This window comes from Streptomyces sp. B1I3 (assembly GCF_030816615.1).
GTDB lineage: Bacteria > Actinomycetota > Actinomycetes > Streptomycetales > Streptomycetaceae > Streptomyces.
On record NZ_JAUSYD010000001.1, the window covers coordinates 3,635,829 to 3,690,244 of the forward strand.

Consider the following 54,416-nt stretch of genomic DNA (forward strand, 5'->3'; position numbering starts at 1 on the left):
CTCCCAGCCGACACGGTCCGCCACGATCGCGACTCTGCCGTCCATGTCACTGGCCCCAGTCGCGCAGCTGCACCGCGACCATCTGCAGGGACAGCCGGCCGTCCGCCACGTCCTCGACCCGCAGCGTCAGCATGCATTCGGGGCAGGAGAGCGTCTCGCCCGGGACCATGGGCGGCACGACGAGACCGGTCTCGCACTCGGGGCAGGAACCGCTCAGGGTTGCGGTGGTCATGATCAACTCCAGTACTGGATAAGGGGCCCTGGGAAGGGCGGCGGGGAACGGGATTCTCAGAGGGACTGGAAATCGACGGCGGCCTTGCGCACCGCGTCACGGTCCAGCAGCGGGCCGCCGGCGCGCTCCTGGCGCTCGATGAGCCACGGGGTGAAGGCGTCCACGTCGACCCGGACACCCGAGTCGGCGAGCGCCCACTCCACGAGCGCCCCGGTCAGCCGGGTGCGCACACGCATCTCCCGGGTGTTGCCGACCAGTTCGGCCGGCAGCGTCTCGTAGGCCTCCGGACTGGTGAGCTGGCCCGGCAGCTCGTAGGCGAAGGAGTGCGGCGTGGTCGGGCCCGGCTGGAAGGCCTCACCGAGGCCGGCTCCACGCAGTGCGCGCCGCGACAGTTCGGTCAGGTGGGTCAGGTCGAACCGGGTGTCACCGTGGATCACCCGAAGCGAGGTGAGCAGCTCGGCCAGTGGCGCGTTGCCGCCCCGCTCACCGATGCCGCCGACGGTCGCCGAGATCCACCGGGCGCCGGCGCGCACGGCGGCCAGGGAGTTGGCCACGGCCATGCCCAGCATGTTGTGGGAATGGATCTCGATCTCGGAGCCCTCGACTGCCGTGAGGTCCGCGATCACGGACTCCATCTGCCAGGGCGAGAGGCACGCGACGGTCTCCGCCAGGCGGAAGCGGTCGGCACCCGCCTCGAAGCCCGCCGTCACGTACGGGACCAGGCGCTCCCTGGGGGTGCGGGCGCCGTCCTCCCCGCTGAAGGTGACGTGGAAGCCGCGCTCCTTCGCCTGCGTGACCGCCGAGCGGACGAGCGCCTGGAGCAGCTTGAGGCTGGGGGACCCGATCTTCAGCATCGCGTGCTGCTCGGAGGTGGGGATGGAGTACATGATGTGGTGCACGCCCAGCCGCTCGGCCTCGTCGAGAGCCAGGGCGACCTGCTGCCGGTCCCGTACGACGACGAGTGTCATGCTGCGCTGCGGGCCGACGGCCTCGTGGGTGGCGAGCACCAGATCGGCGTCCTTGGACCCGGGGCCGGACACCATGCCGACCTCGACCAGCTCGACACCGGTCCGCACGAGCAGGGTCGCGATCGCCGCCGCGTCCTCGGGACGGAACTCGACGCCCGCCATGTGCGCGGAGTCCCGCAGGGTGGCGTCGGATATGCGGGGCAGGGCCGGCGAACCGACCGCTCCCGCTTCCTCTGATTCCATTACGTTCCCCTCGGTTTACGGAGCATGGATGACCGCCTGCCATTACGGGCCTCCGGGTGATCCGGAAAACTCCCTATCGGAATTCCGGACGGAGGAAGGACCTGTTCGGGCAGATCGGTGTGGAGCACTGCCGAATATGCTGCTGGCCAGAGCGCCGCGGGGCAACAGAATCCACGTCAGAGTACGGTCAGGCACTGTCAGGGCATGTCACGTGCCCTGACGTAGGAAAGCACTCCGCCCGCATCGTGAAAAGAATCCCCCGCACTCGTCCAGGGGTTCGACATTCGTGCCTACGGTTCATGCCGGCGACGCACCACGTGACGCGTTTCCACCTGACCACCGGCGCACGACCGCACCGTTTCTTTCCCATGGAGTTCCGACAGCTGAGAAAAACCCGGAAAGAGGAAATCCGATGCTGCTTTCACCGACCCCACCCGTCCCCGATCTGGAGGACGTGGCCTCAGGGCTGTCGCCGGCCGACCGGGCCCTCGAGCTCGCCGACCGTGTCGCCCGGCCGACCACCGCCGAGCGCGACGCCGGCCGGCGATGGGACGAGGGGCTGTTCACCCAACTGACGCGCGCACCACGGGGCCCCGGCCTCACCGGACCGCTCATACCCACGGAACTGGGCGGTGACGGGCTCTCCGCGAGCGAGACCTTCGCCCTCCTGGAGGGGTGCGCCGAGGGGTCCCGGGATCCGGGCCTGACGCTCGCGGTCGTGGCGCACGCGGTCCTGGCCACCGTGCCGTTGCGGGCCTTCGGCACCCCGGAGCAGCGCGACCGGTACCTGCCCCGGATGGCGTCCGGAGAGTGGCCCGGCGCCCTGTCCCTGAACCAGACACAGGGTGCCGCGCAGCCGCCGACGCTCCGCGCGCGGCCCGGCGGGCCCGGCCGGGCGGACTGGGTGCTGACGGGCGGACTGGACCTCGTCGCGGGCGGTCCCCGGGCCCACCACTTCCTCGTCGTCGCCACCCACGAGGACGGCAGCCGGACGGCCTTCGTCGTGGACCGGGACACCCCGGGACTACTGCTCCGCGAGGAGCGCCCCACGGCCATGCGCACCTGCGCCTGGAGCCGGCTGGTCCTGGACGACTGCCAGGTGCCGGCCGACGCGGTCCTCGGGACGCCCGGTGGCGCGGCGGCCGAGGTGGAACCCCTGCTGGCGGCCCTGGACTGGGTGTTCTCGGGCGCCCCCTGGCTCGGCATCATGCGCGCACTGACCAGGGACGCCATCCGGGCGGCCCGGGAACGCGACGTCTTCGGCAGCCCGTTGACGCACTCCCAGACCTCCCGCTTCGCCCTGGCCGACCTCGCGACACGGTCCGAACTCGCCGAAGGCCTGCTGCGCCGGGCCGCCGCGGGGTTCGACTCCGGCGGCCGGCCCTCCCTCCCGGACGCCGCCGCCGCCCGCCTCTTCGTCACGGCGGCCGCACGGGACGCCGCCGGGACCGCGGCGCGGCTGGCCGGCCCTCTCGCGGCCGGCGGTGACCGCCTGATCGAACGGGCCCACCGCGACGTCCTGTTCTTCTCCCGGACCGGAGGCGGCCCGGAGGTCCTGCAACCCGTCGTCGCCGCCCATCTGCTCGGACTCGGCCAGGGATGAGGAGTGATCACTGACATGCGTACCTCACCGCACGGCACACGGACCTCGTTGCACTTCCCGGGGATCGCCGCCCGGGCCGGAGAGACGGACAGCACGGGCCTCATCCCGCCGCAGAACTGGACCGACATCGTCGACAGCGGCTATCTGCGCCTCTTCCACCCGCCGGAGGCCGGCGGCACAGGCGCGGACGGGCCGGCCCAGGCGGACGCCATGGAGGCGCTGGCCCGCGCCTGCTCGGGGACCTACTGGTCGGCGACCGTGTCCGCGCTGCTCTGCGGCAAGCTCATCTCCACCTACGGCGACCTCCGCCACCACGGGGCACTCCTGCGCGCGCTGCTCTCCGGCGAACGGACGGCGTGCTTCGCCATCGTCGAGCCCACCTCGGGCAGCGACGCGGGCACCTACCGCACCACGGTGCGCCCGGGCGGGAAGCCCGGCGGAGGCTTCGTGATCCGGGGAGAGAAGTCCCGCATCACCAACGCGCCCACGGCCGACCTGGCCGTGGCACTCGCCCGGCGGGAGAAGCCGGCGGGCGACCCGGGACCCGACTGGTGCCTGGCCTTCGTCGATCTGCGCCGGCCCGGCATCCACCGCTACGAGACGCCCCACATGGGCCTCAGGGGGATGCCCTGGGGAGGCATCGTGTTCTCCGACGCGGAGGTCGCCGAGGAGGACGTCGTGCCCGTGCCGTTCGACGAACTCGCCGAGGGAATGACCTGGGGCTGGCTCCTGGTGGCGATCGCCGCCATAGCCACCGCGGAGGCGGCGCTGTCGGCCTCGGTCCGCCACGCCCAGGAGCGGGTGTCGTCCGGCCGCCCGCTGGCCCACATGGAGGGCGTACAGGCCCAGCTGGCCGACTCCCGCGCGCAGATCGACGCGGCGCGCGTCCTCGCCCGCCGCGCGGCGTCCGAGCGGGCGGCCGGCCGGTCCGCCCGGCAGCTCATCGGCATGCTCAAGGTGTACGCCACCGAGATGGCGGTCGAGGTCGTGGCGCGCGCCGTCCAGATCCACGGGGCGTTCGGCGTGACCCGGGGCCATGAGGTGGAACGCCACTACCGGGACGCGCAGATGAACGTGATCGGCGCGTTCGCCTCCAACCGTCTGCGGGAGCAGATCACCGAGGGCCTCGGGCTGGGACCCGCGGTCTACCGGCCCTTCGACTGGATCGCGCCATCCGGCCTCGGCCACCGCCCCGCGGGCCTGGACGGGCTGCCCCGCCCCACCGCGGCAGCCTGACCCCGCACGCCCGTGCCCGCCCGGTCACGCCCCGGCCGACGGGCACGGGTCCCGACCTGGTGTCCGGCCCGTGTGAGCAGGAGGACGAGCGCGGCCCCCGGAAGCCCGCCGGGCCGTCCCACCTGGGCGGTGTCAGCAGCCGGGTGCAGGCCCGGAGTCCGGGGTGCCCGTCCCGGTACCGGTCTTCCCCCACCGGCCCGTCATGCCCGCCTCCTCCCGCGTACGGCCGCCGATACGAGCACCGCGAGCGCGCCGAGGGCGGCGAGTGCGGCGGCGGGGGCGAGGACGGGCCAGGGGGCCCGTTCGGCGTAGGGGAGGTTCTCGGAGAGCATCCGTCCCCACTCAGGGGCGGGAGGCTGGGCGCCCAGGCCGAGGAAGCCGAGCGAGGCGAGAGCCAGGGCGATGGCGGGAATCCGCAGGACGGCGTGGCGGACGACCGGCGGAAGGACGCCCGGCAGCAGATGGCGGCGCATCAGGTGGCCCCGGCCCGCTCCGAGGGCCAGGGCCACGGCGATGTGCGGAGCGCCCTTCTCCTGCGCGTACAGCGCCGACGTGTGGGCGGCGAGAGGGGCCCAGGCGACGGCGGCGACGGCCGCCGCGGCGCCCCAGGGGTCCGGGCCGACGACGCCGGCGACGACGAGTCCGGCCAGGACGGCCGGCAGGGCGTTGGCCGTCTCGGTCAGGGCCCCGGCGCGCAGGGCTCCGACGGCCAGGCCCAGGAGCAGGGTGACGGCGCTGACGACGACCGCGACGAGGACGGTCCGGGCGGCGCCGTGGCCGAGCCGGGCGAGGACGTCGCGGCCCAGCGAGTCGGTGCCCAAGGGGTGGGCGGCCGAGGGGGAGGCGAGGCGGGCGGCGGCATCGACGGTCAGCGGGTCGCGCAGCAGGCCCGCGACGGTGACCGCGGCCAGGAGCGCGGCGAGGGCCACGGCGGCGACGGTGACCGTGCGGCGCACGGGCAGCGGCGGGGCGCTGAGCGCGGGCAGCGCACGGGCCGTACGGGCGGGGCCGAGCAGGACGCGGGAGCCGAGCCGGGCCGCGAGCCCCGCGGCGGACCCCAGCAGAAGGAGCAGCAGGACGCAGGCCTGGAGGACGGGCAGGTCCTGGGCGAGGGCGGCGGACAGCGCCGTGGAGCCGAGCCCCGGGACGGCGTACAGCGTCTCGACGGCGACCGCGCCCCCGGTTAGCCCGACGACGACCAGGCCGAGCTGCGGCAGCAGGGCGGGGGCGGTGCGGCGCAGGGCGTGGGCCGCGATGCGGCGCGGCGGTATGCCGCCGGCGGTGGCGGTGGCGGCCCAGGGTTCGGCGAAGGCGGCGGGCAGCGCGTCGGCGAGCAGCCGCCCGAGCAGGGCGCCGGCCGGGACACCCATCGCGAGGGCGGGCAGGACGGCCTGCTCGGCGCTCCCCCACCCCAGGGCCGGCAGCCAGCCCAGCCGTACGGCGAGGAGGGTGGCCAGGACGGCGGCGAGGAGGAATTCCGGCAGGGCGGCGAGGACGGCGGCGCCGGCTCCGGCCCGGGTGCTGGTCTGCCTGCGGCGCGCACCCCGCCGGAGGGAGGGGGCGGCGAGGGCGAGCGCGAGGATCAGAGCGACGCCGAGCGAGCAGGCCATGAGGGAGAGGGAGACGCCGAGTGCGGACGTCACGTCAGGGCCGACGGGACTGCCGGAAACCCAGGACTCCCCCAGATCACCCCGGAACAGCCCGGCGGCCCAGCCGCCCAGCACCTGCAGCGGTCCGCCGTCGAGTCCGGTCCCGGCGCGGATCGCGTCGAGCACGGCGGGCGTCGGCGGACGGTCCGCGTAACGGGCGTGCAGGATCGTCAGGGCGGGGTCCGTACGGGTCAGCCGGGGCAGCAGGCCGACGACGGCGAGGACGGCCAGGAGTGTGCCGAGCCGGCCGGCCAGGTACCTCACGGATCACCCGACGCGGGTGTCGGCGGTGATGAGGGTGCGTTCCATGGGGTCGAGCGCGACCCCCTCGACGCGTGCCTCGTCGTAACCCTGGACGAAGCGCTCGTGGACGAGCGGGACGAGGGCGTCGGAGCCGAGGACGGCGGCCTCGACGGCCATCTCGGCGCGGTGGCGGTCGTCGGTGGCGGCGCGGGAGGCGGCCTCGTCCACCGCCGCGTCGACGCGCTCGTCGCAGAGCTGGGAGATGTTGAAGCTGCCGTCGCACGTGAAGTCGGAGGCGAGGTAGGAGATCGGGTCGGCCGTGTCCAGGAGGGTGTTGCGGGCCTGGACGAAGGCGTCGTACTTCCCGGCGAGCGCGTCCGCCTCCAGCTGCGCGTAGTCGCGGACGACCTGCTTGACGGTGAAGCCGCGTGCGCGGAGCTGCTGTTGGACGATCGTGGCCACCTCGGGCAGTTCGGGCCGGTTGGTGTAGGTCGCGAGGGAGATCTCCTTCGTCCCGGCCACCTCCTCGCGGCCGGCGGCCACGGCCCGGCCCGTGGGTACCGTGCGGGCGGCCGCGGCCCAGGGGACACCGGGGCCGAGGAGGCCCTGCGCGGTGTCGGCCCGGCCCTCGTACACGCCGTCGACCAGCGCCTTGGGGTCGACGGCCTCGCGGGCGGCGGCGCGCATGGCCGGATCGGAGAAGACACCGCGACGGGTGTTGAGGGAGAGGCCGTTGGTCCGGGCGGAGGGGAACTCGTGGACGTACGCGTCGCCGAGCAGGGGCGCCTGGGCGATCGGTACGTATTCGGCGATGTCGACGGCCTTCGTCCGCAGGGCGTTGGCCCGGGCGGTCCCGTCCGCGACGAACGTCACGTCGACGCCCGGGGCCTTCGCCTCGCCGCCCCAGTAGGCGGGGTTGCGTTCCAGCGTGGCACCGGCCGTGCCGTCGAGACCGGTCATGGTGAAGGGCCCGGTGGCGTGTCCCACGGGATTCGCCCTGCCGTTCCCGTACGCGCCCGCGGACAGGATCGCGAGGGAGGGGTTGGCGAGCCGCTGGGGCAGGAGCGGGTCGGCGTCCGCGGTGACGATGCGTACGGTGCGCGCGTCCGTGGCGGTCGCGGTCAGCTTCGAGTCGGACAGGACGCGCGGCGGCGGGGACGCCTTGCCCGCTGCGGTGAGGGAACGGACGACGGCATCGGCGTCGACGGTCTCACCGTCCTGGAAGACGGCGTCGCGGAGCGTGAACGTCCAGGTGGTGGCATCGGTCCGGCTCCAGGACGCGGCGAGGGCGGGCCGAGCGGCGCCGTTGCCGTCCAGGGTGGTGAGGCCTTCGACGACGGCGAGGCGGCTGAGGGTGACCGCGTCGTCGCCGTAGGGGGACATGGCCTGGGCGGGCGGGAAGGCCATGACGACCCGGAGCCGCTGCGCGTCACCGGATGCCGCGGCGTCACCCGAGGAGGAGCAGGCTGCCAGCGGGAGGAGAAGAGCGGCGGTGGCGGCGACGGCCGGCAGCGGGGAGCGACGGCTTCGGGTCGTAGACATGAAGAGAAGCTTATATGAAAACGATTATCATCTTCCGACGGGGGTGCCGGCCTGCCGGGCCTCCGGCATCGGCAACTCGAAGTGGACGATTCCCTGACCACCGCCCGGCAGCGCACGCTCGTCGCACACCTCCTGGGCCAGTGACCGCCAGAACGACTCGGCCCCCGGTACGGCGGGATCGGTGTGCAGGTACAGCGAGGTGTAACCACCCGCCCGCGCCGCGAAGGCGCCGAGCTCCCTCACCAGCCGGCGCGCCAGCCCGCGCCTGCGGTGCTCGGGGCGCACGTAGATCCGGCACAGCTGGGCGGTGGATCCGGAGGGGAAGCGGTCGGCGATCCACTGCGGATTGGGCGGCGCCTGGGGGCCCCGGTCGCGCACGGCACCGGTCGCCACGATCTCGTCGCCGTGCAGGACGACCAGCAGCGTGCACCGCGCGGGGCGCAGATAGGCGCTCTCCGGATCGATGACGTCGGCGTGCCAGTGCGGTACGTAGCCCGACCCGAGGTCGCCGTAGACGGTGTCCAGCATGACGGCCCGCGCGCCGCCGAGATCCTGCGCCGTCGCGGTCCGCAGGACGTACCCGCCCACGCCCTCCCGCGCATCCGGCGCCACCGTCGTCCCGGCGGTCGCGCTCACCACTGAAGCTCACCCTCGCTCTCGGCCTTGCGGCACATGCACGTACCTGCCACAACAGCGTACGTGCGAACGATGTGCAACAAGGGGCCGGGGGGGCGACGGACGTCCGGAGCAGGCGCGACGGATGTCCGTGGCAGGCGCGACGGATGTCCGTGGCAGGCGCGACGGATGTCCGTGGCAGGCGCGCCCGCGCCTGCCGGACCGGCTCGCGGTCACCCGTGGGCCGGTCCCGCCGTCAGCCGGCGACGCGGTACACCAGGGCGGTCGCGATGCCCGCGATGCCCTCACCGCGGCCGGTGAAGCCGAGGCCGTCGGAGGTGGCGGCGGAGAGCGAGACGGGAGCGCCGACCGCGTCGGACAGCACCTTCTGCGCCTCGTCGCGCCGCCTGCCGATCTTGGGTCGCAGACCGACGACCTGCACGGCGACGTTGCCCACCTCGAAGCCCTCCCCCCGCACGATCCGCGCCGCCTCGGTGAGCAGGGTGACGCCGGAGGCGCCCGACCACTCGGGGCGGCCGGTACCGAAGTGCTGCCCCAGGTCGCCGAGCCCGGCGGCCGAGAACAGGGCGTTGCACGCGGCGTGCGCCACGACGTCGGCGTCGGAGTGGCCGGCCAGGCCGGGGCCCTCGCCCTCCCACAGCAACCCCGCGCACCAGAGTTCCCGGCCCTCCTCGAAGGCGTGGATGTCGGTCCCGATACCGACGAGGGGGATCACGGGTGCCCGCTGGTCCACGGTCTCAGAACCCATCGTTCGCCCTCCGGCGTGCGAGAACGGCCTCGGCCAGGACCAGGTCCAGCGGCCGGGTCACCTTGAACGCCTCCTCGTGCCCGGGCACGACGACGACCGGCGAGCCGAGACGTTCGACCATGCCCGCGTCGTCCGTCGCGCCTTCGCCGTCGACCGCGACGGCCCCGTGGGCGCGGACGAGTGTGTCGCGGTCGAACCCCTGGGGCGTCTGCACGGCGCGCAGCCGGGCCCGTACCGGTGTCGACAGGACCGGCTCGGGGTCGCCCGGCGTGCCGGGTTCGACCTCCTTGACGGTGTCGGCCAGCGGGAGCGCGGGGACGACGGCGGGCGCTCCGTCGCGTACGGCTTCGATGACCGCGTCCACCGTGTCGACGGGCACCAGGGGCCGGGCCGCGTCATGGACGAGTACGACGGAGATGTCCGGCGGCAAGGCGTCGATGCCGAGCTTGACCGACTCCTGGCGTGTCGCACCACCGGGCACCACGAGATAGTCGGTGCGCTCGGGCAGGGCGTGCTCGTCGATGAGGTTCTTCACCTCGGAGGCGCCGCCGGGGGGTGCGACCACGACGACGAGTGCGACGGCACGCGAGGCGGCCATGGCGCGGACGGCGTGGATCAGCATCGGGGTCCCGCCGAGGGTGCGCAGCGCCTTGGGGGCTCCCGGCCCCAGCCGGACGCCCCGGCCGGCTGCGGGGATCACCGCAGCGGTCCGGGAAGGACGTGGATCGGCGGGCGTCGGGGACATCGGTGACATCGGTTGCACTCCGAAGCTTCGGCAGGTTTGTTTCCACGGCCGACATGGGTAGGGGCCCCAGCGAGCCGGACGCGACGCCTCGACCTGACCGGGACCCTTCCGTGACCCCTGGTCGGACGAGCGGCAGCGGCGGCTCGGTCGTCAGGGCTCTCGGGCGGGACGGTTTCGGTCGCTGCGGCGTCCGGTCGGGCAAGTGCCGGCCGGGACGTCAGATCATCGGTTTCGACGGTCATCGGATTCGACCATGGATCGCCGGTCGGGACCGGAGCGGTCCGACGTGTAACGGAACGGTCGACCGGCCGGGGACAGCACCGGGCGGGCGCCCCTCGGGATCCGAACATGCCGCAGCGCCCGACGACTCGCCGTGAGAACGGCTGGTCAGCGGGCACCGCGGCATATTTCTACAACCGGATTCCCGGCCCCGGCAGGAGCCGGCAGACCCGGCTCAGGAGGCGAGGACCTCGTCGAGCAGCGCCTCAGCCTTGTCCTCGTTCGTGTTCTCCGCGAGGGCGAGTTCACTCACCAGAATCTGACGGGCCTTGGCGAGCATGCGCTTCTCGCCCGCGGACAGTCCACGCTCGCGCTCACGACGCCACAGGTCGCGGACCACTTCGGCGACCTTGATGACATCGCCGGAGGCGAGCTTCTCGAGATTTGCCTTGTAGCGCCGGGACCAGTTCGTCGGCTCTTCGGCGTACGGTGCGCGCAGCACCTCGAAGACCCGGTCCAGGCCCTCCTGTCCGACTACGTCACGCACACCGACGAACTCCGCATTGTCCGCCGGCACACGAACCGTCAAGTCGCCCTGGGCGACCTTGAGCACCAAGTAGGTCTTGTCCACGCCTTTGATCTGGCGAGTTTCGATAGCCTCGATCAGCGCGGCCCCGTGATGGGGATAGACCACGGTGTCGCCAACCTTGAACGTCATGTGACAGGTACCCCTTCCGTGGCTATCCAGAGTAACACGAGAACAGCATCTCCTGAATGGCGTTTTCGCAGGTCAGGGCATATCTCAGGGCTTGACAACACCGACCGGAACGTGCTGCGGACGCCTTCCGGAAGGCGATATTCGCAGGTCGGAGCGGGCGTGCGGCCGACGCGAAACGCGCGCGTCACACATGCGGGAAGTCACTCAGAAGGAGCCAAACGTCCCGTTTTGCCGGATTCCGCATGGTGAACTTTTCCTACTCCGTTCGAGCATCGATCACCCGTACGGACCTTAGGGTCGATGGTCATTGAAATTGATCAACGACCGGTCACGGGGTGGATTATGCGCAGGGAATGCGCCACCGCCGGAAATCGATCACGCACCGATCACGCGGCGAACACGTGCGTTACGCACGGCGAACACCGTGCGTTATGGAACGCGGCCGCAATCACCGCCACCGGACCGGCTGTCAGGTCCGGGGGCCGTAGGGGCGGGTCGGGTGCGGAGCCGGGACGGTGGCTCGGTAACCTGAGGCCGCTGACACACCCTTAGGGCGGCTTCACGCCGCTCGGCCTTCCCGTCCGCAAGAGTCCGAAGTCCGCAGTCCGAACGTTCAAGGAGTTGCCGCCGCCGTGAGCCGCAGCCTTCGACACGGCGCCCTCGCCGCCACTGCCCTCGTGTTCTCGATCGCCTCGCTGTCCGCGTGCAGTGCGGGCAACGACGCGCAGACGCTTCAGGTCCGGCCGGACAACGCAGCCACCGCTGTCGACAACATCAAGATCCAGAACGCGAACATCATCACGCAGCCCGGGCACGAGACCGAGGGCCCGGCCGTCGTCAACGCCACGCTCTTCAACGAGGGCCCGAAGGCCGAGGTCCTGGAGGCCGTCAAGCTTCCGGGCACGAACGCCACGGTGGAACTGCACGCCGCCGAGGGCAAGGGACCGATCAAGGTCCCGGCCGGCGGCAGGGTCATCCTCGGGGGCAAGGGCAACGCCTCCGCGGTCATCGGGAACGGCCGCCAGGCCGGAAGCGACGGCAACGTGCAGAGCGTCGTCTTCACCTTCAGCGAGACGGGCGACGTCGGGCTCGGCGCCCTGATCGTCCCTGCGAGCGGCTTCTTCGAGGGCTTCGGCCCGAGCACGCTGCCGTCGCCGAAGCCCACGCCCTCGAAGGGAGCCTCCGAGACGCCGGGCGCGAACCCGAGCGAGTCGGCGGGCCGGCAGTCCGACACGCCGTCGGACGTGGAGAGCGGCTCGGACACGCAGACGGACGAGGACTCCGCGGCACACTGACCCGGACGTGCGCAGGGCGCCGCCCCCACCCGGGGACGGCGCCCTGCGCACGGCAGTACGACACCGGTTTACGGCTCGAACTTGTAGCCCAGCCCCCGCACCGTCACCAGGTAGCGGGGCGCCCCCGGGTCCGGCTCGATCTTGGCGCGCAGACGCTTGACGTGGACGTCCAGCGTCTTCGTGTCGCCCACGTAGTCCGCGCCCCAGACCCGGTCGATCAGCTGCATGCGCGTCAGGACGCGGCCGGCGTTGCGCAGCAGCATCTCCAGGAGGTCGAACTCCTTCAGCGGCAGATCGACCTTGCCCCCGGACACCGTCACCACGTGGCGGTCGACGTCCATCCGGACCGGACCGGCCTCCAGCGCGGCCGGGGTGACCTCCTCCGGCTCGCCGCGCCGGCGCAGGACCGCGCGGATGCGGGCCACCAGCTCGCGCGAGGAGAAGGGCTTGGTCACGTAGTCGTCGGCTCCTATCTCCAGGCCGACGACCTTGTCGATCTCGCTGTCCTTGGCGGTCACCATGATCACCGGCACATTGGACCGCACCCGCAGCTGCCTGCAGACCTCCGTGCCGGGCAGGCCGGGAAGCATCAGGTCCAGCAGGACGAGGTCGGCGCCGTTGCGCTCGAATTCGTCGAGGCCGTCCGGGCCGGTGGCCGCGATGGCCACCTCGAAGCCCTCCTTGCGGAGCATGTAGGACAGGGCGTCGCTGAAGGATTCCTCATCCTCGACGACAAGCACTCGGGTCACGGAAGAGCCTCCGGGGCAGGGAATGGTTCAAGAGTGTCGGTGCCGTACGGTCCGTCGTCGTCAGCGGAGTGGCCGTTGACGACGAGCGGTCCGCCGGTGGTGCGCCCGCGTACCACGCCGGACTCGGGCAGTCGAAGAGTGAAGGTGGAGCCCTGTCCTTCCGAGCTCCAGACGGTGACCTCCCCGCCGTGCGAGGCGGCCACGTGTTTGACGATGGCGAGGCCGAGGCCGGTGCCACCGGTGGCCCGTGAGCGGGCAGGGTCGACGCGGTAGAACCGCTCGAACACCCGCTCGCGGTCCTTCTCGGAGATGCCGATGCCCTGGTCGGTGACGGCTATCTCGATCAGATCCCCGCCCGCTGCGGCGATCCGCCGGGCTGCGATGCCGACGCGGGTGCGCGCGGGGCTGTAGTTGACGGCATTCTCCACGAGATTGCCGAGAGCGGCGGCGAGCTGGCCGCGGTTTCCCCAGACGAACAGGTCCGCGGTGCCGCCCGAGGCCATGGTGATCTGTTTGGACCCCGCCTGCTGCCGGCACCGGTCGATGGCCTCGGCGACCAGCTCCTCCACCCGCACGGGCTCCGCGTCCTCCAGCGGGTCGTCGTTCTGCACCCGGGAGAGGTCGATGAGCTCCTGCACGAGGTTGGTCAGCCGGGTCGCCTCGATCTGCATGCGCCCGGCGAACCGCTCCACGGCCTCCGGGTCGTCGGACGCGTCCATCACGGCCTCGGAGAGGAGCGACAGGGCGCCGGTGGGGGTCTTGAGCTCATGGCTGACGTTGGCGACGAAGTCGCGCCGCACTGCTTCGATGCGCCGGGCCTCCGTGAGGTCCTCGACCAGCAGCAGCACGAGCCGCGAACCCAGCGGCGCGACCCGGGCCGAGACGGCGAGCGCCTCCCCCCGTCCCGTACCCCGCCGGGGGAGGTCCAGCTCGACCTGGCGTATCTCGCCGTCGCGCCGGGCGTCCCTGGCCATGTTGAGCATCGGCTCGACCGACAGCCGGCCTCCCCTGACCAGGCCTAGCGCATACGCGGCGGAGCTGGCCTTGACGACGCTGTCGCTCTCGTCGAGCACCACGGCGGACGAGCTGAGCACCGACAGAACCGTGTCCACCCCCGGGGGGAGCGGGGCGTTGCTGTCGGGCCGCAGGGACGTCCGCGTGGGGCGCCTCTGCTCACGCTCGCTCCAGCGGAACGCCAGCATGGCGATCACGCCGGTGAGCACACCGGCTATCGCAGCAGCTGCGGCGACCGCCGCGTTCACGTCCATGCTTAAAGGTTATGCGGGCTCGCCGACACTCTCCCAGCCATCCGGGTGCCATCTCGAACACTCGTCGCCCAGAGTTCACCGAGGGGATGGAGGTGGTTCATTTAGGGGGCCGGATCCGGACGCGTTGGGCCCGCACCGTGGGAGCGTGGGGGTCGGCCCGAAGACCCCGGCCTCAGTAAGGATCTGGAGAGGGACTTCCATGCGCGACGCTTATCACGAGGAACTCGATTCGATCGGCGAGGGCCTGGTCGAAATGGCCCGGCTCGTCGGCTCGGCGATCGGCCGGGCGACGACGTCGATGCTCGACGCCGATCTCAAGCTCGCCGAGACTGTGATCGCCGCGGACCAGAAGGTCGACGACCTGCAGCACGACCTGGAGGCGCGGGCCATCGCGCTGCTCGCCCGCCAGCAGCCGGTCGCCACCGACCTGCGCATCGTCGTGACCTCCCTGCGCATGAGCGCCGACCTGGAGCGCTCGGGCGACCTCGCGCAGCACGTCGCCAAGCTGGCGCGGCTGCGCTTCCCGGAGTTCGCGGTGCCCCACGACCTGCACGCCACCATCCTGGAGATGGGCCAGCTCGCGCAGCGGCTCATGGCGAAGGCCGCCGAGGTCATCATCACCAAGGACGTCGACCTGGCCATGCAGCTGGAGCAGGACGACGACGAGATGGACCTGCTGCACCGCACGCTGTTCCAGCACCTGATGGACGACCGCTGGAAGCACGGCATCGAGACGGCCGTCGACGTGACGCTGCTCGGCCGCTACTACGAGCGCTTCGCCGACCACGCCGTGTCGGTGGCCAAGCGTGTCGTCTACCTGGTGACGGGCGAGCACGCGGACGAGCTCCAGGCTGCGGCGGCGCCGGTGGAGGGAGCGTAGGGGCGTAGGCAGGGCGGGGGTCGCACGTCTGTCCCGGCGCGCGTGCGCCGTTGATGCGCCGCCCCGGTTGGGCATGCAATGGGGGCGGGGGCGGCACGCGATGCCGTACGCCCCCGTCGTACGCATACGCCGTACGCCGTCGAGTCGTCATCCCTGAGGAGGGACCATGGCCGATTCCCCCATGACCGAACACCAGCAGGAGCCCCCGACCGAAGTGGTGCGTCTGACCGTGCTCGGCGCCTGTGGTTGCGGCTCGGGCTGCGGGTGCGGCTGCCAGTCCGGCGCTCCGTGCCAGTGCGGTGGCTGCTCCGGCTGACCCGAGCCGGCCGACGGCGCGGTGGTGCCCCGCGGCGGACGTGTGTCCGCCGCGGGGCACCACCGCGCCCGTGTCACGCGCCCGATGCCGTCCGTGAGACCGCGGGTCCGGCGTCGGTGGCCCCGACGGCCTTCGGCTCGTCGACGGGCGCGGCTGCGGTGACGGCTGCTGCCACGGCTCCGGCTCCGGAGACGACGGGTTCGACCACCGGGCCCCCGCCCTCGGTCCGGGGCTGCAGCTCCGTCCGCAGTTCCGGCTCCGTCTCCGTTTTCGGACCCGTCTCCGTATCCACATCCGTCTCCAGGCTGCGCATCAGCAGCCAGTAGCCGAGTGCCGCGAACGTGCCGATCACCGCGCAGGCCCCCCAGAGCCAGCCGGCGCCGTAGTGGTCGATGACGAAGCCGGACATCAGCGGGGCGACGAGCGCCGCCACCGACCAGGACATGGTGTACATGCCCTGGTAGCGGCCCCGGCCGTGCGCCGGGGACAGCTGGACGACGATGCCCGTCTGCGTCGGGGCGTTCACGATCTCCGCGAGGGTCCAGACGCACACGGTCAGCGCGTACACCCCGACCGAGCCCGCGAACGCGGTGAGCCCGAAACCGTACCCCGCGAGCAGGGACGAGAGGATCAGCAGCCGCCGGGGATCTCGGTGCTGGATGAACCGCGTCACCGGGATCTGCAGGGCGACGATCAACACACCGTTGACGGCGATGGCCGTGCCGAAGTCGGAGCTGGAGAGCCCGTCCGTGCCCATGGCCACCGGCAGCCCCACGTACCCCTGCTGGAAGATCAGCGCGACGAGGAACGACAGTCCGACCACGCCCATGAAGCGTCCGTCGCGCAGGACGGTGCCCATCCGCACGTCGTCCGGCTCGCGGGCCCCGGCGACGCGGGGCCTCTCCTCGGGCCGGGACTCGGGGACCTTCAGGAAGACGACGACCGCGCAGACCAGCGTCATGGCCGCCTCGCCCATGAAGCCGGCCAGGTAGCTGTACTCGGCGATGAAACCGGCCCCGGCGGACGAGACGGCGAAACCCAGGTTGATCGCCCAGTAGTTGAGCGAGAAGGCCCGCACCCGGTCCTCGGGCCGCACGATGTCGGCCATCATCGCCTGCACCGCCGGGCGCGAGGCGTTGCTGGCCATGCCCACGACGAACGCCACGCCTGCGATCGCGACCGGATGGACCATGAAGCCGAGCACGGCGACGGAGACGGCGGTCGAGAGCTGCGCGATCAGCATCGTGGGCCGGCGTCCGAGGCGGTCCGTCATCACCCCTGCCCCCAGCGAGGACACGACCCCGCCGAGGCCGTGGAGGGCGGCGACCAGACCCGCGTACGAGGCCGAGTACCCCCGGTCCAGGGTCAGGTAGAGCGCCATGAACGTGGCGACGAACGCCCCGAGGCGGTTGACCAGCGTGCTGGTCCACAGCCACCAGAACTCCCTGGGGAGCCCGGCGAGCGTCTCGTGTGCCGCCTTCCTGAGACCGGCGACAGACATACGGCTTCCCCCCGGGGGACACGCGGAACGGACGTGGGCCCTGTAAGCGGCCCGATAGCAGTCCGAACATTACGAAGCCCGAATCCCGGGGCGCCACCCAATTGACGCCGCGCGTCAAACGTCGGCCGGTCAGGGCGCCGGGGCACGCCCCGTGTCCGCCCTGTGGCCGGGCGCGCGGAGCCCTCGCGGGTTCGATTACGCTCGGACTCATGGCCGACGCACCGTACAAGCTGATCCTCCTCCGCCACGGCGAGAGCGAATGGAACGCGAAGAACCTGTTCACCGGATGGGTGGACGTAGACCTCACCGACAAGGGCGAGAAGGAGGCGGTCCGCGGCGGTGAGCTGCTCAAGGACGCCGGCCTGCTCCCCGACGTCGTGCACACCTCGCTCCAGAAGCGCGCGGTCCGCACCGCCCAGCTCGGGCTGGAGGCCGCGGACCGCCACTGGATCCCCGTCCGCCGCTCCTGGCGGCTGAACGAGCGCCACTACGGCGCTCTCCAGGGCAAGGACAAGGCCCAGACCCTCGCCGAGTTCGGCGAGGAGCAGTTCATGCTGTGGCGTCGTTCGTACGACACCCCGCCGCCCGTCCTCGAGGACGGCACGGAGTTCTCGCAGAGCGACGACGCGCGCTACGCGACGATCCCGTCGGAGCTGCGCCCGCGCACCGAGTGCCTCAAGGACGTCGTCATCCGCATGATGCCGTACTGGTACGACGCCATCGTCCCGGACCTGCTGACCGGCCGCACGGTCCTGGTCGCCGCCCACGGCAACAGCCTGCGCGCCCTGGTCAAGCACCTCGACGGCATCTCCGACGCCGACATCGCGGGCCTCAACATCCCGACCGGCATCCCGCTCTCGTACGAACTGGACGCGGACTTCCGCCCCCTGAACCCGGGCGGCACGTACCTCGACCCCGAAGCGGCGAAGGCCGCCATCGAGGCCGTGAAGAACCAGGGCAAGAAGAAGTAAGCAAAGCTGACGAGGCCCCCCACCTGTGTGTTTGCCACGAGGTGGGGGGCTTTCTGGTGTGCTGGGCCATCTGCGGGCCGTCAGGCCTGGCCGCGCCAGGAACGCACGCGGATGTCGAGCATGATCAAGAGGGCCGCCAGGCCGGCAATCTCGGCAGGCGCATCCGTCCGTAGCCCAAGGGTCCCGTCACCCGTGCCGATCAGGACGACCGGTAGATCACGAACATGGATGTTTAGGCGCCTGTGTGTACGTGAGGACAGGGGCGTCCTGCTGTGCTTCGGTTTCGCCGGCTCAGGGTCGTGACCGAAAGCGGCATGGAGGCGATTTCCGTGCCCAAAGGTTGTCTCGTTGCTGCGAGTTACCGATCAGCCCCTAGGGTGTCGGGCAGCCCACGGCGACTTGAGATGCGGAGAGACGATGAGCCACGAGCGGGCCACTGATCGCGGCCTCACCACGCAGCCTGATTCAGGCCCCATTGACGGCAAAGTACGCACGCACCGGCTTCGGCTCCTGGCGATCGGAACCGCGGCCGGTGCCGCGCTTGCTGTTGGTGGCATCCTGGCCGTGACATCGGCTATGGGCGATGACCCTCGCCCTCAGGCGGACGGCAAGACGTCAACGAGCCCGGGAGGCGACAAGTCCTCGGTCCCTCAGGGGCAGGAGTTCACGCCAGCCACCGCCCGCGCTGTTGCATTGCTGCCAGCGGATTCGACCGCTGAAGGCATAGAGACTGGCTTCGAGCACTCTGCGCTCGGCGCGGCCTCTGCTGCGGTCTCCTACTGGGAAGACTTCGACCTGCGGGACGAAGCGATCGCGCGCGAACAATGGACTGAGGTCACCTCCAAGGACTCCCCCGAGACCATCGACAGAGGTGTCAGCGGACTGGTTGGAGCTCCTACATGGGGCGATGTACCGAATGAGGGAAGCGCAGTCGTGAAGGCGATCCTCCAACGCAGCCTCAACGACAGCGGCGATGTCGTCGTCGTATGGATGGTCTGCGACCGCCTCGCCGCCGGTGGCGAGGGCGCATCGCTGGAGGATGAGACCACCCATCTGATCCTCAAGTGGGAGGACGAGGACTGGAAGGTGACGGAGGAAGCGCAGTACGCGACCAGGGCCGGCGGACCGCGTGCCTACCACCCGGATAGCAAGTTGGCCTTTTCGGAGGGCTGGCGGCGGGTTGCGCGTGGCTAGACCCTCGCCTGATGGGTTGGTGACGAGCAGGAGCTCACGTGCGGAACAGCCTCAGCCGGGAACGGAGCCGGCCGAGCCGTCCGTAGGGCACGAGAGGGAACGAGCCTGGACGGGTTGACGCCTGCGATCTTCACTCGCCGCTGAACGAGAGCGGCTGGTCATCTCAGACTTCGAAACGCACATTTCAAACGTGGATGCCTGGCGCTTTGCTGACCGCAGCTGAGTGACCGCCAGCCATGCGGTGGAGCAGCCCGAGCCACGGCAGGTCACCGCCGAGGAGGCGTCGCTACTCGGCACGGGAAACCAGGGGGGCAACCCCCGCCTGCCAGCCTCTCGATCCGTAGCTCCAGGCGTGTCGCCTGGACGCCACGCCGCTACGGGTGAGCGGTCGGGACGTTGCCCGAAAAAACGTGCGTGAGTCGGGGACAACCCCGCCCCCGACTCACGAGTCACACAGGCGTCTGACTTTTCACGTGATCCGCCTTGGTCCGAAAGGGTCCCTTTCTCTGTGATGACTCGTACCCGGCTGTCCGCGCTGGCCGCGACGGCCGCGCTCGCCACCACCGGCGGCCTGATCACCGCCGCCCCCGCCTCTGCGGCGGTCACCTGCACCTCTCCCGTCTGGAGGGCGCAGTACTTCGGCAACTCCACCTTCAGCGGCACGCCGAAGCTCACCGCCTGCGACACCGCCATCAGCGAGAACTACGGGTACGGCGACCCGGCCGGCGTCACGCTGCCCAAGGACAACTTCTCCGTCCGTTGGTCCCTCACCCGTGACTTCGGCTCCGGCGGCCCCTTCCGGCTCTCCGCCGCCACGCAGGACGGCATGCGCGTCCACGTCGACGGTGTGCGGAAGGTCGACCTGTGGAAGAACGTTTCCACCACCGCCCGCAAGACCGTCGACCTGACCATCCCGGCCGGCAAGCACACGATCCGCGTGGACTACGTCGCATGGACCGGCGTCGCCAACGCCGCCTTCACGTACGCCCCGCGCACCGAGGCCGCCGTCGACACGGTCAAGCCGCTCGCCCCGACCGGCCTCACCGCCGCGTACGACTGGACGACGGCCAAGACGACCCTGCGCTGGGCCGCCAACAAGGAGATGGACCTCGCCGGGTACCGCGTGTACCGCCGGCTGAGCGCCACCAGCTGGGCCAAGGTCAGCGGGACGTCCCTGCTGACCACCCGGTCCTTCGTCGACGCCCCGCCCGCCACCGGCCAGACCTTCCTGTACGAGGTCCGCGCCGTCGACAAGGCCGGCCGCGAGTCCACCGGCAGCCCGGACGTGACGGCGACGACCGTCGACCGCACCGGGCCGGCCGCCCCCACCGGACTCACGGTCGCCACCGGCGACGGGTGGTGGGACACCCTGAACTGGCAGGGAGTCGCCGACACGGCGAAGTACGAGGTGTACGCCTCGTCCGCGACTGCCGGACCGTTCGAACTGCGCGGTACGACGACCACCACGTCGTACCGGACCAGCGCCGCCGTGAACACGAACACGTACTACCGGGTCCGGGCCCTCGACGCAGCCGGCAACCCGGGGACGTACGCGACGGTCACCAGCGACGGCGTCGACCGGATGCCACCGAAGTCCCCGACAGGCGTCACCGCCGGCGCCCGTCCCGGCTACACCGACGTGCACTGGAGCCAGCCCGACGGTTTCTACGAGGACTGGGACAACGGCGGGCACTACCGCGTGTACCGCTCGCCCGGCAAGACGTTCGACCCGACCGCGCGCACCCAGGTGACCTGCGTCGCGGAGGAGAGCCACGAGGCGAGCACCGGCGGCAACTGCTACGACGTGGACATGCCCGCGAACACGTACGTGACGTACGCCGTCACGGCGGTGGACCCGTACGGCAACGAGTCGGCGTACTCCGCGCCGGTCGTCGTCCGCACCGGCGACACCGTGGCGCCCGGCCCGGTCACCGGCGTGAAGGTCACCCCGCGCAACGACGGCATGCTGGTGAGCTGGGCCGCCTCGCCCGAGGACGACATCGACGAGTACGTGGTGTGGAAGGGCGTCCGGCAGGCCGACGGCACGGTCAAGTGGCTCGGCCCCGACACCTGCTCGGAGGGCACGAGCAACTGGCTCGCGATCCTCTGCGGCAACCTGCCGGACGGCGAGACGCACGTGTACGCGGTGATGGCCAAGGACCACTGGGGCAACACGCTGCACCCGAGCGACCCGAAGGTCACCGTGGTCGAGGCCACCGAGCTCGACGTCCGGCCCTCCGTGACCGTCACCCGGGACTGGAGCCTCGGCAGTCTGGGCCACAACCGGACGGCCACTCGTCCGTCCGTCGGCTGGCAGTGCACCGACACGGCCCGCTGCGCCACGGTCACCGGCTACCGCGTGAGCCGGTGGAACCCGGCGACCAAGGCGTACGAGCCCCAGCACGACGGACTGCTCCCGGCGGACGCCCGGACGTGGGAGGACGCCACGGCGACGAAGGGGAACACGTACTTCTACACCCTGGAGGCCGTGACGGCCGACGGCGCCGTGGTGGGGACGTACCCCTGGTACACCGTCTTCCAGGACCGCGTCTGAGGGACCTTGGGGCCTGTCGTCCGGATCTTGCCGGGCTCATCCGGACGACAGGCCCTAGCCGGATCAGAAGGCAGCCATGCCCGTTCGGACCTCCTCCTCAGTGGCGTCCGCTACGGTCCGAGCTGTTGAGCCGGTCAGGTACGTCCGCACAGGACTCCTCAGTCATGAGGGGTGGGGGTCGAGGTTCCCGCAGCCCGCTCGGGACTCAACTGATGGAACCGCGCCCCACCCCACTCGGCGCAAGCCCGGACAGCGACGGACGACCGCGACCCAGGACGTTCGTGGACGGGCAGAGCTGGACACCAGGCGCGCGTACACCCTCAGTGTCTGGGGTCCCGGTGTCCGAAGTACTCGGACGGCGCCTTGACATTGCGGCATGTGCGCCGTGAACGTCAGAGCCCCCGGATCAGGAGGACACTGAAGGTATGGCCCTACCGAGAACGCATCATTGCCCGGCCTGCGCGAATGGAACTGCCCCGGACGAAGTCCTTCACGAAGACCTCGTCGTCGGAGCACCTCTGTCCATGGAGGAACTCACCGACGCGCAGCGCCTTGACCGGTTCGCCCTCAAGTACGCCCACGACGGTTGCCAGGTCAGAGAGGTCCGGCGAGTCCCGCACGACAGCTTGAGCGGCTACGCCTGGTCCGTCCGCTTCACCGAGAAGTCCGTAACGAGTTGATCATCGGACAGCTCAGGGAAGACGCCTGAGAGGAGGAACCCGGCCGGTCAAGAGCCCGTTGGACAGCCCCGGACTTCGCGGTGGCGGACGGTAGCCCGACGATGTCGCCACGGTCAGCCTGATCGTGGCGGTGGGCTTCCCACCCCGGTGCCGCACGGGCGCCGGGCCGGCCGGTGTGTCCGCGGCCGATTCGCCTGCGGACCACCCTCGGGCCTGCCACGGCTCACTCAACGGCCGCCACCCGTGGGCAGTACAGTGTGCGCTCCGCCACACCTTTCGCCGCGTATCCGCGGAGGAACGCACCCACCTCACCCGCCCGACGGCTCCGTGCAGGTGCGGTGCGCGGCGGGTACACGGAGGGCAGAGGGCAAGGAGAGCGGGGGAGAGCGGTCATGGGCGAGGCCCTGAAAACCTTTGTCGGCGGTACCGAGGTCGAGGTGCCGAACAGCATCCCGGCGATCCGTGCCGCGCTTCCCGAGGGGAGACGCGAGGAGTTCGACCACGCGATCAACGAGGCCGGTGTCCATGAGATCCAGGCCGTCATGCGGCACTGGATGCTCGAGTCCGTGCCCGATCCGGAGGCCGAGCAGATCCTGGACCGGCTGGCGCAGGACGAGGCCGAGAGGCGGAGCGTCGCTTGAGCTTCCGCATCTCCTACGCACCGCCCGCCGACGACACCCTTGCCAAGATGCGGGACGGCGACTCGTTCCGCGAAGAGATGGCCCGCACCGTGGGCCAGGACCCGTACGGACACGCCTCGTCCGCCGTCAAGCGTGAACGCGACCGGCGCGAGGCGACGGTCTACGGGGCGATCGTCCTCTACTACGTCTCCGGATCCGTGCTGACGGTCACCGTGGTCAGGCTCGTCCCCCTGCCCTGACGCGGCTGTGATGCGGCGTCAGATCCGGCGCTGATGCCGGTCGGTGTCGCCGAGGGACTCCAGCAGGCTGCGCAGGTCGTCCGCGATCCGCTCCCGCTGTTCGCCGCTGATCCCGGAGAGCAGCCGGTTCTGCGTGTCCACGTGGTCCACCAGTGCCCGGTCGATGAGCTCCTCGCCCTCACCGGTGAGGGCGACGTGGACGCTGCGCCCGTCCTCCTGCCGGGGTACGCGAGTGACGAGTCCCCTGGCTTCGAGGCGGTCCAGGCGCTGGGTGATGGCGCCCGACGTGACCATGGCCGACCGCATCAGGTCGGCCGGGGTCAGCCGGTGCGGGGCGGGGCTGCGGCGGAGGGTGGCGAGGACGTCGAAGGCGGCGGGGTCGAGGTCGTGGGCGCCGAACGTGGTGCGCAGTTCCGCCTCGAGGATCCGGGCCAGCCGCTTGACACGTCCGATGACGCCCATCGACGAGGCGTCGAGCTCGGGGAACTGCTCCGCCCACTGCGTCAGGACCCGGTCCACGTGATCGCTCATGGGCTCAGTATACGGAGGTAGCTTAGCATTGAGATACCCTGTTGCTTAGCGCTAAGCAAAACGCTACGGTCCGGTCATGACACAGGACAGCGGCCTCCTGACCGTGCCTCAGGCCATACGTACGCGCCGTAGCATCCGCCACTACCTGCCCGACCCCGTCCCCGACGAGCAGCTGACCGAGCTGCTCGACCTGGCGCTGGAAGCCCCCTCCAGCTGGAACGTCCAGGCCCGGTCCATCGTGGTGGTCTCCGACGACAAGGGCCGCGACGACCTCGCCCGGGCCACCGGCGGCCAGCCCCACCCCCGCGAGGCGCCTCTCACCCTGGTGTTCGTTGCCGCCGGCCAGGCATGGCGTGAGGACCTGAGCGACATCTACGAACAGGCTCGGCACGCAGGCGCCTGGAACGAGGACTTCGCCGCCGGCTTCTCCCGGGCCACGCTCGACTTCCAGCTGGATCTGGAGCGGCGGGACCTGCTCCGCGAGTACGCGGTCAAGGACGCGGTCATCGCGGCGACCTACGCGATGCTCGCGGCCACCTCCATGGGCCTCGCCACCTCCCCGATGAACGGCTGGGACGAGCAGGAGGTGAAGCGGATCATCGGCATCGAGGACCGCGACGACCTGCATATCGCCGTACTGCTGCCGGTGGGCAGAGCGGCCGAGGTACGCGCGCACCCCGGCCGCAGGCCCCGTGACCGCCAGGCGTTCACCGGCCGCTACGGCAACACCGGGGGCGGTCCCCGGTGAAGGCCGACCGGCTCGGGGCCGACTCCGCCGTCACCGCGCTGGCCCCGCTGATCTGGGGCTCCACCTACCTCGTCACCACGGAACTGCTGCCGCCCGGCCGCCCCTTGCTGGCCGCCACCCTGCGGGCCCTGCCCGCCGGACTGATCCTTCTCGCGGTCGGCCGCCGGCTGCCCAGGGGCGGCTGGTGGTGGCGCGCCGCCGTCCTCGGGTTCCTGAACATCGGCGCGTTCCTCTACCTGCTCTTCGTCGCCGCCTACCATCTGCCCGGCGGCGTCGCCGCCCTGGTGATGGCCGTGCAGCCCACCGTCGTACTCGCCCTGTCGGCGCTGCTGCTGAAGGAGCGGATCACGCCCGTCCACGCCACCGCCTGCGCACTCGGGCTGGCAGGGGTCGGCCTCCTGGCCATGACCCCGCGCGCGGGCCTGGACGCGGTGGGTGTCGCCGCGGGGCTCCTGGCGGCCGTGAGCATGGCCGGCGGCATCGTGCTGACCAAGCGGTGGGGACGTCCGCACGGTGTGGGCCTGCTGACGTTCACCGGATGGCAGCTGACCTCCGGCGGGCTCCTCCTGCTGCCCGTCACCCTGATCGCCGAAGGGCTGCCCGGGACGATCGAAGGGCGCAACGTCGCCGGCTTCGCCTATCTCGGGATCGTCGGGGCCCTGTTCGCCTACGTGGTGTGGTTCCGGGGCGTGGAGCGGCTGCCCGCCCTGACCGTCTCCGTGCTGAGCTTCGCCTCGCCCTTGGCCGCGACGGCCCTCGGTTACCTCGTGCTGGGCGAGACCCTGTCCCCGGTGCAGATCGCCGGCGGGCTGACGGTGATCGCCGCAGTGGTGCTCGCCCGCCCCCGGGCGGCGGGGCGTGGGCCGTCCGGCCCAGCACCCCACCGTCCCGTACGGAGGATCAGCCGAGCTTCTCGACCTGGGCCGCGACCACGTCCGACGGCAGTTCGAAGTCGGCCTTCCCGGACGCCACCACACCGAGGTTGAACGCGAGGAAGGTGGCGACCGTGCCGCCCTGACGGAGGCTCACGAGCTTCGTGGGCACGGTCGTGCCCTCCTGCCGCGTTCCCACCGTCCAGGCCAGCGCCTCGTCGCCGCCCGTCACCTTCTCCTCGGTCAGCTTGACGACCTCCGTCTTGTCGCCCTTGATGGTCATCGTGAAACCGCCGGCGCACTTGGCCGCGGAGTCGCGGAGTTCGGCGATGCTCTTCGCCGCGGCGTCGCCCTCGTAGGAGGCCAGCGTGACCAGGGTCGAGGTCACGTCGAAGGCGGCCTGCATCGCATCCTCGGGATCCGCGGTCGCGTCCTTCTCGGGCTCCTGGACGACCTGGCGGCCCGCGGTACCGACCGGGGTACCCCGCTTCATCCCGGAGTAGGCGAACCCGAGCGGCTCGCACTCCTTCTTGTCCACGGTGACGTCCCCGGACTTCACGACGTCCTCGGCACCGGTCTTGGTGATCTTGTGGCCGGCGACGTCGCCCTGCTCCAGCGAAGCCTTCTCGATCTCGGCCTGGGTCAGCGCCTTGACCGCCGCCTTGGTGGCGCCGCCGTCCTTCGCGCTCGGCGCGGCGGAGTCCTTCTCGTCCTTGGCGTCCGAACCGCCGCAGGCGGTGACAAGCAGGGCCAGGGACACCACGGAAGCGGCGATGGCGGAACGGCGTACGGCAGTGGCGCGCATGGTTCATCTCTCCGTCTGAAAGGAGCGACAGCCCGCTCCTGGCACGGAGTTTCGTCATCCGGGGGAGTGCTGTCGCAGTGAGCGACACTCTACGATCGGACACCTGTCCGATGATCGTCCCGCAGGGTCACGGGATGTGATCGTGACTCGCCTGTGATCACCCTGTGAAGCCCTTGTGGGACGGACGCTCCGCAGCCCGGTCCGAGGAGACCCGCCCATGCCCATGGACGTGCCCGCGCCCGCCGACCCGCCCGTGCCGATGGCCGCACCCGCGGATGCGACGACGGCCGTGCTCGCGGCCCTCGGAGTCACGGAGGACGACATCGCCTCCCGCCGACCGCTCACCGGAGGCACGTACAACACCGTGACCCGGGTGACACTCGCGGACGGCCGCGTATGGGTGGTCAAGGTCCCGCCCCGCCACGACCCGGGGATGAGCTATGAACGGCGCCTCCTCGTCAACGAGGTCACCTTCTACGCGGCGGCCGCCGGAGAGGGCGGCCACGCCCTCGGCGCGGACGGCGGCAGGATCCCGCGGGTCGTGCACAGCGAGGTCGACCCCGGCGCTCCCACCGGGCCGTACGTCGTCATGACCGCGTGCCCCGGGCGCCCCTGGTCCGACATGGCGGGCGAACTGACGGGTGATGAGGAACGGGCACTGCGCACGGAGCTCGGGCGGATCGTCGGCCGCCTGCACACCGTGACGGGCCGAGCAGGCTTCGGGTATCCCGCCGAGCCGTTCGGCCCGCTCTCCCCCACCTGGCGGGAGGCGTTCACCGCGATGACCGAGGCGGTGCTCGCCGACGCCGGGACGTACGGGGCAGGGCTGCCCCGCCCCGTGGAGGAGATACGCGCCCTGCTCGCCGCGGCGGCGCCGGTGCTGGACGAGGTGACCCGGCCCGCCCTGGTGCACTTCGATCTGTGGCAGGGAAATCTGCTGGTGACCGGTGGGCCGGGCGCCCGGCGCATCGGTGGGGTCGTCGACGGCGAGCGGATGTTCTGGGGCGACCCGGTCGCCGAACTCGTCTCCACTTCCCTGTTCGGCGATCCCGAGGCGGACCACGACTTCCTCGCCGGATACGCGGACGCGGCGGGCGGGCCCCTGGCGTTCACCCCGTCCGTACGGCTCCGGCTCGCCCTCTACCGCAGTTATCTCTACCTGATCATGCTGATCGAGACGGTCCCCCGCGGTGTGCCGGCCGACGCCCTGGAGTGGACGTCGGCCGAGGTGGCCCCGCGCCTGTCGGCGGCACTGGCGGAGGTGGAGTCGGCGTCGCACCCGCGCCGGTGATCGCGGCACCGGCCCGGCGGCCCGGTGCTCAGCGCATCATCGCGCGCTGGGCGTCGTACAGGTTGGCCGGGCGTACCGACTCCGGGCTCCCGTAGGCCTCGATCCGGCTGTGCAGGTCGCCGGCGAAGTCGGGTACGTCGATCTGGTCGAACTCCCTGACCTCACTGATCCCGACCGTCGCGCTGTACGGCGCCAGCCCGTCGATGCGCACGAGGCCCGCGCGGCCGTTGGTGACCCGGATGTTCCAGTGGGTGAAGCGGGCGCCGAAGAGGGGGCCGGCACTGGCGTCTCCGCCGTGGCGGCCGTTGTTCTCGATCGTGATGTCGGTGCGGACGTCGGCGAACGGCATCCCCCGGTGGGAGTCGAACGTGCCCATCTCCATCAGTCCGTGGGACCAGACGTTGTGACTCGACAGCCCCTCGACGTTGATGCCGTGCAGCTGGGTCCCCGCCGGAGCGGGCACCGTGCGCTGCTCGACGGTGAAGTCCTCGATCAGGTTGTCGTGCGAGCCCTCCCGGCAGTAGTACGGGTGGTGGGCGCCACGGCCCGCGACCTTCGTGCGGCGCAGCGTGCATGCCGACGCGGCGATCAGCCCGAAACCGTTGTCGACGTGGCGGACGGTGATGTCGTCCGCCCAGCAGTCGTAGGCGCACTGGAACGCGACGCCGTTGTAGCCCTTGTCGAGAAGGTGGGGCGACTGGGGCGTCTCGACCGCTTCGAGGGTGAGCCCCTCGACGCCGGATCGGCTCAACGGCGCCTGCAGCGTGGTGAACCGGGGGTCCCATTCGGGGCGCACATCGAGCGGGAGCGGCCTTTCGAGCGTGACCTTCCGGCCGTGTACGGCCGTGACGCGCACCGGCCACTCGTAGGGCACGTACGAGGTGAGCTTGGTCTTGTCCTCCCAGACGTAGGCCCCGGCGCCCTCGGTGTCGCCCGCCATGTGCCGCAGCAGGGTGTGCCCGGTGTCGTCGGCGAGGCGGAGCAGGACCAGCCGGCCCGGCTCGAGGTCCCGGGTGGACGCGACGGTGACCGTCCGGTCGCCGCGGCGGGCGGGCGCAAGGGTCGTGAGGGTCCGCCACTCGTCGCGCCGGTTCCCGGTCCAGCCCTCGAAGGGCCAGGCCTTCTCCCTGATCGCATCGGTGAGCGAGTCCCAACGGTCCTGTGGGCAGAGCCAGATGAGCCCGCCGGCCCAGGACCAGCTGGACTTGTCGCCGCCGTAACGGCTGCCGTAGGGGCCGACGATCTCGGTGAGGTTCCTGGTCGCGTGGAGCGTCGTCCGGCCGCTGCCCGCCCCGCGCACCACCACGTCGCTGTGGCCGATGCGGATGACGTCGTCGATGCGGTACCTCCCCGGCGGGATGAGCACCGTGCCACCGCCGCGCTCTCCGGCAGCGGCGATGGCACGGTTGATCGCGGGAGCGGCGTCCGCCGAACCGTCCGGCACCGCGCCGTAGGTGCGGACATCGGTGACGAAGGACCGTGCGTGACGGCGCGGCAGATCCGCGCCGGCGCGGTAGCCGGCGCGGCCGACGAACGGAATCTGCGGATGGGTGAACGGCATGGCGGTGAACTCCCGCCACAAGGAGGACGTACCGCGGGCCGGCACGCCTCCACCCGCCGCACCGGCGGTGCCGGCCGCCCCGGGCGGGCGGGCGCCGTCCGCGGCCCGCGCCGCGCCCACCCCGCCGAGGGCTCCGGCGGCAGTGGCCGCGGTGACGGCCACGGCGCTGGTGAGCAACCGGCGTCTACTGAGGTCTCCCATGAGGCACCTTCCACATACATGAACGATGTTCATATCCGCGTCGGCCGTGAGCATGCCACGGCGCGCCGACGCAGCGGAAGACGCGTGCATGGGCGAAAAACGGTGGACGGACGGTCAGGGTGCGGAGCGCCGCGTCAGGTGGGTGAACGCGTCGAGGTTGCGGGTCGATTCACCGCGCTCCACCCGCCAGGCGTACTCCTTGCGGATCGCGCTCGCGAAGCCCAGTTCCAGGAGCGGGTTGAAGGCTCCGTCCGCCGCCTCGAGGACCGTGCCCAGCAGCCGGTCCAGCTCCTCGGGAGTGACCACGGACAGCGGGAGCTTGCCGGCGAGGTAGATGTCGCCGTGGGCGTCGATCGCGTAGGAGACCCCGAAGAGACGCAGGTTGCGCTCCAGGAGCCAGCGGTGCACCGCCGCGTCGTTCTCGTCCGGGTGGCGGATGACGAAGGCGTTGACGGAGAGGGAGTGCTTGCCCACGAGCAGGGAGCACGTCGTGGACAGCTTCCGCGTGCCGGGCAGCGTGACGACGTAGTTGCCGGGCCCCGGGCTCTCCCACGCGAGCTCCGCGTCGTCCAGCACTGCCTCGATGACCTGCGCCGCTGCTGCTTCGTCGGATACGTCAGCCATGGTCCGAGCGTACGACACGGAGGCCGGGCCTCAGCCGCGGTGCGACCGCGCACGGCGCCGGTGGTCGCACATCGCCGCCGTGTACACCTCGGCCGTCGCCGACGCGGCCGTGTCCCAGCCGAACGACTGGGCGTGCGCGGCTGCCGCCGTGCCCATCCGGTCGGCCAGCTCCGGGCTGTCCGCGAAGCGGCCGAGCACACGGGCGTACGCCTCCGGGTCGTGCCCCGGGACGAGGAAGCCGCTGACCCCGTCCCGCACCGCCACCGGAAGGCCGCCCACCGCCGCCGCGATCACCGGCGTGCCGGCCGCCTGGGCCTCTATGGCCACCAGCCCGAAGGACTCGCTGTACGACGGCATCACCAGCACGGACGCGGCCCTGAACCAGTCGGCGAGCTGGTCCTGGCCGACCGGCGGCTGGAACCGCACGACATCGGCGATGCCCAGCCGCGCGGCCAGCTTCTGCAGGCCCTCCGGCTTGGCGAGCCCGCTGCCGCTGGGACCCCCGACCACCGGCACGAGGATGCGCGAACGCAGCGCCGGTTCTCTGTCCAGAAGGACGGCGACGGCACGCAGCAGGACGTCAGGGGCCTTCAGCGGCTGGATCCGGCCGGCGAAGAGCGGGATCAGGGCGTCCTGCGGCAGCCCGAGACGCGCCCTGGCCGCGGCACGGGCGCTCGCCGCCCCTTCCGGGTGGAGAGGGCCGGAGCCCTTGGGGAAGGGGCGGAAGCGGTCCAGGTTGACCCCGGGGTGCACGACGGCGACGGCGGCGGGGTCCGCCTCGTAGAAGCGGACGAGTTCGTCGGCCTCCCCGGCGGTGTTCGCGATGAGCCGGTCGGAGGCGTGCACGATCTGCGTCTCGCCGATGACGCGGGCGGCGGGCTCGGGGGTGTCGCCCTCGGCCAGGGAGGCGTTCTTGACCTTGGCCATGGTGTGCATGGCGTGGACGAGGGGAACGCCCCAGCGCTGGGCGGCGAGCCAGCCGACCTGGCCGGACAGCCAGTAGTGGGAGTGGACGAGGTCGTAGTAGCCGGGTCGCTGACCGGCCCAGGCCTGCATCACGCCGTGCGTGAAGGCGCAGAGCTGGGCGGGCAGCTCCTCCTTGGCCAGCCCTTCGTACGGGCCCGCGTCGACGTGGCGGACCAGGACACCGGGCGACAGCTCGACCGACGGGGGCAGGGCGCCGGTGGTCGCGCGGGTGAAGATCTCGACCTCGATGCCGATCGCCGCGAGGCGCTCGGCCAGCTCGACGATGTAGACGTTCATGCCGCCTGCGTCGCCGGTACCCGGCTGGTGCAGCGGAGAGGTGTGGACGGAGAGCATCGCTACGCGGCGCGGCTTGCGGGGCCCGCCCGCGAAACCGCCGGGGAGGCGGATACGGGGCGCCACACGGCCGCTGCCGAGCCGAGAGACGTACTGACTCATGTGGTCCGCTCCTCCTCGCTCGGGGCATGACACCTGAGGGGCGCAGGACCCCGTCCAAGGGCCAGAACAGCGGAACCCGGCCTTTCATTTCCGCTTTACCAAATCATTACGGTATGTCCGGCGTGCCGAGGCGCTCTCCTGCTCCCGTCCGCGCCTCCCGCACTTCACATACGCTCACAGTCATGCACCAGCGCCCCATCGGCACCGCGACCCGCGGGACGACGAACCCCAACCGGCTGCGCCGCATGGACCGCTGGATCGCCGCCACGCACGGCCCCGCCCTGCGCCGCAGCGACTCCCCCGTCGCGGTGGACCTCGGTTACGGCTCGGCACCCTGGACCGCCGTCGAGCTGCTGACACGGCTGCGCGCCGCGGAGCCGCGCACGGCGGTCGTCGGCATCGAGATCGACCCGGAGCGGGTCGCCGCGGCGAAGCCGTACGAGCGCGAGGGCCTCACCTTCCTCCGCGGCGGCTTCGAGATCCCCCTGGCCGGCCGCCCCGACCTCATCCGGGCGGCGAACGTGCTGCGCCAGTACGGCGAGGAGGAGGTCGAGACCGTCTGGCAGCGGCTGTGCGCCCGGCTCGCCCCCGGCGGTCTGCTCGTCGAGGGCACCTGCGACGAGATCGGGCGCCGGCACGTCTGGGTGGCGCTCGGCCCGGAGGGACCCCGCACGGTCACCTTCGCGACCCGGCTCGGCTCACTGGAGCGCCCCTCCGATCTCGCGGAACGCCTGCCCAAGGCACTGATCCACCGCAACGTGCCGGGCGAACCCGTCCACGCCTTCCTGCGCGACCTCGACCGGGCCTGGGCGGCGGCCTCCCCGTACGCGTCACTGGGCGCGCGGCAGCGGTGGATCACGGCCGTCCGCGCGGTCTCCGCCGACTGGCCGCTGACGGACGACGTACGGCGGTGGCGGCAGGGCGAACTCACCGTGCGGTGGTCCGCGCTGCGGCCCGGTCCGCACCGCTGACACCACGGCCACGGGAACCGGCCCGAAAAACGGCCCCGATCCGGGAACGCCGGTGGATCTCCGTTCGTCCCCCTGTGTGACGTGCACGGTGGTACGAGCCCCTGTTGCTTTACGGGACGACATGACACGATCGCGTCGTCACCTGAACGTTACTGACGGTAAGTCACATGACCGCGATATGGCTTTCGTTGCCTTTTGCCTGGAGGGGGAGCTCGTGAACCGACGCCACTGTGCCGCTGCGGCGGTCACCCTGGTCTGCGCACTGGCCCTGCTGACCGCACCGGTCCAGGCCATGGCGGCCCCGATTCCCGAGCCCGCTCCGACCGTCCCCGCCTCGCCTCCCGCTCCCGTGAAGAAGAGCCTGGAGCAGGTGCGCCAGGAGATCGACACCCTCTACCGCAAGGCAGGGGCGGCCACGGACGCGTACAACCTCGCCGAGGAGCAGTCGAAGAAGCAGTCCGGCGAGATCCTCAGGCTGACGAAGGCGATCGCCGACGGCCAGGCGAGGATCGCCGAGCTGAAGAGCAGGGCCGGCGCCCAGGCCCGCGAGCAGTACCGCAACGGCGGACTGCCGGCGGGCGCCCAGCTGGTCCTCAGCGGCAACCCGAGCCTCTTCCTGGACGGCGTGAACCAGGTCAGGCAGGGCCAGCAGGCGGCCAAGGGTCTGCTGACGGAACTGACCAGGTCCCAGGAGGACTTGGAGACGTACACCAAGGACGCGAGCCTCAACGGGGCGAAGCTCGAAGCCAACCGCGTCAAGCAGGCCAAGGCGAAGAAGAGCATCAACGCGCAGATCGACGCGGCGAAGAAGCTCGAATCCCAGCTCGCGAAGGAGGAGCGGGCCCGCCTTCTGCGGATGGAGCAGGACGCGGCGTCCACGGCCCAGTCGGCCTGGCTCTCCTCCGGCGCGCTCTCGGACATCAACCGCGAGGCGAGCGCCGCCGGCCGGCAGGCGGTGGCCTTCGCGACCGCCCAGATCGGCAAGCCCTACGTGTGGGGGGCCGAGGGCCCGGGCTCGTACGACTGCTCCGGCCTGACCTCGCAGGCGTGGGCCGCGGCGAAGAGCCCCATCCCCCGGACGTCGCAGGAGCAGTGGCGGCAGCTGCCGCACGTACCCGTCCAGGACATGCGGCCCGGCGACCTGATCATCTACCACAGCGACGCGAGCCACGTCGGCATGTACGTCGGGGACGGCTCCATCGTGCACGCCCCGCGGCCCGGCAGGAACGTCACGCTGGCGGGAGCCGGCTCGATGGAGATCCTCGGCGTGGTCCGTCCGGACAGGTAGCCGGAACACCACGCACGGCGCGGGCGCACCCCCGGCCGCCGACCCGGCACCGGACGGCGGCACGACGACCGCACCGGACGGCGGTACGCCCCGCCCCCCGGACGGCGGTACGGCGGCCCCGCCCCGTACGGCGGTCGCGTGCCGTTGCCGCCGTGGCACCGGCCCCGACGACCACCGGCCCGGCGCGTGATGTTTGTCATGGCTCCCCCGGCCGCTCCGGGCCCGCGGATCGCGCCGGATCCGTGACAGGAAGCGGCTTATGGCCGCGCGTGTGACAGCGGCCGATCTTCGAACACCATTCCGTTCCCGTGCCGCGGACCGCTATCGTCCCCGTCTGGCGGGTCGTCGATCGTCGTCCCGCCGCACCCTCGGGGGGAGGGAAGGAAACCCGTACCGATGCCCGTACCCGTACCGCAGCAACGTGCCGCGTCCGCTGCGGAGACCGCTCATGGCACCGACCTCACCGTCCTGGTGATCGAGGACGACCCTGCGGGCACCTTCACCGTTCCCGAGCTGCCGTCCGCCGCCGGGACCCGCATCCGCGTCCGGACCGCCCGCAACCTCACCGAGGCGGGCCGGCTCCTCACCGACGACGTCGACTGCATCCTGCTCGACCTCGACCTGTCACCGCCCGCCGGTGCGCGCGCGGAAGGCCGGGAGGACGACGCCGGGCACCCGGACGAGCTGGCCACCCTCAAGCACATCCTGCGCATCGCCCCGCGCCACGCCGTCCTCGCCCTCACCGCGGCCGACGACGCCGAACGGGCCGCCGAAGCCGTACGGGTGGGGGCCCAGGACTACCTCTTCCGCGGGGAGCTCGACGGGCGTCTCCTCAGCCGCGCCATCCGTTACGCGGTCGAGCGCAAGCGCGCGGACACCGCCCAGCACCAGCTGACCGAGTCCCGCCTGCGCGCCGAGGAGAACGCCCGCCTGGAGCGCGGCCTGCTGCCCACCCCGCTCCTGGACGGCTCCGACCTCGGCTTCGCCGCCCTCTACCGGCCGGGCCGCAGCCGCGCCCTGCTCGGCGGTGACTTCTACGACACGGTCCGCACGCCCGACGGCACGGTCCACGCGATGATCGGCGACGTCTGCGGCCACGGACCGGACGAGGCGGCGCTCGGCGTCGAGCTGCGCATCGCCTGGCGGGCCCTCACCCTGGCCGGGCTCTGCGGCGACGAACTCCTCTCCACCCTGCAGCAGGTCCTGGAACACGAACGGCAGAGCGAGGAGATCTTCGCGACGCTCTGCACCGTCGACATCGCCCCTGACGGCAGACGCGCCGGGCTCTGCCTCGCGGGCCACCCCGCGCCGCTCATCGCCCGCCGGGGCCGGGCGGCTCATCTGCTCCCGTACGACGACGGCGGCCCGGCGCTCGGTCTGCTGCCGCGCGCACGGTGGCCCCGCCGCCAGGTCGAGCTGGGCGGGTCCTGGAGCCTGATGATGTACACCGACGGACTGATCGAGGGGCGCGTCGGACCGTCCGGGACACAGCGGCTCGGCCAGGACGGCATGGTCGCCATGGTCGACGGCCGGCTGGACGAGGGGCTCAGGGGCGAAGCGCTGCTGGAGGCCGCGGTCACACAGGTGCAGGAGCTGAACGGCGGCGACCTCACCGACGACGTGGCGGTCCTGCTGCTGGAACGCGACGAGTCCCGCATACGCCGACGGGGCGGAAGCGCCCCGCGCTCCCGCCCCGTCCCGGCCTCACCCGCGGGCGCTCAGCGCCCGCCGTTGTACGGACCGTAAGGCCCGTCACTGCTGGAACCACCACGACGGCCGCCGCCACCGGATACCGCCTTGATCGCCGGTCGCACGTCCACCATGAAGACGATGGACGCGACCACGCCCGCGATCTGCAGGAACAGGATCGGGATGACGAGGTTCACGAAGACGGTGATCCCGAGAATGATCAGCCAGAAGGACTTCTTCTGCTTGTCGGCCGCCCGGTAGGCGTCCTCGCGCGCCGTGAGCGCGAAGACCAGCGCGACGACGGCCAGGACGAGCATGGCCAGGTACAGCAGCTGAAGGACCGAGCCGAATGCTTCGAGCAACACGGTGAACACCGCCTAGTCAGTGGATGAGCGCGCCTCGCGGCCAAGGTACCCGGGACAACGACCCGGACACCCCTGGAGGTGCCCGGACCGCCCCCGGACAACCCCGCACGGGTCGTACTGCTTCTCGTACTACTTACCGGACGGCGGAGTGGTCTTCTTCGCCACGGGCTTGCGCACCGGCGCCGGCTTGGCGGGCGTCGCCCTCCTCGCGGACGCGGGGGGCGCGGCCTTGGACTCCGCGGCCTTCGGCGCCGGCTTCTTCACCGTGACGGAGCCCGTCGGCGCGGGCTTGGCAGCCGCGTCGGACTTCTGCTTCGGCACCGGCTTGGGGTCCGCCTCGATGACGGAGGCGATCTCGACGATCTCGTCGGCGGTCTCGCCCCGCCAGGTGCGCACGCTCTGCTCGCCGCGCTCGGCGACCTTCTCGTACGCCTCCCGGGCACGCACCGCGTACTCGGCGGCGACGCCCACGCTCCGCAGCGCGAGATCCTGAGCGGTCTCGCCCAGCTTCTTCAGATCCGTGTCCAGCGAGCCGAACACCTCGGTCACCTTCGCCTGGACGGTGGCCTGGGCCTCCCGGGCCTGCATGGCGACCCGCTCCTGCACGGCCTTGGGGTCGGTGTTGCGGACGGCCTCGATGCGCTCGGGCGCCTCGGCCCGCAGCTGCTCGATCAGCGCCGGGACCTTGCGCGCCTGCTCCACGGCGAGATCGGCCGTGCCGGCCGCGAAGTAGAGGGGGGTCGGGTCGGTGAGGGTCTTACGCAGGTCATCGGTGATGGCCATGACTGTGGTCCTCCCGGATCATCAGAAGTCAGTTGTGGGGCGTGTCTGGCGTGTCTGGTGCGTCTGCATCACTACCGCCGGCCGTGCGGGGGCCACAGGCTTCGGTGCCTGCGCCGCTTTCCGCGTCGGGGTCGATTCTGCTCCCCGCGTCCACGGCACCGGGGACCTCTGCGCCGGTGTCGGGCGCGACCTCGAAACCGTTCTCCTTGCGGAAGGAGTCGTAGATCTGCAGCAGTACGTTCTTCTGCCGCTCGTTGATCGACGGATCGGCCAATATGACCGCCCGTGTCTCCAGCTCTTCCCGCTCCCGCTCATCGAGGATCCCGGCCCGCACGTACAGCGTCTCGGCCGAGATCCGCAGGGCCTTGGCGACCTGCTGCAGCACCTCGGCACTCGGCTTGCGCAGACCGCGTTCGATCTGGCTGAGATACGGATTGGACACCCCGGCGGCATCGGCGAGCTGCCGCAGCGAGAGCTGCGCGGTACGCCGCTGCTCACGCAGGTACTCGCCGAGATTGCCGACGTTGAGTGATGCCATGCCCCGATGGTGCACCACTCTTGCTAACTTTTGCAAGCGGACGCTTGCAAAAGTGTTCCGCGCCACCGTCCTCCACCCGTCCTCCCCCGTCCTTCGCCATCCACTCTCCCGCGCCCTCCGGTACGCGAGAGCAGTACGCCGCGAGCGACCGGAGAGCCCGCCCCGCGGACCGCACGGCCGGGCTGTCCCGCGGCGCATCCGGACGAGGCACGCCCGAGGCAGCTCCGACGGATGGCCGGCCCGTGCGCTGCCGGCAGTCGACCCCATCAAGCCGGAACCACACACCCGACGACGGGAATGGGTCCTCTACCAGCACAAGCTCTTCGTCACCATGACGTTCAACGCCGTGCCGTTCATGGAGCCGTCCCAGGACTTCATCGAAGCCGGCTCGACCGAGATCTGGGAGTACATCAATCCCAATCACGACGCCCATCCGATGCATGTCCACCTCGTCAACTTCCAGGTGCTGAACAGGCAGCCGATCGACGCAGCGGGCTACCAGGCAGGCTACGAGAAGTGGCTCGACGGCGGCCGCAAACCGAAGGACAGGCCGGTGCTGGCGAACTATTTCACCGGCCCGCCCATTCCACCGGACCCCGACGAGGCACAGTCCGAGAAGGACACGGTCAAGTCCTGTCCGGAGACGGTGACCAGAATCATCACGCGGCAATTCGACCCGCCGATGGACATGATCGCGTCCATTCCGGGCAGCGGGACCGAGCTCCCGGCGACGTACGTCCACCACTGCCACATTCTCGAACACGAGGACGACGACCTGATGCGCCCGTGGACGATCGTCCGCCGCGGCGAAGCCGACGGTGGCGACAGCGACAGCGACAGCGCCGGAGCTCGCCGACGAGGACCGGCGCTACGGACCGGCGGGCGGCGTGATCAGTGAGGCGGCTCACCGCAGTTGGGGCCTCGTGGTCTGCGCTAGCCGTCGACCGCCAGGGATTGCATGCTCGCCGCCGCCGTGAGTCCTCCGACGAAGGAAGCCAAGTCCGGTGCGAGGACGAGTTCCGCGTACGGATCGGCTTCGAACCACGTGACCGATGGCTCGCCCTGCGGTCCGCAGTCCCGGTAGTCGAGTGCGACCCAGCAGTGCCCGTCACCGGCAAGCAGGACGACGGCCGGGGGAAGCCCCCACTCCTCGACCAGGTACGGCGTGTCAAGGAGCGATGTCATGCGCTCGCGCCTGCCGATACCCATCAGTTCACCGAACGGCACGTGGTCCTCGCTCCATGACGTCGGCACGCCGGTCGGGAACGCGTCCCGGTGAGCCGCCACCGCGCCGCCGTTCTGCACGCGCAGGAGCGCCAGGAGCAAGGGGGGAAGCCTGACGCCGAGCAGGCGTTGCGCATCCTCGGCCATCTCTTCGCTCAGCGGCGGCTGGGCGCCGTAGTGGTCACCACCGTCCCAGAACGACGCCCTGACCTCGTCGAAGCACCCCCCGGCCACCGGAACCCGAGTATCTGCTTCGATGTCAGTACCCTCCCCTGGAGTCGCCCGCGTGACTGAGCCCCTCTATCTTGCCGCGGTCCGGGAGTCCTACGACACCGTCGCCGCCGACTATGCGGAACTCGTCAAGAACCCGGCTGAGCTGGATCCGTTGTCGCGGGCGATGCTGGCCGCGTTCGCCGAGGCGGTGCAGGTGGCCGGCCGCGGGCCGGTCGCCGACCTGGGATGCGGGCCCGGCAAAGTCACCGCGCACCTGGCGGACCTGGGGGTGCCCGCGTTCGGTGTCGACCTGTCCCCGAAAATGGTCGAGCTGGCCCGGCAGGCCTACCCGCACCTGACGTTCACGGTGGGGTCGATGACGGCATCGGACATCCGGGACGACGAACTCGGCGGCATCCTGGCCTACTACTCCACCCACCACACGCCACCGGAGCTGCTGCCGGTCGTGTTCGCCGAATTCCGCCGCACGCTCGCCCCCGGCGGCCACCTCATGCTGGCCGGCCACGTCGGAGACGACGAGCACCTCCGTCCGACGCAGGCGTACGGCGGCCACCCGGTGTCATACGCCTCCCACCTGGTGCCGCCGGACCGGATCGCCGGGCTGCTGGAAGAGGCCGGGCTCACCGTCACCGCACGACTCGTACAGGCACCGGACGAAGGGGCCAGGCGGGCTGTCGCCACCTTCATGGCTCGACGGGCGGAGTGATCCCGACGCCTCCGCACCGTGTGCGGCAGTTGAGTGGCGTACGCACACGAAAGCCCGCCGAGCACGCACGCGGAGGTCATCGCCTGCGGTCCAGCCGCCGTCGACGTCGAGGAAGAGAAGGGGCCGCTGCTCCGGACGGGGCACGGCTGCACGACCGTCGGGAACGACACGACAGGTGGTGTCACGCCGGACCCGCGCTCCTCAGGAGAGCGGCCGTCCGTTCCGGTCATAGTGGGAGCAACAGCGATGAGTTCGCGCGGTCCGGCCGGTCCCACCTCTGTCGACCACACAGGAGGAAGCACATGGCTCAGCTGCTCAGGGTGCAGAACTTCAACGTCTCACGTGACGGATTCGGTGCCGGTGAGCACCAGAGTCTCGAGAGACCGTTCGGCCACGCCGATCCGGGGGAGATGTTCGCCTGGTGCGGCGCCACGGCGAGCTGGCCCATGCGCACCGACCCCGGAGGAAGCCGCGGCCTCGACGACTACTTCACGCGGGACTTCGCACGCGACATCGGCGCGGAGATCATGGGCCGCAACAAGTTCGGGCCCCAGCGGGGGCCCTGGCAGGACCATGACTGGCGCGGCTGGTGGGGTTCCGAGCCGCCGTTCCACACTCCGGTGTTCGTCATGACCCACCACGCGCGTCCTTCGTTCACGCTCGGAGACACCACGTTCCACTTCGTCGGCGGCGACCCGGCCACGGTCCTCGAACAGGCGCGGGAAGCCGCGCGGGGCAAGGACGTCCGGCTGGGCGGTGGGGCGACCACCATCCGGCAGTTCCTCGACGCCGATCTCGTCGACACCCTGCACGTGGCGGTCTCGGACGTGCGGATCGGATCCGGGTCACGACTCTGGGAATCCCCCGACGAACTGCTCGACCGGTTCCACCTCGAGGTGGTGCCCAGCCCGAGCGGCGTGACGCACCACCTGTTCTGGCGGAAGTGAGACGACTGACGACACCGGGTCCGCCGCAGATGGCACCACTCCCCTCCTCTGACCGGAGTCAGGAAATGGACGCGATCGCTCAGGTTCGGGAGTTCAACCGCATCGTCACCACGTTCGCCGACGGGGTACCGCCGGTGCGGCCGTCAGCGCGGCCCTGGCGTCGTACGACGAGGCCTTCCGCGTGACCGCCCATGACGCCCACTACGAGATCCAGGCGCGGTCGGAACGCAAGGCGCCGCTCCTCTCGCCCGACAACCCGCGGGAACGCGCCCGCGAGGGCGGTCCGGGTCCCGTCGGCGGGCGGCCCTCGCGGGAGCACCCGCGGCGTCCGCGGCGCGGTCTCCGCCACCGCGTCGGGCGCCTGTGGCGCGGCCGCTGAGCAGGCAGGCGCCGCCGTCGGACCGGGCAGGCAGGCCGACGAGCCGGGCGGGAGGCAGCCGCGGCGAGCCGGGTGGACCGCCGTCGCGCCGGCCCGAACCGTGCATCGTGGGGTCGACCGGGCCTACCAAGTCTCCTAGCCTGGCCGCATGTCCCATGCCAAGACCGTTTACGTCTGCCTGCCTTGCCGGGCGTCGTACAAGCAGCCCTACGACAGGGAGCGCGAGCACCGCGTCTGCCCGCGGTGTGCCGGGGCCCTTCTCCACGTCGGGTCGGCCTTCGCGGCCCCGCGGCGGAGGGACACAGCCGCGTGGCGCACGCTGTCGGTCCTGCTGCACGCCGGAGTGCGCTTCCACAAGGACTGCTGCCTCGGCGGCCCCGGCTATCGCCCGCGCACGCTGCGCGAGGTACGGGAGCGGATGGCCCACGCACGAGCCACCGGCGAACCGTTCGCCCTGGCGCTCGTCCGGCGCGAGCTCCCTTGACGGCGGTCGTCCCCCTAGCCGCACACATCCCCTTCGGGATGATCTGCCACGGACCGAAATGGTTACCCTGGCAGACATGACCGCCATGACTCCCGCCCGCACCGCGCCCGACCTGTCCTTCCTCCTGGACCACACCAGCCACGTCCTGCGGACCCGGATGGCCGCGGCCCTCGCCGAGATCGGCCTCACGGCCCGCATGCACTGCGTCCTGGTCCACGCCTTGGAGGGGGAGCGCACACAGATCCAGCTCGCCGAGATCGGCGACATGGACAAGACCACGATGGTGGTGACCGTGGACGCCCTGGAGAACGCGGGGCTCGCCGAGCGCCGGCCGTCCAGCCGAGACCGGCGGGCCCGGATCATCGCCGTCACCGAGGAGGGCGCCCGGATCGCCGGACGGAGTCAGGAGATCGTCGACCGGGTGCACGAAGAGACCCTGGAGACCCTCGCGGAAGGTGACCGCGAGGCGCTGCTGCGCGCCCTGAACCAGCTGGCCTCCGAGCACCTGGCCGCTCCCGTCGAGAACCCCCGCCCCGTCCGGCGCGCACGCCAGGGCCAGAAGTAGCGGCGCACCGGAGGCCGTGTTGCCGACGGCCACCGGGTGCCGGACGCCCTGCCGGGCGCCGGGCGCCGGGCGAGCCCCCTGACGCGATACGGGCACCCGAGCCCCTGGTCGCGAAGTGGCCCCCACGAATACACGCGGCCCGGTCCGCACCCTCCCGACGACCCGCACCGGAAGCCTCGGGGCGGGACATCCACCGACACAAGGACCGTTAAATATAGTCTGCAACAAAACCATCTGCTACGGTCGATCCTGCCGTCCACCCGACAGGAGTAGGCCGATGTCCGTTGCCGAACCGTCCCTGCGCCCCACCCCCGAAGAGACACCAGGGCCACCACCCGGGCCGGCACCAGGACCGAACCTCCGCACCCGCAGGCTCGCCCTCGGGGTGATCGCCGCCGGCATGCTGATGATCATCCTCGACGGCTCCATCGTCACCGTGGCGATGCCCGCCATGCAGCGCGACCTCGGATTCACGGCCACCGGCCTCAGCTGGGTGGTCAACGCGTACCTGATCGCCTTCGGCAGCCTGCTGCTGCTGGCCGGCCGGCTCGGCGACCTCCTCGGCCGCACCCGTATGTTCCTCGCCGGGACGGCCGTCTTCACCCTGGCCTCCCTGCTGGCCGGTGTGGCCACCACCCCCGCCGCCCTCATCACCGCACGGTTCCTGCAGGGTGTGGGCAGCGCGATGGCCTCCGCGGTCGGTCTCGGCATCCTCGTCACCCTGTTCACCGAGCCGCGCGAGCGCGCCCGGGCCATCGCCGTGTTCTCGTTCACCGGCGCGGCCGGCGCCTCGATCGGCCAGGTCCTCGGCGGCGTCCTCACCGACGCGCTGAGCTGGCACTGGATCTTCTTCATCAACCTGCCGATCGGCGTCGCGGCCCTGCTGATCGCCCGCCGCGTCCTGCCCGCCGACCGGGGCATCGGTCTCGCCGCCGGTGCCGACGTCCTCGGCGCCGCCCTCGTCACGGGGGGTCTGATGCTCGGGATCCACACCGTGGTGCAGGTCGATGAGCACGGCTGGGTCTCCGGACGCACGCTCGGTCCAGGCGCCCTCGCCCTCGCGCTCCTGGCCGCGTTCGCCGTCCGCCAGGCCACAGCCCGCACCCCGCTCATGCCCCTGCGGATCCTCCGCCCGCGCGGAGTGGCGGGTGCCAACCTCGTGCAGATGCTCATGGTGGCCGCCCTGTTCTCGTTCCAGATCATCGTCGCGCTCCACCTGCAGAACGTGCTCGGATACGGCGCCGCCCAGACCGGTCTCGCCATGCTCCCGGCAGCAGCGGCCATCGGAGCCACCTCGCTGGGCGTCTCCGCCCGCCTGAACCAGCGGTTCGGTGAGCGCGCCGTCCTGACGGCCGGGATCCTGCTGCTGATCGGCGCCCTCGGCTTCCTCACACGCGTCCCCGTAGAGGCGCAGTACGTCACCGATCTGCTGCCCGTGATGCTCCTCGCCGCCGGCTTCGGGCTCGCGATCCCCGCGCTGACGACGCTTGGCATGTCAGGCGCGGGGGACGACGACGCCGGACTCGCGTCAGGGCTCTTCAACACCACCCAGCAGGTCGGCATGGCCCTCGGCGTCGCGGTGCTGTCCACCCTCGCGGCGGGCCGCACCGACCGGATGCTCGCGGACGGCCACTCCCGGGCGCAGGCACTGACCGGCGGCTATCAGCTGGCGTTTGCGGTCGGCACCGGCCTGCTCGTGGCCGCTCTCGCCGCAGTCCTCCTCGTCCTGCGACCCGCCCCGTCCCGCTCCGGCCGCGCCCTCACCCCCTCCCCGAAGGAACCCGCCATGAACACCGCCGGAACACCGGAAGCGAAGAGCAGGCCCGCGCCCCGCGTCCTCACCGATCAGGAGCTCTCCCACATCCTCGCCAAGCAGCAGTTCGGCGTACTCGCCGCCGTCCGCGGCACCGGCCACCCCCACCTGTCCACCGTGCTGTACCGATGGGACGGCGAGGAACGCGTCCTGCGCATCTCCACCACCACCGAGCGCCTCAAGACGCGCATGCTGCGCCGCGATCCGCATGCCGCACTGCACGTCCAGGGCGAGGACGTCTGGTCGTTCGCCGTGGCCGAGGGCGAGGCGGAGGTGTCGGAGGTGACCACCGTGGCCGGTGACGCGGTCGGCCGGGAACTCCTCTCCCTGACACCGGGTTTCGACGACCCGGCGGCCGAACAGGCTTTCCTCGCCCAGGTGGTGGCCGAGAACCGGGTGGTGATCCGTATCCGGGTGACGAGGCTGTACGGGACTGCCCTGGACATCCCGGCCGAACAGTGACGAGAGTCCGCCGGGCCCCTCATTGAGGGGCGCCGACCCGGCCCAGCCCGTTCCGCAGCTGCACGAAGGCGAGTTCCGCCGCCGTCACCGCGTCTCCGTACACCTGTGCGGCGCTCTCGCCCGCCTCGATCCGGCGCCAGTTCTCCTCGGCCAGGATGCGCAGTACGGCGACGACCTGCCCCGCGGCGAGGCGCGCCGGGACCGCGGCCGAGGGGTCCAGGGCCCGGGCGAGGGCGGCCTCGGAGCGGCCTTGGTAGGCGTGGAGCCGGGCGACGAGTGACGGGGTCCCGTAGAGCAGTCCGTGGAAGGCGAGCACCTGCGGGACGTCGCAGAGACCCGTCACCGGGTCGCGTCGCTCCAGGCCGTCCAGGAAGTGGCGGCGCAGCGCGTCCAGGGGGGAGGTGCCCTCCGGCCGGCCGGCCACCACCCGGGCCGCCTCGTCCTCGTGATCGGCGAACCGGTGCAGCACCAGGTCCTCCTTGGACGGGAAGTACCGGAACAGTGTCGGCTTGGAGATCTCGGCCGCCGCCGCCACTTCGGCCACCGAGACCTTGTCGAAGCCCCGCTCCAGGAAGAGGGAGATGGCGGTCTCGGAGACGGCCTGATAGGTCCGCTGCTTCTTGCGCTCGCGCAGACCGGGCTTACCGTCGCTCATGACCGCGCACCTCTCCCGATGAGCGTCTCGACCCCGTCGAGCAACCACCCGAGACCGGACACGAACCCGTGGTCCGCCTCGTCCGGTTCGCTCATGACCTCGGTGGGCAGCAGCCTGGACAGGGCCGGATGGCGGACGGGGCCGACGGGCCGTTCCACCGTCCGCTCCCACTGCGCCGTCGCATCCCGGGGCGGGACGCCCTTGGCCTCGACGACGGCGGCGAGGTCGCTCAGCCTCGTTCCGTACGAAGCCCGCGACACGCCGTACTTCTCCGTCACCCGAAGCCGCCTTCCGCCGTACCGCCCCTGACCACCATCCTAGATATGCGTGCCGCCTACGCGGTGACGCGTATGACATACGGGGGCGCACGAGGCAGCCTGGGCGGTGCGTCCCCGGCACGTCCTGCGCGGGCGGCCGGCGCATGCCGGACCCGTCGCGCCCCCCGGGGAAGCACGCCTGAAGTCCGGCAGCGAGCGGTGCGCCACCGCCGGAGCGGTGCTCCTCGTCGTCCTCGTGGTGGGTACGGCGCTCCGACAGCGTCAGAACACGTCCGGGCACCACGCCCGCCGCGCCGTCCGGAACACCCCGTCCGCCCTGGCCGCCGCCCCCGGGCGGTGCTCGTCGATCCGTCCCAGCTCCGCGAGCCGGAGCGCCGACTCGTCGCCCAGGTACAGCGTCCCCAGTTCCCGCACATCCAGCGCCAGGTCGGCGGCCCGGGTGGTCGGGGTGCAGGAGGCGCCGTCCGGGGAGGTCTCCAGGAGGAACCGGCCGCCCGCCAGGCCCGCGGTGTCCTGGACGTCAAGGACCAGGTCGGCCCCGGTCGCGTACGTGCGTGCCTCCAGTGCCCGGGGAACGTCCAGGACACGGAGCCAGAGCCAGTCCGCCTGGGTCACGACGCGGGCGGCGCGCGGATCCGGGAGGAGGAGGGGGAGCAGGTCGTCGGGGGCGCGGTAGCCGGAGCGGACCGTCGTGATCCAGTCGATGGAGCAGACGAACCGCCACAGGGTGCGTTCCGCCGCCGGGGTCACCGCGATCATGCCGGCCACCGTCGCCTTGTTGAGCGGCTGCTTCCGGTCGCCCCAGTTGTCGTCGGCGCGATAGGCGATCAGGCCGTCCGCCTCCCCGTCCGCCGACCGGTACACCGCGTAGAACGGCTCGGTCCAGCTCTCGTGGGCCGGCAGGTCGACACCCGTGTCGCGCTGCCACCAGCGCTCGTCCCGGCTGACCACACCGTGCTGCCGGGCCGCCAGGCGCCCGTGGAGCTCCGGCCCCAGCTTGCGCACCTCCGCGCCGTCCACCAACTCGACACGGCCCCCGTCCGCCTCGGAGGGAACCGGCAGGCGAGGGTCCAGGCCGGCCCGGGGGACGTCGATCTCCCACTCCGTGGTCCAGGCCGCGGGACCGAACCCGAACCGCCCGTAGATCGGGTACTCGGCCGCGATCAGGGAGGCGACCACGTCGCCGCGCTCCTTCGCCGCCGCCAGGTCGACGGCCATCATCCGGCTGAGCAGGCCGCGGCGGCGGTGCGTGGGCGTCACCGTCACGCCGGTGACCGCGTCGGCGGGCACCCTGGCCCCGCCGACCACCGTGAGTTCCTGGGCGAACGACCGGAAGGTGGCCACACAGCGGCCGGCGTCGAACACACCCTGGACCCGGGACAGGTCGGTGTGGGCCAGGCGCAACGCGACCTCCTCGTCCGTCCCCGCGGACGGCCGCAGGAATCCCGTGTTCACGGCCCGCAGCCAGTCGGGGTACTCGGCGGCGGAAACGGTACGCGGATCGAGGCTCATGCGGCTCACGCTAGGCACAGGGCCCGGGAATGTCGCATGGATTGATCGCGCGACCGCGGGAGCACCGGCCGGGCGGGCGACTTCGGGCCGTGACGCGGGACGCACGACCGTCGGAACGCCGCCCGGGGCGCGCGACCGTCTGACCCCCGGGGCGCGCGACCGTCAGAACGCCGCCCGGACCGCGCCGACCTCCGCGCCGCCGCCCAGCAACGGCGCCCTGCCGATGCGCGTTACCACCGGGGCGTCGACGCCGAGCAGTTCGAGCGACCGGGCCAGCACCGGTCCCAGGGCGCGCGCCGAGCCGTCGTCGATCTTGAAGGCCAGCGCCCTGCCGTCCGCGAGCGCCACCGCCTGGACCGCCTCCGCCCCCATCTTGGAGAGCGTGCCCGGCACCTCCCGCATCAGCCAGGTGTCCGGCCGCCGGGTGCCCGCCACGTACTCCGGGTGCGCCCGCATGGCGTCGGCGACCCGGCGCTCCGCGCTGCCCGGCTCCGCCAGCACGAACGTACGGAAGGCGCGGGCCAGGCCCACCAGTCCGATCGCCATCAGCGGGGCCCCGCAGCCGTCCGTGCCGACCGCCGCGACCGGCTCGCCCGCCGCCTCCGCCACCACCTGGCCGGTCAGCAGCTGCAACGGGTGCGCCGGGTCGAGGTACGTCGCCGTGTCCCAGCCGTTGCGTACGCAGACCGCGAGCATCGCCGCGTGCTTGCCGGAGCAGTTCATGGTGAGCGGCTCCCGCACCCGCCCGGCGGCGAGATACGCCTCCGCCTCGACGGCATCCAGCGGCAGGTCCGGCGGGGTCCGCAGGTCGCCGGGGGTCAGCCCGTGCTCGGCGAGCATCCTGCGCACCAGATCGAGGTGGAAGTCCTCACCCGAGTGGCTGGCGGCGGCCAGGGCCAGCCTCTCCCCGGACAGATCCAGACCTGCCCGCAGGATCGCGGCGGCCTGCATCGGCTTGTTCGACGAGCGCGGGAAGACCGGGGCCGCCGGATCACCGAGTGCGAACTCCACGCTGCCGTCGGCGGCCAGCAGCACCAGCGACCCCCGGTGGTGGCCCTCGGTGAAACCGGACCGTACGACCTCGGCCAGGACCGGGAGCGTGGCGGGCGCGGAGGGAGATATGGAGGTCATGGTGGCTGGTGGCCTTCCGGGGACGGGCGGTGACCCGCCCCCGGAAGGGTCGCTTCAGGCGAGCAGGTCGTCTACTTGTGCTTCCCCGTCACGGTACCTGCGGGCGATCTCCGCGCTGCAATCGTCGACAGTCCGCTGGAGCCGGTGGCGGCGCCGGGACACCTGCCGCTCGTAGCGCACGAGCCGTCCCATGGCCGTCAGCAGCTCTTCGTCCGTCCGGGCGTCGAGGTCCGAGAGCTCGATCTCGGCGAGCGTGTCCGCCGCCAGCTGCCGGTACTCCTCGCTGCGCGGCGTGGTGAGGGTGACGTGCCGCGCCGAGGAGCGTTGGACGGACGGGGTGTCGGTGAGGATCTCCGAGAGCCGGTCCACCACGGGCGACTGGGGCCCCACCCGCCGGGCGAGTTCGGCCCGCAGGATGTCGATCCGGCCCTGCACCAGCCGGCGTACGTAACTCAGGTCCGCCTCGTCGCGCTGGGCGTCACGGCGCAGGGCGCGCAGCGCCGGCAGCCGCAGCCCGCGGAATTCGGCCTGGGGACGAACCGCGGCCAGCCCCTCCCCCGCCCCGCCGGCCCCGGTCTGCCCGGGCACGGACAACGGTGCGGGCAGCGGCCCGGCCGAGGGTCCCGGCAGTGGTGCGGGCAGCGGTCCCTGCCCGGGTGCGTCCCCGGTCCGCTGCACAGGTGACCGCACGGCACCGGCGGTACGTGTCACCGGTACGGCACCGGGTGATGGCCCGGTTCCATGTGTACTCATGCTGTTCCGTCCCCTCGACCGGTGCGTCGGCACACCGACATCGTGCATGGTGCCACTACGCAGGGTGCCCACGCAGGTGCTCTGTACCCGTTCGGCCCAAGATAGGTTGGTCTGTATGCGTGCAGTGATACAGAGAGTGGACGGCGCGAGCGTCACCGTGGCGGGCGCCGCGGACGATCCGCCGGGGACCGGAACCGTCGGCGAGATCGTCGGCGAAGGGCTGTGTGTGCTGGTGGGGGTCACCCACGGGGACACCGCGCAGAAGGCGGCACAGCTCGCCCGCAAGCTCTGGACCCTGCGGATCCTGGAGGGCGAGAAGTCCTGCTCGGACGTGAACGCGCCGCTCCTGGTCATCTCCCAGTTCACGCTGTACGGGGACGCCAGGAAGGGCCGCAGGCCCACCTGGAACGCCGCCGCGCCGGGCGAGGTCGCCGAGCCCCTGGTCGACGAGGTGGTCGCGCAGCTGCGAGCCCTCGGCGCCCAGGTGGAGACGGGCAGGTTCGGAGCGGACATGCGCGTATCGCTCACGAACCACGGCCCGTTCACCGTACTGGTCGAGGTCTAAGGGGTGTCCCGTAATCCCTGGTGGACCAGCGCGCGGCGTCAGATGCGGTGCATCGCAAGGCGGAGGGACGTCCGCATACTGGATGTATTCGGGCGTTCCGACAACGCGGTGAGGTGCCGTAGCTGTCGTCGTGCGCCCGCCGGGGATTGCGGGACAACCCTTAGGGCCCGGGCGGCCCGGTGGACGCCCAGGCGTAGAGGGGCTACGGCTCGACGACCGTCTCCTGGGCCGCGGCGGTGTCCCCTGCCATCAGCTCCGCGTCCACGGCCACGTTGCGCTTCACCAGAGCCAGGGCGATCGGGCCCAGCTCGTGGTGGCGGGCCGAGGTGGTGACGAATCCGAGCTGGCGGCCCTCCTCACCGTCCGCGGCGAGCCGGATCGGCGTGCCGTGGCCGGGCAGGTGCACCTCGCTGCCGTCCAGGTGCAGGAAGACCAGCCGGCGCGGCGGCTTCCCCAGGTTGTGGACACGGGCAACCGTCTCCTGCCCCCGGTAGCAGCCCTTCTGGAGGTGGACGGCGGTGCCGATCCAGCCCAGCTCGTGCGGGATGGTCCGGTGGTCGGTCTCGAAGCCGAGGCGCGGGCGGTGCGACTCGACCCGCAGCGCCTCGTACGCCAGGATGCCGGCCACCGGGCCGTGCGCGGCGGCGTACTCCGCCAGGCCGGCACGGTCCAGGAAGAGGTCCCGGCCGTGCGCCGTCTCACGTACGGCGATTCCGTCCGGGACGTCGGCGATCGAACCGGCCGGGAGGTGGACGACGGCGAAGTCCTCGGTGCGGTCGGCGACTTCCACCCGGTAGAAGAACTTCATCGACTCCAGGTACGCGATCAGCTCGCCCTGGGTCTCCGGCTCGACGTGCATCCACACGGTCGTTCCGTCGTCCACGAGGTAGAGGGCGTGCTCGATGTGACCGTTGGCGGAGAGGATCAGCGCCTCGGTCGCCCGGTTCGGGGCGAGGTCGCTGACGTGCTGGGTGAGCAGCAGGTGCAGCCAGGTCAGGCGGTCGTCGCCGGTGACCGTGACGACACCGCGGTGCGAGAGGTCGACCAGGCCGTTGCCGTCGGCCAGTGCGCGTTGCTCGCGGAACAGGTCGCCGTAGTGCGCGGCGACGCCTTCGTCGCGCCCTTCGGCGGGGACGGCGCCGGGCAGGGACAGCAAGGGGCTCTTCATGCGACCAAGCGTACGACTCGCTCCACGGCGGGTCCGATCGGCTCTACCGCCCGTCACCGGGCGACCCGGCGGCCTCCGGCCCGGCAGCCTTCGCCGTGCAGTCGGCGCAGCGCCCGAAGATCGCGAAGTGCTTCATGTCGGTCTCGAAGCCGAACGTGTCGCGGAGCTTCGCGGTGAAGTCGGCGACCACGTCGACATCCGCCTCGATGACGTCCGTGCAGTCACGGCAGACCAGGTGGATGTGGTGGTGGCGGTCTGCCAGGTGGTACGTCGGCGCGCCGTGCCCCAGGTGGGCATGGCTGACGAGCCCGAGCTCCTCCAAGAGCTCCAGGGTCCGGTAGACGGTGGAGATGTTGACTCCGGACGCGGTCCTGCGCACCTCGCAGAGGATGTCGTCGGGGGTCGCGTGCTCCAGTGTGTCGACGGCCTCCAGGACGAGCTGGCGCTGAGGCGTCAGCCGGTAGCCACGCTGCCGAAGATCGGTCTTCCAGTCGGTGCTCACCACAGGCCCAGTGTAGGGCGGGGCGCGCCCCGGCCGGGGCGCCACCGCAGGAGCCCCTACTTGAAGAACGCGATCCCGTCGTCAGGCATGTCACCGAGGCTCTTCGCCATCGCGGCGACCTCTTCCGGGGTGACGACCTTCTTCAGGTGTGCCGACATGTACGGCCGCAGCTCGACGTCGGGCGTGGCCTTCTCGCCGACCCACATCAGATCGCTGTTCACGTAGCCGTAGAGCCGCTTGCCGCCGCTGTACGGGCCGGAGGCCGCGGTGCGCGCCACCGCGTCGGTGACCACGTCGATCTGCGGCTTCTGCTTCGCCAGCTCGCCGTACCAGACCTCGACGACGCCCTGGTCGCGGACCATGACGATCTCGACCTTGCGGTCCTTGTCGATGCGCCAGTACCCGGACTCGGACTCCAGCGGCTTGACCTGGTTGCCGTCGGCGTCCAGCACCCAGGAGTGCGAGACGTACTCGAGGAAGTCCCGGCCGTCGTGGCTGAAGGTGACCTCCTGGCCGAAGTTGCACTTCTCGGCGCCGGGGAAGTCGGAGACGCCCGCGCCCGCCCAGTTGCCCAGGAGGAAGGCCAGCGGCACGAGGTCCGGGTGGAGGTCGGACGGAATCTCGATCATGAGCGGCTCAGACGATCTGTGAGGGGTCTACAGGAGGTGTTCGGCGAGGGTCAGCGCTGGCCCTGGTACAGCTTCTTCACGGTCACGGCGGCGAAGGCGAGCACGCCGACGCAGACCAGGACCAGCAGGGCGGAGAAGAAAGCCTCAAGCACGGGAGCTCCTCGATACGAACGACGTGACGGCAGTACGCGGCCGGGCCCCCAGCCTAATGGGTGGGGGCCCGGCGCGACGGTCCGGGGTTTCCCCGGGCGCGGTCCGTTCGGCCCAGCAGCTGGTTGCGCAGGACGACGGTCCGGTGGAACGGGACGACCGCCGAGCCGGCCGTGCCCTTGCGCGAGTTCGCGCACACAACCGGCTCACGGGCACCGGGGAGGTCGTCCGGCGGCGATTACAGTTCGGCACATGTCCAAGAAGCTAGTGATCAAGGTGACCGCCGGCGCCGATTCCGCCGAGCGCTGCTCGCAGGCCTTCACCGTGGCGGCCGTGGCCGTCGCCAGTGGGGTCGAGGTCTCGCTCTGGCTGACCGGCGAATCGGCCTGGTTCGCGCTGCCCGGACGGGCCGCCGAATTCGAACTGCCGCACGCCGCGCCGCTGCCCGATCTGATCGAGTCCATCCAGGCGGGCGGCCGGATCACGCTCTGCACCCAGTGCGCGGCACGGCGCGACATCACGGAGAAGGACGTCCTGAAGGGCGTACGGATCGCGGGCGCCCAGGTGTTCGTGCAGGAGAGCATGGCCGACGACACCCAGGCCCTCGTCTACTGATACCGGCCTGCACCCGACCTGCCCGGGACGCTTCGCGCCCCTCAGGCTCAGGGGCGGCGCTTCCTGCCGTCGAGCTCGTCCCACCACGCGTCCGACTCCGGGTCGCCGGTGGGCGACGCCCTGCCCGGACGGGGCGGAGGACCGGGACGGGGCGGAGGGCTCAGACGAGGCGGGACGTGCGGGGGCGGCGGGGTGGCCGGGCCCGGCGGAGGGTCCGGAGGGGCCTCGTCCCACCAGCGGTCCTCCGGCCCCCGCCGATTGGCCACCACCGCCGCGACGGGCGGAATGATCATGGCGACCACACACATCGCCACGGCGGCGGGGATCGACCAGAGGCGCACGAACGCCCAGGCGGAGACGAAGAGGGCGAGGCATCCGCCCATCATGAGGAAGTAGGCACGTCGGCGCCGGGCGTACATGCTTCCAGGGTAGAACCGAACGCGGACGGCGCGAAGGGCCGCACCCCTGATCAGGTGGCGTCCAACCCCCTGGGGTGCGGCCCTCCGGCCGTATGCGTGCCCGACTACACGGCGATGGCCACCTCGGCGAGGCCGCCCGTCTGCGCCACGACCGTACGGTCGGCGGTGCCACCGGGGACGAGGGCGCGGAGCGTCCAGGTGCCCTCGGCCGCGTAGAAGCGGAACTGTCCGGTCGCCGAGGTCGGGACCTCGGCGGTGAACTCGCCGGTCGAGTCCAGCAGACGGACGTAGCCGGTGACGGGCTCGCCGTCACGGGTCACGCTGCCCTGGATCGTCGTCTCGCCGGGCTTGATCGTCGAAGCGTCCGGGCCGCCGGCCTGTGCTCCACACATGGTGTTCTGTCCTTCTGGTCGGTGTCCTGCGGTACGGGTACTGCGGTGCGGTTCCTGCGGACTACTTGTTGGCGCCGAGCTCGATCGGCACGCCCACCAGGGAGCCGTACTCGGTCCACGAACCGTCGTAGTTCTTGACGTTCTCCTGGCCGAGCAGCTCGTGCAGGACGAACCACGTGAGCGCGGAGCGCTCACCGATGCGGCAGTACGCGATGGTGTCCTTGGACAGGTCGACCTGCTCGGCCTCGTAGAGGGCCTTCAGCTCGTCGTCCGACTTGAAGGTGCCGTCGTCGTTGGCGTTCTTCGACCACGGGATGTTGCGGGCGCTCGGCACGTGGCCGGGGCGCTGCGACTGCTCCTGCGGGAGGTGGGCCGGCGCGAGGAGCTTGCCGCTGAACTCGTCGGGCGAACGCACGTCGACGAGGTTCTGGCTGCCGATGGCCTTGACGACGTCGTCGCGGTAGGCGCGGATCGACTCGTCCTGGGGCTTGGCCTTGTACTGGGTGGCCGGACGCGTCGGGACGGTATCGGTCAGGTCCCGGGAGTCGAGCTCCCACTTCTTGCGACCGCCGTCGAGGAGCTTGACGTTCTCGTGGCCGTACAGCTTGAAGTACCAGTACGCGTACGAGGCGAACCAGTTGTTGTTGCCGCCGTAGAGGACGACGAGGGTGTCGTTGCCGATGCCCTTCTCGCTGAGCAGCTTCTCGAAACCGGCCTGGTCGACGAAGTCACGGCGGACCGGGTCCTGGAGGTCCTTCGTCCAGTCGATCCGGATCGCGTTCTTGATGTGGTTCTTCTCGTACGCCGAGGTGTCCTCGTCGACCTCGACGATGGCGACCTGCGGGTCGTCGATGTGGGCCTCGACCCAGTCGGCGTCGACCAGAACGTCTGCGCGGCTCATGTGTTTCTCCTCCGGGGCAGTCTGCGGCGGGGTGGTGCGGTGTGCGAGTGCGAGGTGTACGCGCAGGTGCGTCGAGCGGGACGCGTACGGAAGGCACGGGGGTCGGCCCTGACAGCGTCGAAGAGCCGGGGGAAAACGGGAAAGGGTCCCGCTCAGAAGGTGCGACAGAGCATGGCGGCGACGCGGCACAGGTCTACTGCCCGCCGCTTCGTGAGGTCCGCCTGTCGCTTCATGCGTCCGATCGTAGGGAGGTACGGGCGGAGATGTCACCGCCGTGTCGTATCGTGAGACACGATCGTCCGCGATGCGAGACGAGCGGCCTCGGAAGTCGCCTGCGGACCGGGCCCGCGACCTGCGGGCCGGACCGTCATCTGCGGGTCGGACGAGGGCGTCTCATTATCTGGATCCGCCGCCCGGTCCTTCCCCGCGGCCTCCCACCCCGCCCCCACGGGGCGTCCACGCGTGCGCCGGCTGCGCCGTCACCCGGCGGGTTCGACGCCCGATCCCGTCATCACCCGGCGCGTTCGACGCCCGATCCCGTCATCACCCGGCGCGTTCGACGCCCGGCCCCGTCATCACCCGGCGCGTTCGACGCCCGATCCCGTCATCACCCGGCGAGTTCGACGTCCGATCCCGTCATCGAGATCTCGAGACCGCCCGGTGTCACGTCTATCTTCTCCAGCTCCAGGCCGTCGGGCAGCCCGCCGATCTCCCGCTCGAAGTCGGTCTTCTGCCGGACGAGGCCCTCCAGGCCCGGGATGCCCTCGCCGGGGACCTCGTCCGCGTGCACCTTGACGGTGGCGCCGTCGACCAGCGTGACGGTGGAGAGCACGCTGCGCGAGACCGGGCGGTCCAGCAGCGGGATCTGGACCGTGCCGGTGACCTTGACCTTCCCGTTGCCGCCGTAGGCCACGGTGACCCCGTCGTCGGCGGCCGCGGTGAGGTCCGCGTACGAGACGACGGCCGTCCCGGTGGCCCGGGAGGCCGTCGCGCTGGTGTAGCCCGCCCCCAGCGTCACCTCACGCAGCTGGGCGCGGATCTCGCTGATCCGTATCGACCGGCCTGCGGCGCTGGCCCGGATGTCCGTGACCTTGACGTCGACCCGGTCCAGCTCACGGCCGGCGACCTGGGTCAGAAAGGGAAAGCCCTTGATCGAGACGTCCGTGGAACCGG

Annotated in this window: 60 protein-coding genes and 2 pseudogenes (2 of these 62 cut by a window edge); 28 read left to right on the forward strand and 34 right to left on the reverse strand. The window is 71.5% G+C overall.

The genetic code is table 11. The features are described 5' to 3' along the window. The 3 genes in view from QFZ58_RS16590 to QFZ58_RS16600 are tightly spaced (at most 56 nt apart) and all read right to left on the reverse strand, a layout consistent with a single transcriptional unit that may run on beyond the window. On the reverse strand, positions 1–45 hold the 5' portion of the coding sequence (locus QFZ58_RS16590; RefSeq protein WP_307125693.1) for a RimK family alpha-L-glutamate ligase. Its footprint begins 804 nt before the window's first position; 45 of the gene's 849 nt are visible here — the first part of the coding sequence; the start codon lies at positions 43–45; its stop codon lies off the left edge, out of view. A gap of 1 nt (position 46) precedes the next feature. Next, positions 47–232 (reverse strand): lysine biosynthesis protein LysW, encoded by a 186-nt coding sequence (locus tag QFZ58_RS16595; RefSeq protein WP_307125694.1) that lies wholly within the window; start codon positions 230–232, stop codon positions 47–49. Positions 233–288: 56 nt separating this feature from the next. Beyond that, complete coding sequence (locus QFZ58_RS16600; protein ID WP_307125695.1) at positions 289–1,443, reverse strand: isopropylmalate synthase; 1,155 nt, start codon at positions 1,441–1,443, stop codon at positions 289–291. 412 nt (positions 1,444–1,855) lie between these two features. Between QFZ58_RS16600 and QFZ58_RS16605 the strand changes: the two genes are divergently transcribed. Then, positions 1,856–3,046, forward strand: a complete 1,191-nt coding sequence (locus QFZ58_RS16605; protein WP_307125696.1) for an acyl-CoA dehydrogenase family protein — start codon at positions 1,856–1,858, stop codon at positions 3,044–3,046. 15 nt (positions 3,047–3,061) lie between these two features. Next, positions 3,062–4,282 (forward strand): acyl-CoA dehydrogenase family protein, encoded by a 1,221-nt coding sequence (locus QFZ58_RS16610; protein ID WP_307125697.1) that lies wholly within the window; start codon positions 3,062–3,064, stop codon positions 4,280–4,282. A 200-nt stretch (positions 4,283–4,482) separates the two neighbouring features. Here the strand turns inward: QFZ58_RS16610 and QFZ58_RS16615 are convergent, their stop codons facing one another. From QFZ58_RS16615 to QFZ58_RS16640, 6 genes are all read right to left on the reverse strand, one after another. Further along, on the reverse strand, positions 4,483–6,195 hold the full coding sequence (locus QFZ58_RS16615) for an ABC transporter permease subunit (RefSeq protein WP_307125698.1): 1,713 nt from the start codon (positions 6,193–6,195) through the stop codon (positions 4,483–4,485). A 3-nt stretch (positions 6,196–6,198) separates the two neighbouring features. Further along, a complete protein-coding gene (locus tag QFZ58_RS16620; RefSeq protein WP_307125699.1) occupies positions 6,199–7,716 on the reverse strand; it encodes an ABC transporter substrate-binding protein in 1,518 nt (505 codons plus the stop codon). A gap of 27 nt (positions 7,717–7,743) precedes the next feature. Next, complete coding sequence (locus QFZ58_RS16625; protein WP_307125700.1) at positions 7,744–8,355, reverse strand: GNAT family N-acetyltransferase; 612 nt, start codon at positions 8,353–8,355, stop codon at positions 7,744–7,746. 232 nt (positions 8,356–8,587) lie between these two features. Further along, positions 8,588–9,100 (reverse strand): 2-C-methyl-D-erythritol 2,4-cyclodiphosphate synthase, encoded by a 513-nt coding sequence (gene ispF, locus QFZ58_RS16630; RefSeq protein ID WP_307125701.1) that lies wholly within the window; start codon positions 9,098–9,100, stop codon positions 8,588–8,590. Continuing rightward, on the reverse strand, positions 9,090–9,854 hold the full coding sequence (gene ispD / locus QFZ58_RS16635; RefSeq protein ID WP_307125702.1) for a 2-C-methyl-D-erythritol 4-phosphate cytidylyltransferase: 765 nt from the start codon (positions 9,852–9,854) through the stop codon (positions 9,090–9,092). Before ispD ends, ispF begins: the two co-directional genes overlap by 11 nt. A 445-nt stretch (positions 9,855–10,299) precedes the next feature. Then, on the reverse strand, positions 10,300–10,782 hold the full coding sequence (locus QFZ58_RS16640) for a CarD family transcriptional regulator (RefSeq protein WP_006380568.1): 483 nt from the start codon (positions 10,780–10,782) through the stop codon (positions 10,300–10,302). A 632-nt stretch (positions 10,783–11,414) separates the two neighbouring features. Here QFZ58_RS16640 and QFZ58_RS16645 point away from each other — a divergent pair. Further along, the gene (locus QFZ58_RS16645; RefSeq protein WP_307125703.1) at positions 11,415–12,077 is read left to right on the forward strand and encodes a DUF461 domain-containing protein; all 663 of its coding nucleotides are present in this window, start codon (positions 11,415–11,417) and stop codon (positions 12,075–12,077) included. Positions 12,078–12,145: 68 nt separating this feature from the next. Here the strand turns inward: QFZ58_RS16645 and QFZ58_RS16650 are convergent, their stop codons facing one another. Further along, on the reverse strand, positions 12,146–12,826 hold the full coding sequence (locus QFZ58_RS16650) for a response regulator transcription factor (RefSeq protein ID WP_014047499.1): 681 nt from the start codon (positions 12,824–12,826) through the stop codon (positions 12,146–12,148). Then, positions 12,823–14,094, reverse strand: a complete 1,272-nt coding sequence (locus tag QFZ58_RS16655; RefSeq protein ID WP_307125704.1) for a cell wall metabolism sensor histidine kinase WalK — start codon at positions 14,092–14,094, stop codon at positions 12,823–12,825. Before QFZ58_RS16655 ends, QFZ58_RS16650 begins: the two co-directional genes overlap by 4 nt. 199 nt (positions 14,095–14,293) lie before the next feature. Here QFZ58_RS16655 and phoU point away from each other — a divergent pair, with 199 nt between their 5' ends. Further along, on the forward strand, positions 14,294–14,974 hold the full coding sequence (gene phoU, locus QFZ58_RS16660; protein WP_307125705.1) for a phosphate signaling complex protein PhoU: 681 nt from the start codon (positions 14,294–14,296) through the stop codon (positions 14,972–14,974). 166 nt (positions 14,975–15,140) lie between these two features. Next, positions 15,141–15,290 carry a hypothetical protein gene (locus QFZ58_RS16665; protein ID WP_307125706.1) on the forward strand — a complete coding sequence of 50 codons (150 nt, stop codon included), beginning with the start codon at positions 15,141–15,143 and terminating at the stop codon, positions 15,288–15,290. Between the two features lie 73 nt (positions 15,291–15,363). On the opposite strand, the gene QFZ58_RS16670 is transcribed toward QFZ58_RS16665, so the two are convergent. After that, positions 15,364–16,791, reverse strand: a complete 1,428-nt coding sequence (locus tag QFZ58_RS16670; protein WP_307125707.1) for an MFS transporter — start codon at positions 16,789–16,791, stop codon at positions 15,364–15,366. Positions 16,792–17,000: 209 nt separating this feature from the next. Here QFZ58_RS16670 and QFZ58_RS16675 point away from each other — a divergent pair, with 209 nt between their 5' ends. The 7 genes and pseudogenes from QFZ58_RS16675 (at position 17,001) to QFZ58_RS16700 (ending at position 23,070) form a co-directional block, all read left to right on the forward strand. Next, positions 17,001–17,762 (forward strand): phosphoglyceromutase, encoded by a 762-nt coding sequence (locus tag QFZ58_RS16675; protein WP_307125708.1) that lies wholly within the window; start codon positions 17,001–17,003, stop codon positions 17,760–17,762. Between the two features lie 417 nt (positions 17,763–18,179). After that, positions 18,180–18,956, forward strand: a complete 777-nt coding sequence (locus QFZ58_RS16680) for a hypothetical protein (RefSeq protein WP_307125709.1) — start codon at positions 18,180–18,182, stop codon at positions 18,954–18,956. Between the two features lie 223 nt (positions 18,957–19,179). Beyond that, positions 19,180–19,251: pseudogene (locus tag QFZ58_RS34470) on the forward strand (GntR family transcriptional regulator); the annotation flags it as partial. A gap of 216 nt (positions 19,252–19,467) precedes the next feature. Next, positions 19,468–21,510, forward strand: a complete 2,043-nt coding sequence (locus QFZ58_RS16685; protein ID WP_307125710.1) for a PA14 domain-containing protein — start codon at positions 19,468–19,470, stop codon at positions 21,508–21,510. Positions 21,511–22,034: 524 nt separating this feature from the next. Continuing rightward, positions 22,035–22,190, forward strand: a complete 156-nt coding sequence (locus QFZ58_RS16690; RefSeq protein ID WP_307125711.1) for a hypothetical protein — start codon at positions 22,035–22,037, stop codon at positions 22,188–22,190. Positions 22,191–22,582: 392 nt separating this feature from the next. Beyond that, entirely contained in the window at positions 22,583–22,831 is a 249-nt protein-coding gene (locus QFZ58_RS16695) for a hypothetical protein (protein ID WP_307125712.1), read from the forward strand. Further along, positions 22,828–23,070: a hypothetical protein gene (locus QFZ58_RS16700; RefSeq protein ID WP_307125713.1), complete on the forward strand. Its 243-nt coding sequence runs from the start codon at positions 22,828–22,830 to the stop codon at positions 23,068–23,070. The genes QFZ58_RS16695 and QFZ58_RS16700 overlap by 4 nt, the downstream gene beginning before the upstream one ends. 18 nt (positions 23,071–23,088) lie before the next feature. Here the strand turns inward: QFZ58_RS16700 and QFZ58_RS16705 are convergent, their stop codons facing one another. Further along, the gene (locus QFZ58_RS16705; protein WP_307125714.1) at positions 23,089–23,601 is read right to left on the reverse strand and encodes a MarR family winged helix-turn-helix transcriptional regulator; all 513 of its coding nucleotides are present in this window, start codon (positions 23,599–23,601) and stop codon (positions 23,089–23,091) included. 76 nt (positions 23,602–23,677) lie between these two features. Between QFZ58_RS16705 and QFZ58_RS16710 the strand changes: the two genes are divergently transcribed. Further along, positions 23,678–24,349, forward strand: a complete 672-nt coding sequence (locus QFZ58_RS16710; RefSeq protein ID WP_307125715.1) for a nitroreductase family protein — start codon at positions 23,678–23,680, stop codon at positions 24,347–24,349. Beyond that, the gene (locus QFZ58_RS16715) at positions 24,346–25,335 is read left to right on the forward strand and encodes a DMT family transporter (RefSeq protein WP_307125716.1); all 990 of its coding nucleotides are present in this window, start codon (positions 24,346–24,348) and stop codon (positions 25,333–25,335) included. Before QFZ58_RS16710 ends, QFZ58_RS16715 begins: the two co-directional genes overlap by 4 nt. Here the strand turns inward: QFZ58_RS16715 and QFZ58_RS16720 are convergent. After that, a complete protein-coding gene (locus QFZ58_RS16720) occupies positions 25,250–26,026 on the reverse strand; it encodes a hypothetical protein (RefSeq protein WP_307125717.1) in 777 nt (258 codons plus the stop codon). The genes QFZ58_RS16715 and QFZ58_RS16720 overlap by 86 nt on opposite strands. A gap of 217 nt (positions 26,027–26,243) precedes the next feature. Between QFZ58_RS16720 and QFZ58_RS16725 the strand changes: the two genes are divergently transcribed. Then, the gene (locus QFZ58_RS16725) at positions 26,244–27,317 is read left to right on the forward strand and encodes a phosphotransferase family protein (RefSeq protein ID WP_373428559.1); all 1,074 of its coding nucleotides are present in this window, start codon (positions 26,244–26,246) and stop codon (positions 27,315–27,317) included. 28 nt (positions 27,318–27,345) lie between these two features. Here QFZ58_RS16725 and QFZ58_RS16730 read toward each other — a convergent pair whose 3' ends face one another. From QFZ58_RS16730 to mshA, 3 genes are all read right to left on the reverse strand, one after another. Then, positions 27,346–29,079, reverse strand: coding sequence for a glycosyl hydrolase family 28-related protein (locus tag QFZ58_RS16730; protein WP_307125718.1), 1,734 nt, complete (start codon positions 29,077–29,079; stop codon positions 27,346–27,348). Positions 29,080–29,193: 114 nt separating this feature from the next. Beyond that, positions 29,194–29,703: a YbjN domain-containing protein gene (locus tag QFZ58_RS16735; RefSeq protein ID WP_307125719.1), complete on the reverse strand. Its 510-nt coding sequence runs from the start codon at positions 29,701–29,703 to the stop codon at positions 29,194–29,196. Between the two features lie 30 nt (positions 29,704–29,733). After that, on the reverse strand, positions 29,734–31,125 hold the full coding sequence (mshA, locus tag QFZ58_RS16740; RefSeq protein ID WP_307125720.1) for a D-inositol-3-phosphate glycosyltransferase: 1,392 nt from the start codon (positions 31,123–31,125) through the stop codon (positions 29,734–29,736). A gap of 182 nt (positions 31,126–31,307) precedes the next feature. On the opposite strand from mshA, the gene QFZ58_RS16745 reads away from it, so the two are divergent. The 3 genes from QFZ58_RS16745 to QFZ58_RS16755 all read left to right on the forward strand — a co-directional run bounded on the left by QFZ58_RS16745 (position 31,308) and on the right by QFZ58_RS16755 (position 35,130). Beyond that, positions 31,308–32,096, forward strand: coding sequence for a trans-aconitate 2-methyltransferase (locus QFZ58_RS16745; RefSeq protein WP_307125721.1), 789 nt, complete (start codon positions 31,308–31,310; stop codon positions 32,094–32,096). A 214-nt stretch (positions 32,097–32,310) separates the two neighbouring features. Continuing rightward, complete coding sequence (locus tag QFZ58_RS16750) at positions 32,311–33,384, forward strand: C40 family peptidase (protein WP_307125722.1); 1,074 nt, start codon at positions 32,311–32,313, stop codon at positions 33,382–33,384. A 396-nt stretch (positions 33,385–33,780) separates the two neighbouring features. Next, positions 33,781–35,130, forward strand: coding sequence for a PP2C family protein-serine/threonine phosphatase (locus QFZ58_RS16755; protein ID WP_307125723.1), 1,350 nt, complete (start codon positions 33,781–33,783; stop codon positions 35,128–35,130). Here the strand turns inward: QFZ58_RS16755 and QFZ58_RS16760 are convergent. The 3 genes from QFZ58_RS16760 to QFZ58_RS16770 form a co-directional block, all read right to left on the reverse strand. After that, positions 35,103–35,438 (reverse strand): DUF2516 family protein, encoded by a 336-nt coding sequence (locus QFZ58_RS16760; RefSeq protein ID WP_307125724.1) that lies wholly within the window; start codon positions 35,436–35,438, stop codon positions 35,103–35,105. The genes QFZ58_RS16755 and QFZ58_RS16760 overlap by 28 nt on opposite strands. Before the next feature lie 129 nt (positions 35,439–35,567). Continuing rightward, on the reverse strand, positions 35,568–36,221 hold the full coding sequence (locus QFZ58_RS16765) for a hypothetical protein (RefSeq protein ID WP_307125725.1): 654 nt from the start codon (positions 36,219–36,221) through the stop codon (positions 35,568–35,570). A 28-nt stretch (positions 36,222–36,249) separates the two neighbouring features. Continuing rightward, positions 36,250–36,759, reverse strand: a complete 510-nt coding sequence (locus QFZ58_RS16770) for a helix-turn-helix domain-containing protein (protein ID WP_307125726.1) — start codon at positions 36,757–36,759, stop codon at positions 36,250–36,252. Between the two features lie 331 nt (positions 36,760–37,090). On the opposite strand from QFZ58_RS16770, the gene QFZ58_RS16775 reads away from it, so the two are divergent. Further along, positions 37,091–37,657: a multicopper oxidase domain-containing protein gene (locus tag QFZ58_RS16775; RefSeq protein WP_307125727.1), complete on the forward strand. Its 567-nt coding sequence runs from the start codon at positions 37,091–37,093 to the stop codon at positions 37,655–37,657. Between the two features lie 35 nt (positions 37,658–37,692). Here QFZ58_RS16775 and QFZ58_RS16780 read toward each other — a convergent pair whose 3' ends face one another. Continuing rightward, positions 37,693–38,217 carry an SMI1/KNR4 family protein gene (locus tag QFZ58_RS16780; RefSeq protein WP_307125728.1) on the reverse strand — a complete coding sequence of 175 codons (525 nt, stop codon included), beginning with the start codon at positions 38,215–38,217 and terminating at the stop codon, positions 37,693–37,695. Positions 38,218–38,269: 52 nt separating this feature from the next. On the opposite strand from QFZ58_RS16780, the gene QFZ58_RS16785 reads away from it, so the two are divergent. The 7 genes and pseudogenes from QFZ58_RS16785 (at position 38,270) to QFZ58_RS16815 (ending at position 43,573) form a co-directional block, all read left to right on the forward strand. Beyond that, on the forward strand, positions 38,270–38,923 hold the full coding sequence (locus tag QFZ58_RS16785) for a class I SAM-dependent methyltransferase (RefSeq protein ID WP_307125729.1): 654 nt from the start codon (positions 38,270–38,272) through the stop codon (positions 38,921–38,923). A gap of 302 nt (positions 38,924–39,225) precedes the next feature. Beyond that, positions 39,226–39,870, forward strand: coding sequence for a dihydrofolate reductase family protein (locus tag QFZ58_RS16790; protein ID WP_307125730.1), 645 nt, complete (start codon positions 39,226–39,228; stop codon positions 39,868–39,870). A gap of 181 nt (positions 39,871–40,051) precedes the next feature. Continuing rightward, positions 40,052–40,249 (forward strand): hypothetical protein, encoded by a 198-nt coding sequence (locus QFZ58_RS16795; RefSeq protein WP_307125731.1) that lies wholly within the window; start codon positions 40,052–40,054, stop codon positions 40,247–40,249. A 148-nt stretch (positions 40,250–40,397) separates the two neighbouring features. Continuing rightward, a complete protein-coding gene (locus tag QFZ58_RS16800) occupies positions 40,398–40,733 on the forward strand; it encodes a deoxyxylulose-5-phosphate synthase (protein ID WP_307125732.1) in 336 nt (111 codons plus the stop codon). A 76-nt stretch (positions 40,734–40,809) separates the two neighbouring features. Then, a complete protein-coding gene (locus tag QFZ58_RS16805) occupies positions 40,810–41,298 on the forward strand; it encodes a MarR family winged helix-turn-helix transcriptional regulator (RefSeq protein WP_307125733.1) in 489 nt (162 codons plus the stop codon). Positions 41,299–41,698: 400 nt separating this feature from the next. Then, positions 41,699–43,054, forward strand: a pseudogene (locus QFZ58_RS16810) (MFS transporter); the annotation flags it as partial. 30 nt (positions 43,055–43,084) lie between these two features. Continuing rightward, positions 43,085–43,573: a TIGR03618 family F420-dependent PPOX class oxidoreductase gene (locus QFZ58_RS16815; RefSeq protein ID WP_307128895.1), complete on the forward strand. Its 489-nt coding sequence runs from the start codon at positions 43,085–43,087 to the stop codon at positions 43,571–43,573. A gap of 19 nt (positions 43,574–43,592) precedes the next feature. Here the strand turns inward: QFZ58_RS16815 and QFZ58_RS16820 are convergent, their stop codons facing one another. The 5 genes from QFZ58_RS16820 to QFZ58_RS16840 form a co-directional block, all read right to left on the reverse strand. Continuing rightward, on the reverse strand, positions 43,593–44,228 hold the full coding sequence (locus tag QFZ58_RS16820; protein ID WP_307125734.1) for a TetR/AcrR family transcriptional regulator: 636 nt from the start codon (positions 44,226–44,228) through the stop codon (positions 43,593–43,595). Beyond that, on the reverse strand, positions 44,225–44,506 hold the full coding sequence (locus tag QFZ58_RS16825) for a TetR/AcrR family transcriptional regulator C-terminal domain-containing protein (protein WP_307125735.1): 282 nt from the start codon (positions 44,504–44,506) through the stop codon (positions 44,225–44,227). Before QFZ58_RS16825 ends, QFZ58_RS16820 begins: the two co-directional genes overlap by 4 nt. Before the next feature lie 261 nt (positions 44,507–44,767). Next, on the reverse strand, positions 44,768–46,018 hold the full coding sequence (locus QFZ58_RS16830; RefSeq protein ID WP_307125736.1) for a GNAT family N-acetyltransferase: 1,251 nt from the start codon (positions 46,016–46,018) through the stop codon (positions 44,768–44,770). A gap of 162 nt (positions 46,019–46,180) precedes the next feature. Continuing rightward, positions 46,181–47,149 carry an asparaginase gene (locus QFZ58_RS16835; protein ID WP_307125737.1) on the reverse strand — a complete coding sequence of 323 codons (969 nt, stop codon included), beginning with the start codon at positions 47,147–47,149 and terminating at the stop codon, positions 46,181–46,183. 54 nt (positions 47,150–47,203) lie between these two features. Further along, a complete protein-coding gene (locus tag QFZ58_RS16840; protein ID WP_307125738.1) occupies positions 47,204–47,902 on the reverse strand; it encodes an ABC transporter substrate-binding protein in 699 nt (232 codons plus the stop codon). Between the two features lie 115 nt (positions 47,903–48,017). Here QFZ58_RS16840 and dtd point away from each other — a divergent pair, with 115 nt between their 5' ends. Then, entirely contained in the window at positions 48,018–48,467 is a 450-nt protein-coding gene (gene dtd / locus QFZ58_RS16845; RefSeq protein WP_307125739.1) for a D-aminoacyl-tRNA deacylase, read from the forward strand. 202 nt (positions 48,468–48,669) lie between these two features. Here the strand turns inward: dtd and QFZ58_RS16850 are convergent, their stop codons facing one another. Genes QFZ58_RS16850 through QFZ58_RS16860 form a run of 3 tightly spaced genes read right to left on the reverse strand, consistent with a single transcriptional unit; the run spans position 48,670 to position 50,766 of the window. Next, positions 48,670–49,635: a folate-binding protein YgfZ gene (locus QFZ58_RS16850; protein WP_307125740.1), complete on the reverse strand. Its 966-nt coding sequence runs from the start codon at positions 49,633–49,635 to the stop codon at positions 48,670–48,672. Positions 49,636–49,678: 43 nt separating this feature from the next. After that, entirely contained in the window at positions 49,679–50,140 is a 462-nt protein-coding gene (locus QFZ58_RS16855; protein ID WP_307125741.1) for a Fur family transcriptional regulator, read from the reverse strand. Between the two features lie 53 nt (positions 50,141–50,193). Continuing rightward, on the reverse strand, positions 50,194–50,766 hold the full coding sequence (locus tag QFZ58_RS16860; RefSeq protein WP_307125742.1) for an FABP family protein: 573 nt from the start codon (positions 50,764–50,766) through the stop codon (positions 50,194–50,196). A 402-nt stretch (positions 50,767–51,168) separates the two neighbouring features. On the opposite strand from QFZ58_RS16860, the gene QFZ58_RS16865 reads away from it, so the two are divergent. Beyond that, positions 51,169–51,531 carry a DsrE family protein gene (locus QFZ58_RS16865; RefSeq protein WP_307125743.1) on the forward strand — a complete coding sequence of 121 codons (363 nt, stop codon included), beginning with the start codon at positions 51,169–51,171 and terminating at the stop codon, positions 51,529–51,531. Positions 51,532–51,578: 47 nt separating this feature from the next. Here QFZ58_RS16865 and QFZ58_RS16870 read toward each other — a convergent pair whose 3' ends face one another. From QFZ58_RS16870 to QFZ58_RS16885, 5 genes are all read right to left on the reverse strand, one after another. Next, positions 51,579–51,950, reverse strand: coding sequence for a DUF3099 domain-containing protein (locus tag QFZ58_RS16870; protein ID WP_307125744.1), 372 nt, complete (start codon positions 51,948–51,950; stop codon positions 51,579–51,581). 104 nt (positions 51,951–52,054) lie between these two features. Further along, the gene (locus tag QFZ58_RS16875) at positions 52,055–52,342 is read right to left on the reverse strand and encodes a DUF1416 domain-containing protein (protein WP_014154938.1); all 288 of its coding nucleotides are present in this window, start codon (positions 52,340–52,342) and stop codon (positions 52,055–52,057) included. A gap of 61 nt (positions 52,343–52,403) precedes the next feature. Further along, complete coding sequence (locus tag QFZ58_RS16880) at positions 52,404–53,243, reverse strand: sulfurtransferase (protein WP_307125745.1); 840 nt, start codon at positions 53,241–53,243, stop codon at positions 52,404–52,406. A 152-nt stretch (positions 53,244–53,395) separates the two neighbouring features. Then, entirely contained in the window at positions 53,396–53,476 is an 81-nt protein-coding gene (locus QFZ58_RS34475; protein ID WP_350310325.1) for a putative leader peptide, read from the reverse strand. Between the two features lie 374 nt (positions 53,477–53,850). Next, on the reverse strand, positions 53,851–54,416 hold the 3' portion of the coding sequence (locus QFZ58_RS16885; protein WP_307125746.1) for a DUF2993 domain-containing protein. 130 nt of this gene lie beyond the right edge of the window; only the last 566 of its 696 coding nucleotides appear in the window; its start codon lies beyond the right edge, outside the window; the stop codon is at positions 53,851–53,853.

Coding starts and splice junctions, on each gene's coding strand:
- QFZ58_RS16595 (WP_307125694.1), bottom strand. CDS start 232: ATGACCACCGCAACCCTGAGCGGTTCCTGCCCCGAGTGCGAGACCGGT.
- QFZ58_RS16600 (WP_307125695.1), bottom strand. CDS start 1,443: ATGGAATCAGAGGAAGCGGGAGCGGTCGGTTCGCCGGCCCTGCCCCGC.
- QFZ58_RS16605 (WP_307125696.1), top strand. CDS start 1,856: ATGCTGCTTTCACCGACCCCACCCGTCCCCGATCTGGAGGACGTGGCC.
- QFZ58_RS16610 (WP_307125697.1), top strand. CDS start 3,062: ATGCGTACCTCACCGCACGGCACACGGACCTCGTTGCACTTCCCGGGG.
- QFZ58_RS16620 (WP_307125699.1), bottom strand. CDS start 7,716: ATGTCTACGACCCGAAGCCGTCGCTCCCCGCTGCCGGCCGTCGCCGCC.
- ispF (WP_307125701.1), bottom strand. CDS start 9,100: ATGGGTTCTGAGACCGTGGACCAGCGGGCACCCGTGATCCCCCTCGTC.
- ispD (WP_307125702.1), bottom strand. CDS start 9,854: ATGTCACCGATGTCCCCGACGCCCGCCGATCCACGTCCTTCCCGGACC.
- QFZ58_RS16640 (WP_006380568.1), bottom strand. CDS start 10,782: ATGACGTTCAAGGTTGGCGACACCGTGGTCTATCCCCATCACGGGGCC.
- QFZ58_RS16655 (WP_307125704.1), bottom strand. CDS start 14,094: ATGGACGTGAACGCGGCGGTCGCCGCAGCTGCTGCGATAGCCGGTGTG.
- phoU (WP_307125705.1), top strand. CDS start 14,294: ATGCGCGACGCTTATCACGAGGAACTCGATTCGATCGGCGAGGGCCTG.
- QFZ58_RS16665 (WP_307125706.1), top strand. CDS start 15,141: ATGGCCGATTCCCCCATGACCGAACACCAGCAGGAGCCCCCGACCGAA.
- QFZ58_RS16670 (WP_307125707.1), bottom strand. CDS start 16,791: ATGTCTGTCGCCGGTCTCAGGAAGGCGGCACACGAGACGCTCGCCGGG.
- QFZ58_RS16675 (WP_307125708.1), top strand. CDS start 17,001: ATGGCCGACGCACCGTACAAGCTGATCCTCCTCCGCCACGGCGAGAGC.
- QFZ58_RS16680 (WP_307125709.1), top strand. CDS start 18,180: ATGAGCCACGAGCGGGCCACTGATCGCGGCCTCACCACGCAGCCTGAT.
- QFZ58_RS16685 (WP_307125710.1), top strand. CDS start 19,468: ATGACTCGTACCCGGCTGTCCGCGCTGGCCGCGACGGCCGCGCTCGCC.
- QFZ58_RS16690 (WP_307125711.1), top strand. CDS start 22,035: ATGGAGGAACTCACCGACGCGCAGCGCCTTGACCGGTTCGCCCTCAAG.
- QFZ58_RS16695 (WP_307125712.1), top strand. CDS start 22,583: ATGGGCGAGGCCCTGAAAACCTTTGTCGGCGGTACCGAGGTCGAGGTG.
- QFZ58_RS16705 (WP_307125714.1), bottom strand. CDS start 23,601: ATGAGCGATCACGTGGACCGGGTCCTGACGCAGTGGGCGGAGCAGTTC.
- QFZ58_RS16710 (WP_307125715.1), top strand. CDS start 23,678: ATGACACAGGACAGCGGCCTCCTGACCGTGCCTCAGGCCATACGTACG.
- QFZ58_RS16720 (WP_307125717.1), bottom strand. CDS start 26,026: ATGCGCGCCACTGCCGTACGCCGTTCCGCCATCGCCGCTTCCGTGGTG.
- QFZ58_RS16725 (WP_373428559.1), top strand. CDS start 26,244: ATGCCCATGGACGTGCCCGCGCCCGCCGACCCGCCCGTGCCGATGGCC.
- QFZ58_RS16730 (WP_307125718.1), bottom strand. CDS start 29,079: ATGGGAGACCTCAGTAGACGCCGGTTGCTCACCAGCGCCGTGGCCGTC.
- QFZ58_RS16735 (WP_307125719.1), bottom strand. CDS start 29,703: ATGGCTGACGTATCCGACGAAGCAGCAGCGGCGCAGGTCATCGAGGCA.
- mshA (WP_307125720.1), bottom strand. CDS start 31,125: ATGAGTCAGTACGTCTCTCGGCTCGGCAGCGGCCGTGTGGCGCCCCGT.
- QFZ58_RS16745 (WP_307125721.1), top strand. CDS start 31,308: ATGCACCAGCGCCCCATCGGCACCGCGACCCGCGGGACGACGAACCCC.
- QFZ58_RS16755 (WP_307125723.1), top strand. CDS start 33,781: ATGCCCGTACCCGTACCGCAGCAACGTGCCGCGTCCGCTGCGGAGACC.
- QFZ58_RS16765 (WP_307125725.1), bottom strand. CDS start 36,221: ATGGCCATCACCGATGACCTGCGTAAGACCCTCACCGACCCGACCCCC.
- QFZ58_RS16770 (WP_307125726.1), bottom strand. CDS start 36,759: ATGGCATCACTCAACGTCGGCAATCTCGGCGAGTACCTGCGTGAGCAG.
- QFZ58_RS16775 (WP_307125727.1), top strand. CDS start 37,091: ATGACGTTCAACGCCGTGCCGTTCATGGAGCCGTCCCAGGACTTCATC.
- QFZ58_RS16790 (WP_307125730.1), top strand. CDS start 39,226: ATGGCTCAGCTGCTCAGGGTGCAGAACTTCAACGTCTCACGTGACGGA.
- QFZ58_RS16800 (WP_307125732.1), top strand. CDS start 40,398: ATGTCCCATGCCAAGACCGTTTACGTCTGCCTGCCTTGCCGGGCGTCG.
- QFZ58_RS16805 (WP_307125733.1), top strand. CDS start 40,810: ATGACCGCCATGACTCCCGCCCGCACCGCGCCCGACCTGTCCTTCCTC.
- QFZ58_RS16815 (WP_307128895.1), top strand. CDS start 43,085: ATGAACACCGCCGGAACACCGGAAGCGAAGAGCAGGCCCGCGCCCCGC.
- QFZ58_RS16820 (WP_307125734.1), bottom strand. CDS start 44,228: ATGAGCGACGGTAAGCCCGGTCTGCGCGAGCGCAAGAAGCAGCGGACC.
- QFZ58_RS16830 (WP_307125736.1), bottom strand. CDS start 46,018: ATGAGCCTCGATCCGCGTACCGTTTCCGCCGCCGAGTACCCCGACTGG.
- QFZ58_RS16835 (WP_307125737.1), bottom strand. CDS start 47,149: ATGACCTCCATATCTCCCTCCGCGCCCGCCACGCTCCCGGTCCTGGCC.
- QFZ58_RS16840 (WP_307125738.1), bottom strand. CDS start 47,902: ATGAGTACACATGGAACCGGGCCATCACCCGGTGCCGTACCGGTGACA.
- dtd (WP_307125739.1), top strand. CDS start 48,018: ATGCGTGCAGTGATACAGAGAGTGGACGGCGCGAGCGTCACCGTGGCG.
- QFZ58_RS16850 (WP_307125740.1), bottom strand. CDS start 49,635: ATGAAGAGCCCCTTGCTGTCCCTGCCCGGCGCCGTCCCCGCCGAAGGG.
- QFZ58_RS16860 (WP_307125742.1), bottom strand. CDS start 50,766: ATGATCGAGATTCCGTCCGACCTCCACCCGGACCTCGTGCCGCTGGCC.
- QFZ58_RS16865 (WP_307125743.1), top strand. CDS start 51,169: ATGTCCAAGAAGCTAGTGATCAAGGTGACCGCCGGCGCCGATTCCGCC.
- QFZ58_RS16870 (WP_307125744.1), bottom strand. CDS start 51,950: ATGTACGCCCGGCGCCGACGTGCCTACTTCCTCATGATGGGCGGATGC.
- QFZ58_RS16875 (WP_014154938.1), bottom strand. CDS start 52,342: ATGTGTGGAGCACAGGCCGGCGGCCCGGACGCTTCGACGATCAAGCCC.
- QFZ58_RS16880 (WP_307125745.1), bottom strand. CDS start 53,243: ATGAGCCGCGCAGACGTTCTGGTCGACGCCGACTGGGTCGAGGCCCAC.
- QFZ58_RS34475 (WP_350310325.1), bottom strand. CDS start 53,476: ATGAAGCGACAGGCGGACCTCACGAAGCGGCGGGCAGTAGACCTGTGC.